At 61.0% G+C, this 56,610-nt stretch carries 56 protein-coding genes; 10 read left to right on the plus strand and 46 right to left on the minus strand.

Going from position 1 to position 56,610, the window contains the following annotated elements:
- Together H559_RS23315 and H559_RS0111780 are read left to right on the plus strand one after the other, a co-directional pair.
- Positions 1–2,736 (plus strand): tandem-95 repeat protein (locus H559_RS23315; protein ID WP_028452876.1); only part of this gene is annotated, 2,736 nt, incomplete at its 5' end.
- Positions 2,737–2,988: 252 nt separating this feature from the next.
- Complete coding sequence (locus tag H559_RS0111780) at positions 2,989–3,780, plus strand: inositol monophosphatase family protein (RefSeq protein WP_028452877.1); 792 nt, start codon at positions 2,989–2,991, stop codon at positions 3,778–3,780.
- Positions 3,781–3,848: 68 nt separating this feature from the next.
- Here the strand turns inward: H559_RS0111780 and H559_RS20140 are convergent, their stop codons facing one another.
- On the minus strand, positions 3,849–5,888 hold the full coding sequence (locus H559_RS20140; protein ID WP_051279378.1) for a putative bifunctional diguanylate cyclase/phosphodiesterase: 2,040 nt from the start codon (positions 5,886–5,888) through the stop codon (positions 3,849–3,851).
- Positions 5,872–6,825 carry an HDOD domain-containing protein gene (locus H559_RS20145; protein WP_051279381.1) on the minus strand — a complete coding sequence of 318 codons (954 nt, stop codon included), beginning with the start codon at positions 6,823–6,825 and terminating at the stop codon, positions 5,872–5,874. Before H559_RS20145 ends, H559_RS20140 begins: the two co-directional genes overlap by 17 nt.
- Positions 6,826–7,033: 208 nt before the next feature.
- Between H559_RS20145 and H559_RS0111795 the strand changes: the two genes are divergently transcribed.
- Both H559_RS0111795 and H559_RS0111800 read left to right on the plus strand, forming a co-directional pair.
- Positions 7,034–8,296, plus strand: a complete 1,263-nt coding sequence (locus H559_RS0111795; protein WP_028452878.1) for an NUDIX hydrolase — start codon at positions 7,034–7,036, stop codon at positions 8,294–8,296.
- 107 nt (positions 8,297–8,403) lie between these two features.
- Positions 8,404–10,116, plus strand: a complete 1,713-nt coding sequence (locus tag H559_RS0111800) for an LTA synthase family protein (RefSeq protein ID WP_028452879.1) — start codon at positions 8,404–8,406, stop codon at positions 10,114–10,116.
- A 72-nt stretch (positions 10,117–10,188) separates the two neighbouring features.
- On the opposite strand, the gene H559_RS0111805 is transcribed toward H559_RS0111800, so the two are convergent.
- The 11 genes from H559_RS0111805 to H559_RS20160 all read right to left on the minus strand — a co-directional run bounded on the left by H559_RS0111805 (position 10,189) and on the right by H559_RS20160 (position 24,605).
- Complete coding sequence (locus H559_RS0111805) at positions 10,189–12,534, minus strand: ATP-binding protein (protein WP_028452880.1); 2,346 nt, start codon at positions 12,532–12,534, stop codon at positions 10,189–10,191.
- A gap of 88 nt (positions 12,535–12,622) precedes the next feature.
- Positions 12,623–13,501, minus strand: coding sequence for a phosphoribosylaminoimidazolesuccinocarboxamide synthase (locus tag H559_RS0111810; RefSeq protein WP_028452881.1), 879 nt, complete (start codon positions 13,499–13,501; stop codon positions 12,623–12,625).
- A gap of 145 nt (positions 13,502–13,646) precedes the next feature.
- Positions 13,647–14,171: a GNAT family N-acetyltransferase gene (locus tag H559_RS0111815; protein WP_028452882.1), complete on the minus strand. Its 525-nt coding sequence runs from the start codon at positions 14,169–14,171 to the stop codon at positions 13,647–13,649.
- A gap of 459 nt (positions 14,172–14,630) precedes the next feature.
- Positions 14,631–15,800, minus strand: coding sequence for a branched-chain amino acid ABC transporter substrate-binding protein (locus H559_RS0111820; RefSeq protein ID WP_034641056.1), 1,170 nt, complete (start codon positions 15,798–15,800; stop codon positions 14,631–14,633).
- A gap of 121 nt (positions 15,801–15,921) precedes the next feature.
- Positions 15,922–16,860 (minus strand): Dyp-type peroxidase, encoded by a 939-nt coding sequence (locus tag H559_RS0111825; RefSeq protein ID WP_028452884.1) that lies wholly within the window; start codon positions 16,858–16,860, stop codon positions 15,922–15,924.
- Positions 16,857–17,441 (minus strand): YqiA/YcfP family alpha/beta fold hydrolase, encoded by a 585-nt coding sequence (locus tag H559_RS0111830; protein WP_028452885.1) that lies wholly within the window; start codon positions 17,439–17,441, stop codon positions 16,857–16,859. Before H559_RS0111830 ends, H559_RS0111825 begins: the two co-directional genes overlap by 4 nt.
- 14 nt (positions 17,442–17,455) lie before the next feature.
- Positions 17,456–18,430 carry a quinone oxidoreductase family protein gene (locus tag H559_RS0111835; protein ID WP_028452886.1) on the minus strand — a complete coding sequence of 325 codons (975 nt, stop codon included), beginning with the start codon at positions 18,428–18,430 and terminating at the stop codon, positions 17,456–17,458.
- 173 nt (positions 18,431–18,603) lie between these two features.
- Positions 18,604–20,217: a methyl-accepting chemotaxis protein gene (locus tag H559_RS20150; protein WP_051279382.1), complete on the minus strand. Its 1,614-nt coding sequence runs from the start codon at positions 20,215–20,217 to the stop codon at positions 18,604–18,606.
- 411 nt (positions 20,218–20,628) lie between these two features.
- On the minus strand, positions 20,629–21,396 hold the full coding sequence (fabI, locus tag H559_RS0111845; protein ID WP_028452887.1) for an enoyl-ACP reductase FabI: 768 nt from the start codon (positions 21,394–21,396) through the stop codon (positions 20,629–20,631).
- 15 nt (positions 21,397–21,411) lie between these two features.
- Positions 21,412–23,904, minus strand: a complete 2,493-nt coding sequence (locus H559_RS20155; protein WP_211230937.1) for a DUF3141 domain-containing protein — start codon at positions 23,902–23,904, stop codon at positions 21,412–21,414.
- A 233-nt stretch (positions 23,905–24,137) separates the two neighbouring features.
- Positions 24,138–24,605, minus strand: a complete 468-nt coding sequence (locus tag H559_RS20160; protein ID WP_034641059.1) for a hypothetical protein — start codon at positions 24,603–24,605, stop codon at positions 24,138–24,140.
- Positions 24,606–24,906: 301 nt separating this feature from the next.
- On the opposite strand from H559_RS20160, the gene metH reads away from it, so the two are divergent.
- Complete coding sequence (gene metH / locus H559_RS0111860) at positions 24,907–28,626, plus strand: methionine synthase (protein ID WP_028452888.1); 3,720 nt, start codon at positions 24,907–24,909, stop codon at positions 28,624–28,626.
- 513 nt (positions 28,627–29,139) lie between these two features.
- On the opposite strand, the gene H559_RS0111865 is transcribed toward metH, so the two are convergent.
- The 4 genes from H559_RS0111865 to H559_RS0111885 all read right to left on the minus strand — a co-directional run bounded on the left by H559_RS0111865 (position 29,140) and on the right by H559_RS0111885 (position 31,386).
- Positions 29,140–30,117, minus strand: a complete 978-nt coding sequence (locus tag H559_RS0111865; protein WP_028452889.1) for an IS30 family transposase — start codon at positions 30,115–30,117, stop codon at positions 29,140–29,142.
- Positions 30,118–30,278: 161 nt separating this feature from the next.
- Positions 30,279–30,464 (minus strand): hypothetical protein, encoded by a 186-nt coding sequence (locus tag H559_RS0111870; RefSeq protein WP_028452890.1) that lies wholly within the window; start codon positions 30,462–30,464, stop codon positions 30,279–30,281.
- Between the two features lie 165 nt (positions 30,465–30,629).
- Positions 30,630–30,821, minus strand: coding sequence for a hypothetical protein (locus tag H559_RS0111880; RefSeq protein ID WP_028452891.1), 192 nt, complete (start codon positions 30,819–30,821; stop codon positions 30,630–30,632).
- Positions 30,822–30,843: 22 nt separating this feature from the next.
- Positions 30,844–31,386: a hypothetical protein gene (locus H559_RS0111885; protein WP_155845389.1), complete on the minus strand. Its 543-nt coding sequence runs from the start codon at positions 31,384–31,386 to the stop codon at positions 30,844–30,846.
- A gap of 51 nt (positions 31,387–31,437) precedes the next feature.
- Between H559_RS0111885 and H559_RS0111890 the strand changes: the two genes are divergently transcribed.
- Complete coding sequence (locus tag H559_RS0111890) at positions 31,438–31,776, plus strand: hypothetical protein (RefSeq protein WP_155845390.1); 339 nt, start codon at positions 31,438–31,440, stop codon at positions 31,774–31,776.
- On the opposite strand, the gene H559_RS0111895 is transcribed toward H559_RS0111890, so the two are convergent.
- From H559_RS0111895 to H559_RS0112005, 22 genes are all read right to left on the minus strand, one after another.
- Entirely contained in the window at positions 31,769–32,725 is a 957-nt protein-coding gene (locus H559_RS0111895) for a glycoside hydrolase family protein (RefSeq protein WP_028452894.1), read from the minus strand. The two genes, H559_RS0111890 and H559_RS0111895, sit on opposite strands and share 8 nt — an antisense overlap.
- On the minus strand, positions 32,725–32,913 hold the full coding sequence (locus H559_RS0111900) for a hypothetical protein (protein ID WP_028452895.1): 189 nt from the start codon (positions 32,911–32,913) through the stop codon (positions 32,725–32,727). Before H559_RS0111900 ends, H559_RS0111895 begins: the two co-directional genes overlap by 1 nt.
- A complete protein-coding gene (locus H559_RS0111905) occupies positions 32,910–33,254 on the minus strand; it encodes a hypothetical protein (RefSeq protein WP_028452896.1) in 345 nt (114 codons plus the stop codon). Before H559_RS0111905 ends, H559_RS0111900 begins: the two co-directional genes overlap by 4 nt.
- Positions 33,254–33,829 carry a hypothetical protein gene (locus H559_RS0111910; protein ID WP_155845391.1) on the minus strand — a complete coding sequence of 192 codons (576 nt, stop codon included), beginning with the start codon at positions 33,827–33,829 and terminating at the stop codon, positions 33,254–33,256. The genes H559_RS0111905 and H559_RS0111910 overlap by 1 nt, the downstream gene beginning before the upstream one ends.
- Positions 33,826–34,380, minus strand: a complete 555-nt coding sequence (locus H559_RS0111915; RefSeq protein WP_028452898.1) for a hypothetical protein — start codon at positions 34,378–34,380, stop codon at positions 33,826–33,828. The genes H559_RS0111910 and H559_RS0111915 overlap by 4 nt, the downstream gene beginning before the upstream one ends.
- Complete coding sequence (locus H559_RS0111920) at positions 34,370–34,762, minus strand: hypothetical protein (RefSeq protein ID WP_155845392.1); 393 nt, start codon at positions 34,760–34,762, stop codon at positions 34,370–34,372. Before H559_RS0111920 ends, H559_RS0111915 begins: the two co-directional genes overlap by 11 nt.
- A complete protein-coding gene (locus H559_RS22680; protein ID WP_034641067.1) occupies positions 34,759–35,133 on the minus strand; it encodes a hypothetical protein in 375 nt (124 codons plus the stop codon). Before H559_RS22680 ends, H559_RS0111920 begins: the two co-directional genes overlap by 4 nt.
- Before the next feature lie 3 nt (positions 35,134–35,136).
- On the minus strand, positions 35,137–35,412 hold the full coding sequence (locus H559_RS0111930) for a hypothetical protein (protein ID WP_028452900.1): 276 nt from the start codon (positions 35,410–35,412) through the stop codon (positions 35,137–35,139).
- 12 nt (positions 35,413–35,424) lie between these two features.
- Positions 35,425–36,213, minus strand: coding sequence for a major capsid protein P2 (locus tag H559_RS0111935; RefSeq protein ID WP_034641071.1), 789 nt, complete (start codon positions 36,211–36,213; stop codon positions 35,425–35,427).
- Positions 36,214–36,479: 266 nt separating this feature from the next.
- Positions 36,480–37,031 (minus strand): hypothetical protein, encoded by a 552-nt coding sequence (locus tag H559_RS20170; protein WP_051279384.1) that lies wholly within the window; start codon positions 37,029–37,031, stop codon positions 36,480–36,482.
- Positions 37,032–37,140: 109 nt separating this feature from the next.
- Positions 37,141–37,656, minus strand: a complete 516-nt coding sequence (locus H559_RS0111945) for a hypothetical protein (protein WP_028452902.1) — start codon at positions 37,654–37,656, stop codon at positions 37,141–37,143.
- A gap of 13 nt (positions 37,657–37,669) precedes the next feature.
- Positions 37,670–37,957, minus strand: coding sequence for a hypothetical protein (locus H559_RS0111950; RefSeq protein WP_028452903.1), 288 nt, complete (start codon positions 37,955–37,957; stop codon positions 37,670–37,672).
- Positions 37,958–38,074: 117 nt separating this feature from the next.
- Positions 38,075–40,015 carry a replication endonuclease gene (locus tag H559_RS21795; RefSeq protein WP_081413033.1) on the minus strand — a complete coding sequence of 647 codons (1,941 nt, stop codon included), beginning with the start codon at positions 40,013–40,015 and terminating at the stop codon, positions 38,075–38,077.
- Positions 40,015–40,407, minus strand: coding sequence for a hypothetical protein (locus H559_RS0111965; RefSeq protein WP_028452904.1), 393 nt, complete (start codon positions 40,405–40,407; stop codon positions 40,015–40,017). The genes H559_RS21795 and H559_RS0111965 overlap by 1 nt, the downstream gene beginning before the upstream one ends.
- Before the next feature lie 2 nt (positions 40,408–40,409).
- Positions 40,410–40,640, minus strand: a complete 231-nt coding sequence (locus H559_RS22690) for a hypothetical protein (RefSeq protein WP_155845394.1) — start codon at positions 40,638–40,640, stop codon at positions 40,410–40,412.
- A complete protein-coding gene (locus H559_RS20180; RefSeq protein WP_034641075.1) occupies positions 40,609–42,336 on the minus strand; it encodes an ATP-dependent nuclease in 1,728 nt (575 codons plus the stop codon). Before H559_RS20180 ends, H559_RS22690 begins: the two co-directional genes overlap by 32 nt.
- A gap of 195 nt (positions 42,337–42,531) precedes the next feature.
- Positions 42,532–42,714, minus strand: a complete 183-nt coding sequence (locus H559_RS0111980; RefSeq protein WP_155845395.1) for a hypothetical protein — start codon at positions 42,712–42,714, stop codon at positions 42,532–42,534.
- 530 nt (positions 42,715–43,244) lie between these two features.
- The gene (locus tag H559_RS20185) at positions 43,245–44,330 is read right to left on the minus strand and encodes an SUMF1/EgtB/PvdO family nonheme iron enzyme (protein ID WP_051279388.1); all 1,086 of its coding nucleotides are present in this window, start codon (positions 44,328–44,330) and stop codon (positions 43,245–43,247) included.
- 478 nt (positions 44,331–44,808) lie between these two features.
- Entirely contained in the window at positions 44,809–45,273 is a 465-nt protein-coding gene (locus tag H559_RS0111990) for a YehS family protein (protein WP_028452906.1), read from the minus strand.
- Positions 45,274–45,399: 126 nt separating this feature from the next.
- Positions 45,400–46,011, minus strand: coding sequence for a DUF2799 domain-containing protein (locus tag H559_RS21800; protein ID WP_162143322.1), 612 nt, complete (start codon positions 46,009–46,011; stop codon positions 45,400–45,402).
- A gap of 197 nt (positions 46,012–46,208) precedes the next feature.
- A complete protein-coding gene (locus H559_RS0112000; RefSeq protein ID WP_028452907.1) occupies positions 46,209–46,472 on the minus strand; it encodes a hypothetical protein in 264 nt (87 codons plus the stop codon).
- Between the two features lie 224 nt (positions 46,473–46,696).
- Positions 46,697–47,395: a BPL-N domain-containing protein gene (locus H559_RS0112005; protein ID WP_028452908.1), complete on the minus strand. Its 699-nt coding sequence runs from the start codon at positions 47,393–47,395 to the stop codon at positions 46,697–46,699.
- Between the two features lie 303 nt (positions 47,396–47,698).
- Here H559_RS0112005 and H559_RS0112015 point away from each other — a divergent pair, with 303 nt between their 5' ends.
- A complete protein-coding gene (locus H559_RS0112015) occupies positions 47,699–48,241 on the plus strand; it encodes a YbhB/YbcL family Raf kinase inhibitor-like protein (protein ID WP_028452909.1) in 543 nt (180 codons plus the stop codon).
- Positions 48,242–48,252: 11 nt separating this feature from the next.
- Complete coding sequence (locus H559_RS0112020) at positions 48,253–49,086, plus strand: helix-turn-helix transcriptional regulator (RefSeq protein ID WP_051279392.1); 834 nt, start codon at positions 48,253–48,255, stop codon at positions 49,084–49,086.
- Between the two features lie 10 nt (positions 49,087–49,096).
- Here the strand turns inward: H559_RS0112020 and H559_RS20195 are convergent, their stop codons facing one another.
- The 5 genes from H559_RS20195 to H559_RS0112050 form a co-directional block, all read right to left on the minus strand.
- Positions 49,097–49,498 (minus strand): GFA family protein, encoded by a 402-nt coding sequence (locus tag H559_RS20195; protein ID WP_034641079.1) that lies wholly within the window; start codon positions 49,496–49,498, stop codon positions 49,097–49,099.
- 96 nt (positions 49,499–49,594) lie between these two features.
- Entirely contained in the window at positions 49,595–50,338 is a 744-nt protein-coding gene (locus H559_RS0112035; protein WP_028452911.1) for a DUF695 domain-containing protein, read from the minus strand.
- Between the two features lie 255 nt (positions 50,339–50,593).
- Positions 50,594–51,241 (minus strand): DsbA family protein, encoded by a 648-nt coding sequence (locus tag H559_RS0112040; protein ID WP_028452912.1) that lies wholly within the window; start codon positions 51,239–51,241, stop codon positions 50,594–50,596.
- Positions 51,238–51,684 (minus strand): disulfide bond formation protein B, encoded by a 447-nt coding sequence (locus H559_RS0112045; protein WP_034641083.1) that lies wholly within the window; start codon positions 51,682–51,684, stop codon positions 51,238–51,240. Before H559_RS0112045 ends, H559_RS0112040 begins: the two co-directional genes overlap by 4 nt.
- Before the next feature lie 166 nt (positions 51,685–51,850).
- On the minus strand, positions 51,851–52,588 hold the full coding sequence (locus tag H559_RS0112050) for a hypothetical protein (RefSeq protein WP_034641085.1): 738 nt from the start codon (positions 52,586–52,588) through the stop codon (positions 51,851–51,853).
- Positions 52,589–52,794: 206 nt separating this feature from the next.
- On the opposite strand from H559_RS0112050, the gene H559_RS0112055 reads away from it, so the two are divergent.
- Positions 52,795–54,210, plus strand: coding sequence for a DUF2252 domain-containing protein (locus H559_RS0112055; RefSeq protein WP_028452915.1), 1,416 nt, complete (start codon positions 52,795–52,797; stop codon positions 54,208–54,210).
- Between the two features lie 18 nt (positions 54,211–54,228).
- Here the strand turns inward: H559_RS0112055 and H559_RS0112060 are convergent, their stop codons facing one another.
- A complete protein-coding gene (locus H559_RS0112060; protein ID WP_162143323.1) occupies positions 54,229–55,053 on the minus strand; it encodes a tetratricopeptide repeat protein in 825 nt (274 codons plus the stop codon).
- A 389-nt stretch (positions 55,054–55,442) separates the two neighbouring features.
- Here H559_RS0112060 and H559_RS0112070 point away from each other — a divergent pair, with 389 nt between their 5' ends.
- Positions 55,443–56,186 carry an SIMPL domain-containing protein gene (locus tag H559_RS0112070; RefSeq protein WP_051279394.1) on the plus strand — a complete coding sequence of 248 codons (744 nt, stop codon included), beginning with the start codon at positions 55,443–55,445 and terminating at the stop codon, positions 56,184–56,186.
- On the opposite strand, the gene H559_RS20200 is transcribed toward H559_RS0112070, so the two are convergent.
- The gene (locus tag H559_RS20200) at positions 56,176–56,526 is read right to left on the minus strand and encodes a cupin domain-containing protein (RefSeq protein WP_051279396.1); all 351 of its coding nucleotides are present in this window, start codon (positions 56,524–56,526) and stop codon (positions 56,176–56,178) included. The genes H559_RS0112070 and H559_RS20200 overlap by 11 nt on opposite strands.
- Between the last annotated feature and the right edge of the window lie 84 nt (positions 56,527–56,610).

The raw sequence follows: 56,610 nt of genomic DNA on the forward strand, positions 1-56,610 counted from the left end.
GACAACCCGGTGCTGGTGGACGACAACGGCACCCCGCTGGGCAACGACGTCAGCGTCACGACCAAGGAAGACACCCCGGTGGGCGGCCAGCTCAAGGCCACCGACCCGGACGGCGACCCCCTGACCTTCACGAAGGGCAGCGACCCGGCGCACGGCAGCGTCACCGTCAATGCCGACGGCACCTGGAACTACATCCCGGGCAAGGACTACAGCGGCAACGACAGCTTCACCGTCACCGTCAGCGACGGCAAGGGTGGCAGTGACACCATCACCGTCAAGATCGGCGTCACCCCGGTGAATGATGCCCCTGATGCAGTGGATGATCCGGCAAGCACTACGGGCTTGCGTGCTGAGTATTTTGTGTACCAGGAGGGGGCGCTGGCGGATGGCGGTAATCTGACCTCACTGTCGATGATCAAGGATTTCATCGCTACGCATAATGCCTCTGCCGTGTTTACAGCCAAAAACATCAGTTATTCACTGAATGATGGTGATCTGGGCGGCAATAATAATCTGCAGACTTTCCTGGGGAGTGATGCGTCTACGCTGAATACCGATCCGGCCAACAGTACTGACGCAATCATCCGCATGAGCGGCAATATCACGCTTGATGCCGGTACCTATAACTTCAAGGTACTTGCGGACGATGGCTATGTAATTTATATCGACGGCGTGAAGGTGGCGGAGGTCAACAAGAATCAGTCGCCGACCGGTACCGAGCATGCTTCGTTCACCGTGGGTAGCAGTGGTGCGCATACCATTGAAATCCTGTACTGGGATCAAGGCGGGCAGGCCGTGTTCCAGCCCGAGCTGCGCCCTGGAACGGGCACATACAAACCGCTGTCCAGCTATACGCTGACTAGCCAGACGCCCTATGCCACAACCGAAGATACGGCGCTGACGATCAGCAAAGCCACGCTTCTTGCCAATGACCGTGATGCGGATGGCGATACGCTGAACATCATCTCGGTGCAGGATGCGACGCACGGCACCGTGGCTCTGGTGGGTGGCAATGTGGTGTTTACACCGAATGCCAATTACAACGGGCCGGCGACGTTTACCTACACCATCAGCGATGGCAAGGGCGGAACCGATACGGCGAAGGTGACGGTACAGGTTACTGCCGTCAATGATGCGCCGGTCAGCAGCAACCAGACCGTTAGCACGCCAGAAGACGTGGCTCTCAATGGCAAGATCGTTGCGACCGATGCGGATGTGACCGATATCCTGACGTATACGCTCAAGCCCGGTACGGCACCGACGCATGGTACGGTCACGATTGACTCCAAGACCGGCGCTTATGTCTACACGCCGAACAAGGATTACAACGGTAGCGATACCTTTACGGTGACCGTGAGTGATGGCCATGGTGGCAAGGTGGATTCGATCGTCAAGGTCAATGTCACCCCGGTCAATGATGCGCCGGTGGTTGATAGTCATAACGTGGTCGCTTTGGAAGGGGTGCCAAAAGACTTGGGCATCGCACTGCCCAAGGATGTGGATGTTGGCGATACTTTGACAATCAAGGTAACCGGCTTGCCAAGCGGCGGTGTTGTGATGCTGCCGGATGGCACTCCAGTCACCAATGGCATGACACTCACTCCGACTCAGTTGACTAGCTTGCAATACACTAGCCCGCTGAATGTCACCGAGAATGCTACGCCGTTCGGCTCTTTCAAATATGAGGTTTCCGACGGGCAGCTTGCCGTCACTGGTGCGATTGGAATATCGGTCAATAACAATGGCGCCTTGATCGTAGGCAGTGGGCTGAATGACCAGATCACAATTAATTATGGCGAGTCACAGTGGTCGGATGACAAAACCTTCATCTTGCAACTGGGCGGTAAACCGGTTGATCCGACAACCGGGCAAACTGTCACTAACCCGACTGGCGGGGTGACTAGCGGTCCGGATCAGGTGATCTATTCCGGTGCCTCGAATGACCAGGTGGAGTCGGGAGCGGGTAATGACCTGATTTTCATGGGCGATACCTTGCCGAACAACACATCCTCTGTCTCACAAAGTTTCCTCGCTGGAACTGGCGTGATGACCATGGATGAAAGCAAGCTGCTTGATAGCGCCGGCTTGTTTGTTCAAAGCGTGATTGCCCCGGTGCAGCCATTGTCGGATTTGGCCAATGGTGGCAGTGGCAATGACACCATTTATGGTGAGAAAGGCACCGATGTCCTTTATGGCGGTTCAGGCAATGACAAGCTCTATGGTGGCGCAGATAACGATGCCCTGCGTGGCGGTAGTGGTGATGATCTGCTGGTGGGCGGCAGCGGCAGTGATGTGCTGCGCGGCGATCTGGGGAACGATACGTTCAAGTGGGTGCTGGGAGACCAGAGCGCTACTGCAGGGGCGAGCAATGCAGGGGGCAACAATGGCCTTGGTCTGAGTGGTACGACCAAGATTGTCGCAGGGGCAACCGACCTGGTGATGGACTTCAATACCAATGCCGGAGACAAGGACGTGCTGGACCTGCGCGATCTGCTGCAGGGCGAGAACAGCGGCACGCTCGACAAGTACCTGCACTTCCAGAAGGATGGCGCCAACACGGTGATCCATATCAGCCACGATGGCCAGTTCACCCCGGGAGCCGTTGGCAGCAATTATCTCAGCGGCAAGGAAACGCAGACCATCGTGCTGAAGGGGGTTGATCTGATCGGATCGGATACCACCGACGCGCAGGTGATCCAGCATCTCTTGCAGAACAACAAGCTGATCACGGACTGATTTTTAATACACTAAAGGGTATGCGGTTGTGGCCATTTTCATAGAATGGCTCCAGCCTCATACCCTTTTTATTTGATGGGGGTGGATCGCTTCATGCTGCCTTCTTCCTTTGGGGCTGTACCTTAGGGCGAATACCTGGCGCCATTTTGCTGATGCAACGCATCATCAGCGGGGCTGCTTGGTGTAAATTAGCGCTTTTGCAATCGACGGTTTCTTCCGCGGGAAGAAGGGGAGCTGGGCTTGGAGAGGACTGTGCTGGCACAACTGCAACGCTTGCGCGAAGTGGTGCGGGACGTTGCTGCTGCCGAGGTCATGCCGCGCTATCAGAAGGTGGTGGCCGAGAAAAAGCACGACGGCAGCCTGTTTACCGAGGCCGACCTGGCGACACAGCAGGCTTTCCAGCGTCTGTTGCCGGGCATTGTTGATTGCCCGGTGCTGGGCGAGGAAATGACGCAAGCCGAGCAGGAGGCGCTCTGGCACGATCATCCGGCCGGACTGTGGGTCGTTGATCCGATCGATGGTACGACCAATTTTGCGCACGGCCTGCCTTATTTCGCGCTGTCGATTGCGCTGATGCGGGAAGGCCGCCCGCAATTCGGCGTCGTGTATGTGCCCGTGCTGGACGAGTGTTTTTCTGCTGCTGCAGGGCAGGGTGCCTGGCTCAATGGCGAGCGTCTGCCGCTGGTTGCCGATGACAAGGCACTTGCTGATGCGGTGGCCAGCATAGAAACCAAATGGCTGTCCGGCCATCTGGCCGCGCGGGTTGTCACCGTCGGGCCCTTCCACAACCACCGCAATTTCGGCGCATCAACCATTGACTGGTGCTGGCTGGCGGCTGGCCGGACCGATGTGATGCTGCATGGCGGGCAGAAACTGTGGGATTACGCGGCAGGTGTGCTGATCCTGCTGGAGTCCGGTGGCGTGGTCGGCGCCATTCACCAGCCGGATTTCTGGCTGGAAAATGCCTGGCAGCGCTCAGTGGTCGCCGCACGAACTCCCGCGCTCTATGAAGCATGGCGCAACTGGGTACGCAATAACCGCTGACTTTTCTCTTGCTGGCCGTCCCTGTACGGCAGCGGACCTTGCCAGGGCTCCCCGGCGCAATAAGATGATTAGCTGGGTGCAAGCTCCAGCGGGCTGGCCTGCAGCAGGCTGGCGAAATCATCGGCTGGCAGTGGTTTGGCCAGATAAAAGCCCTGCAGCAAATGGCAATCCATGCTGGCGAGGAAATGGGCTTCGTCCTGTTTTTCGACGCCTTCGGCGATCAGCGATAGCCCCAGATTTTGTGCAATGCCGATAATGGCGCGCACGATGGCGACGTTGTTGGCATCAAACGGCAGCCCGCGTACGAAGCGCTGGTCGATTTTCAGATAATCGATGGGAAAGGCCAGCAGGTAGGCCAGATTGGAATACCCCGTGCCGAAATCGTCCAGCGCCAGCGTAAATCCGGCTTCGTGCAGTTCATTCAGCATGACGGTCATGCGTTCATCGACCTGCATCAGCAGGGTTTCGGTGATCTCCAGTTCGAGCTGTGAGGGTGACAGCGCGTAGCGCTGCAGGATCACCAGCAGCCTGTCGGCCAGTCCGGGCTGGAATTGCCGGGCCGAGAGGTTGACGGCGAGGCGGTCGAGATGGATGCCCTGTTCATGCCACTGCGCCAGTTGCCGGCAGGCGGCGTCGATAACCCAGTCACCCAGTAGACCGATGAGGCCATTTTCCTCGGCAAAGGGTACGAATTCGCCCGGCAGCAGCAGCCCCCGCTGCGGGTGCTGCCAGCGGATCAGTGCTTCCGCGCCAAGGATGCGGCCATCGGCCGGATTGATCTGCGGCTGGTAATGCAGGCAGAGTTCGTTGCGTTCGACGGCATGGTGCAGATCGGCCGAAAGCTTGATGCGGGCCAGACTGCGGCGATTCATTTCTGCCGAATAGAACAGAAAGGGCTGGTCAGCCTGCTTGGCCCGGTACATGGCGACGGCGGCATCGTTGATCAGCCGGTCGGCATCGCGCCCGTCTTCCGGGTAGATGGTCATGCCGATGTGCGCCTTGAGAATGACTTCCTGGCGCTCCAGTTCGAAAGGAAGTGCAACCTGATCGAGAATGCGCCGGGCGACCAGTGCGGCATCATCGCGCAGGCTGATGTCGAACAGGCCGATGTAGAATTCGTCACCACCGAAACGGGCCAGCACGTCTTCTTCGCGCAGGCAGCTGCGGATGCGCCGGGCCAGTTCGATCAGCAGCTGATCGCCCCCTGCATGCCCGAATGAATCGTTGATGGCCTTGAAGCCGACCAGATTGAAACAGAGAATGGCGCCGGTATTGCGTTGCCGCCGTGCTTCGGCCAGCGCCTGCTCGAGGAGCGTGAACAGCATGCTGCGGTTGGGCATGCTGGTGAGCGAATCGTAATAGGCCAGGCGGTGGATCTGCTCTTCGGCGGCCTTGCGTTCGGTCAGGTCGGAGAAGACGGCAAAATAATTCTGTATTTCATTCCGTTTGTCATGGACTGCGGACAGGGTCAGCCAGACCGGATAGCGCGAGCCGTCAGCTCTCAGCTCCCATAATTCGCCTTCCCAGTGGCCGGTGGCGGTCAGGCCGGCATCGATGTGGCTGGCCAGCTCGGGATGCGCCAGAAACCCGGGTATCCGCCCGCGACTTTCCTGCTCGCTGTTGCCGCTGATGCGGCAATACGCCGGGTTGACGTTGATGATTTCACGCGCGGCATTGGTGATGACAATGGCGTCGGGCGTGCTCTGGAATACCCTGGTGAGCAGATGGGCTTCCTCGCGGTCGGCAATCTGCTCGCTGATGTCGTGCACGAAGCCGATCAGGCGTTCCGGCCTGCCGGCATCGTCACGCACCAGAATCAGCTGGATGCGCGCCCAGAATACCTCGCCATTCTTGCGGCGGCGGCGGACCTCGACCGTTCCCCGTCCCAGTGAAAAGACACTGTTGAAAAGCCCCGCATCATCTTCGTTTTCATCGGCATACAGCAGCAGGATGTGCTGGCCGAGAATTTCTGCCGCAGAGTAGCCGAACAGTTTTTCGGCGCCGCTATTCCAGCCCGTGATGTAGCCCTGCGGGTCCAGTACCAGCAGGGAGGCTTCCAGATCGCCCAGCAGGCGGGCGGCGATGTCCAGTTCATTCTGCGCGGTCATTGCCACGATACGCCTGGATTTGCCTTGCCCAGTCGAAAGCGCTGATCTCGCTTTCCAGCCAGCTGCGCGGCGTGATTCGTGGCGAGGGGAGTTCGGTAGCCTTGCCGCTTTCCAGTGTGATGACGCAATGCAGCGCGCGCCCCAGTTCACCCTCCTGTGCCAGCAGCGCCTGCCGCAATGCGGGTGGCAGCGGCAGTTCACCGAGCAGTTCGGCGAGCGGCTGGCCGAACAGCCGATCGAGCAGGGAGAGCATGCCGACCAGAAAGGCACTGTCGGCCGGCTGGCTCAGCCAGCCCTGTTGCGCCCAGTTTTCGAGTCGCTTGGCGCGTAATGCCGCGCCGGTCATCAGGGCGGCATTTTCACCATCATTACCGAACTGTTCGGCATACAGCAGTAATTGCAGCCAGCGCTGCAGCTGGCGCCGGCCCAGCACGGTGATGGCGTGGCGGATGCTGGTGATGTCGACACGGCTACCGATGCCGACCGAGTTCACCAGTTTCAGCAGGCTGTGCGTCAGGGTAGGAGCCAGTGCAAATGCTTCTTCCAGCTCGTGCGTTTCGGCGTCCGCCACTACCAGCGCCAGAATCTGCATCAGCGCCGGCTGGCTGGGATGGCCTGCCCGTGCCTGTGCGGGAAGGAGATAACCGGGGCCATAGGTCAGCGAGCCGGCGGGCAGAGTGGCCAGAAAGCCGGGCGCCTCAAACCCCGCACAGATCAGTGCATCGCAGCCCTGCCAGTACTGGCCGCGCAGTACGACCGGCTGCAGCGGCGGCAGGTCCGCCGCTGCGCCCGGCAGATAGCAGGGCAGATCATGCAGTGATGGACTGGCTTGCAGGCGTTCGGCCAGCCAGGCTTGCTGTTCGCGCGGGCAAAGGGCAAAGAGGGCGTGCCATTCGCCTGTGGCGTTCCAGAGCGGATGAAGATGAAGAAGCGTCATGGCGGCAAGCGGTAGGCATTCATAGTGTGCAAACTAGCCGGCGGAGACGGCCTGCGCAAGCCGGATGGACAGGGAGGTTGCCATTCGGCGGCTGTCACGCGATTTATGCTGCGACGCAACAATCGACGGGCTATGCTGTCAATCCGGATAGCAATAATCGCGGGCGCAATCAGTCTGCTGCTGATTGATGACCTCAGGGAGAGTGAGCATGAGCAATCGTGACGGTACTACCTGGCTGGCCACCGATGAAAATCGCATGGCCCAGGCACTGGCTCTGGCCAGTGATTTCAGCATCCCCCAGCTGATCGCCCTTGCGCTGGACGGTGCGCATCCCGAGCTGGTTCGCCGGCTGGCGGCAACGCTCTTGGCTTTGCAGGACGAATACCTGCCGGGGCGCTACGGGCGCTATTCCCGGCATGACCTGCTGCTGCTGCAGGCCGCCGGGCAGTTCATCGAGGTCGCCAACAGCTGGCAGATGCCGGAAAATCTCGCCATTACCGCGCACAGCGGTTTGCGGCCCTATATTCCCGCCGAGCCCGACTGGGAGCACAGTGCGCTGTTCGAGCGCATCCGCACCGGTCTGACGCCGCTGCCCTATCCGCCGCCGACTTCCGGCGGCCAGCCGTGGTACGCCATCATTGAAGAGCGCGGCGAGTTTCCGGTCGTCATTACCGCCGCGCAGGCGATGGCGCACAGCGAAATTCCCCATGTCGAACTCAATGGCTGCCAGTGGCAGGTGCTGACGCATATCCTGCCTGATGCCAGCGAAATTCCCGGTGCACCGGTCGTGTTCCGCGATGACTGCAGCTATGTGGTGCATCACGGGCGCTGGCCTGACTACCTGCTGTTCCGAGGGCGGACGGCCAATCGCTGCGATGCCGCTTATGCGCGGCGGCTGGTGCAGGAGGGGGGTGATGAAATCCATCCTGCCCCGCGCATTCTGGACGATGCGCCCGATGAAAACGGCTGGGTCGTACTGGAGTACGATCACTGGCTCTTGCGCCAGCGCTATCCCGCGCGCGACCCGGTCAACGATTCCGAAGCCATTCAGGCCGACCGCCAGTTGATCCGGCAAAGCCGTGTGAACATGCAGTTCCCTGTTTGCCAACTGCGTTTCGAGGATGCTGGCATCAGCTACGACTGGGATGCCGAACGGCCGGAAAAAAGCACGGTTTACCGGGTGCGCACGCTGGCCGACCAGATGCGCATGTCGTATCCGGAGCTGGCCGACTGGAGTGACAAGGGGCTGGTGATCGCCTCGGGCCTCAGCCAGCTATCGCCGGCCGAGCGTGATCCGGATCTGTTCGTACGCCTGTACGAATATGAACTGCATGCCGATTACATGTCGGGCGGGGCATTTGCCAGCATCCGCGAGGCGCGTTTCATGGGCGGGCGTTTCGAGGACACCTATCGCCAGCACATTGCCCGCCATGCCCTGCATGCAGTCGATGACTGGGAGGACAGGCGGTAATTCCTTCACTCAGATTTTGCGTCACCCGATGGTAATATCCGGTTCTGATGAACAAGGACCCTGCAGCGGCCGTCTGAACGGCCGCTGTGTCGTTTTACGGTATCCGGATGTTGCCACCGATTTCACTGATCGCTCCGCTGCTGCAGCGCTGGCAGGCGCTGCCTGCCTCATTGCGCCTGTGGCTGGTGCGCCTTGGACCGTACTTGCTGTTGCTGGCCGGCCGGCTGTTGCTGGATGGCCAGCTCTCGCCCGGCCGCCTGCTCTTCGGCCTGCTGCTGTTCTGGCTGCTGGCATTGCCGCTGGCGCGCTGGGCCGCCGCGTCAGCATCGTTGGCAATCGAATTTCTGCTGATTCTGGCCAGCAGCATCAAGGAGGCGCAAACCGGCGAGCCGTTGCTGGCGCGCGATCTGCTGGAGGTGTCGCAGGGGGTGGCGCTGTCGAGCTACATTGCGCCATCGATGTATGTTGCGGCCTTCCTGCTGCTGGCCGCGCTGTGCTTTGGGCTTGCATACCGTCCGCCGCGCAGCCGGCGACACTGGCTGCGTGCACTGCTGCTGGCCGCTCCCCTGCCGCTACTGCTTGGCATCCAGGTTGCATGGAATGATGCGGCCGCCAAGATATTGCGCAGCAGTCTGCAGACCGGCGGCATCCGCTATCACGATTACAACTACCTGCTCAATGTGCGTGAAAACGGGTTGCTGACGCACCTGTTCCAGACGGCGGAAGTCATCAGTGCACCGCGAGCCGGGCCGCACGATTTTTATGTACGCCAGGCCGAGCCCCTGCTTGATCCGACCTTGCCCGATGTGGTGATGATCCTCTGCGAAGGCTGTTTCACCACCTTTGACGCCCGTTTTCCGACCGCCATGCGGCAGCTGGAGCCGCTGGGTTTCCAGCCCTTCTACCTGCTCAGCCCGGTTTACGGCGGTGGCACGGCCGAGGCCGAGTTCGAGGCGCTGACAGGTCTGTCATCCGCAGTGCTGCCGGGTATCGATTACCAGGGGCATGCGGCGGATTTCCGGCCGGATGCCCGTACGCTGGTACGGCGCTTCCGGGAAGCTGGTTACCGCACCAGCGGCCTGCACAATTTCTACGCCAATTTCTGGAAACGCAACCAGATCTACCCGCGTTTCGGTTTTGACTACACCCGCTTTGTCGAGGAAATGCCCTGGCGCACGCGCAGCTGGCCGCAGGATGCGCTGCTCTATGACAGCGCCCTGGACGCGTACCGGCAAAGTCCCAAGGCAACGCGCAACTTCATGTTCCTGATCACCGTGCGCACGCACGGGGCGTTTACCCGCTCTGGCGGCGATTATGGCCGGGCCGATTATGATTTCCGACTGGGCGAAGCCATGCGGGACATGACGGCTTTTATCGGGCAACTGGAGAAGGAGGCGAAACAACGCCAGCGCCCGCTCGCGATTGCCGTGTTCGGCGATCACAAGCCTTCCCTGACCGGCGCTTTCGAGCGCGCCGGCGTATTGCCGTCCAGTCTGTTCCGCAGCCGTGGCCCGCATAACGATGACTTCCACTTCGTGCACCGCATGACAGCAGAGCAGTGGCGTGCGCGTGCCGAAACGGCGGCCTATGTCCGCTTGCCCGATAGCACGGTCACGCAGGAACTGGCGCAGCGGCTCGATGGCCGCCCGATATTCTGTCTGCCCGCCGAGCTGTCCGGCCTTGCGCCCGGGAGTGATGATGCTTTCTGGCATGCCGTGCTGGCACGTTGCCGACAACCGGCGGCCTCGCTCACCATTCCGGAGCCGGCGGGCTGGCGGAAAGTCTTCCCGCTACCGCTGTATGGTGAACGGCTGTATTGATGAAAATTGACAGGTATATGCCACTAGCCATTTACTAGAAATGGCTGCGGCTTTATGGGTTAATGGGTATGTTCAGGCCGGCAGACTCAGTGTGACTTCGGTGTAGCTGCCCTGCTGGCTGCGGATGGCAATCTCGCCACCCAGTACGGCGGTCACCAGATTGTAGGCACCATACAGGCCCAGCCCGCCACCCTGGCCAAGCTGGCTGAGGTAGAACGGGTCAAATGCATGATTGACGGCATCGGGCGCCATACCGATGCCGTTGTCGTGAATGAGCAGCTGCAGCCGGCCATCCCTCTCCCGCGCCACCAGCTGTACACAGCCGCTGCGCTGGTCGATGAAGGCGTGCTCCAGCACATTGCCCAGCAACTGACCCAGTACATGCTGCAATGCAGCCGGTCGTACCGGCCACAGCAGGCCTTCCGGTACTGTCAGCAGCAGCAGGTGTCCGTGCCGGCGCAGTTCTTCCTGATAGAGGCTGCAGACTGCCTGCAGCAGTTCATCGATCCGGCAATCCGTGCGGCTTTCTTCATCCTGATGGCTGCTCAGGCTGCGGAAGCGCCGGATCAGTTCGGCCGTGCGCAGGATATTGCGGTCGGTCAGCGCGGCGGCCTCGCTGCAGTGCTGCAGTGCCGCTAGCACCTCGTCGCGCCCCGGTTTGCCGTTGCGGATGCGCTCAATCAGGTGCTTGAGGTTGTTGGCGATCGTCGACGAGGCGGTCATGGCCACGCCCAGCGGGGTGTTCAGCTCGTGCGCCATGCCGGCCATCAGCCGTCCGGTCGTCGCCAGCCGTTCACTGTGTGCCAGCTGGGCCAGTGCCTGCTGCAGCGCTGCACCGCGCAGGGCGACATGTTCGGCCAGTGCGCGATTGTCGTTCTGCAGGGCGGTGTTGATGTCTTCCAGCTGTGCATGCAGCGCACGCTGGCGCTGGCGGGAAAGAATGCGCTGCAGGATGTCGCAGAGCTGCTCCAGCAGGGCTTCGTCATCCGGCAGCCAGTTACGGCGAGCCTGACCGCTTTCCAGCCAGAGAACCCAGCTGGCTTCGCCATCGCTGACCGCCTGCAGCAGGATCGATACGGGCTGTTCCTGTCGCCAGGAGCTCAGCAGAGGGCCGATGAGGGGGTGTTCACGGGCGAGGCAGGCGTTCAGCTGTGGCCGGTTCTGCAACTGCCGGTAGAGTGGCTGGCCGAGCTCGGGGTCGATGCTGGCAGGCGCGCCAGTATCGCCGGCATCGACACATTGCAGGCCGCACTGCGTGCCCAGCAGCCACAGGCTGGCACCACCGGCCTGCAGCAGCGAGGCTGCTTCGCTGAGCAGGTGGTGGACGGCTTCTGCGCTGTTGCCTTCTTCGATCAGGGCGTGATTCGTCAGTGCGAAAAGCCGCTGCTGCTGGCGGTCAGCCGGCGCATGGCTGCCTTCCTGCACAATGACGGCGGGCTGCTGCCGGCGCAGCAGTTGCGTATGTGCCTGCAGAAAACCGTAGGCCGCCGGAATGTCTCCCAGTGCTTCGGCATGGCCGGCTGCCTCGGCGAGCATCTCCATGCGCTGGCGGGTATAGCCGATCATTTCGGCCAGCCCGACACCTTCGCAGCACAGGCGCAGTGCCTGTGCGCGGTCGCCCTGTTTCGCGGCCAGCAGGCTGAGCTGGCGCAGCACACTTGTTTCAGCCCAGTGGTAGCTGATCCGGCGGGTGAGTACGAGCGCTTCCTGATAATGTTCCGTTGCCAGTACGAGATCGCCTTCGCGCAGCGCCAGTTCGCCGAGCCGGCTCAGCGCTTCTGCCGCGTAATCGAGCAGGCCGGCGTTCCGGCAATCCTCCAGCGCCATTTCCAGCGCGATGCGGGCTTCGGCATCCTGCTGGCAGGCAATCAGGTTGACCGCCAGATTGATGCGGATCTTGGCCAGCAGATAGGCATCGTCCAGTTGGGTCGCCAGTGCATGCTCCAGCGCGGTCTGGTGACAGGCGACGGCCGCCGGATGGTTGCCCAGGGCATCGTGAACCTGCCCCAGCCCGATCTGGCCGTAGAGCCAGGTTTCCCGTTCGCCGTCCGGCTGGCTGGCCAGCGTCAGGGCTCGTTCCCAGAATTGCCGCGCCGGGCGGTAATCGCCCGTGGTGTAATAACTGCGGGCAATCTGTTCGTCCAGGCGGGCTTCGGCATTGATCCAGCCATAAGCTTGCGCCAGTTGCAGTGCTTCGAACAGCGTGTCGCGGCCGTATTGCGGCACGACCAGCCCGTAGAGTTCGGCCACGGCAATCAGCGTCGCGGGCTGACGGTTGCGGCGCGCGGTCTGGCTGAGTGCCTCGCAGCGCCGTATGGCTTCCTGTTTGTGATTGTTGATCAGTGCCCGGATGGCGGCCAGCTCGGCGGCAGCATCGGGCGGAATCACAAAGGGAGGGGAGAAGGCGGCAGAATCCATTTCCACAGCATGGCACAAGTCAGCCGGTTTGCAGTTCCTGCAGTCCGGAAAACACAAAGCCCGTCACGGGGACGGGCTTTGCAGGCAATCAGGCGGTCAGCCGTTCCAGTGCTTCGCGGTATTTGGCTGCCGTTTTCTCGGCTACTTCCAGCGGCAACGCCGGCGCCGGGGGGGTTTTGTCCCAGCCGGTGCTCTCCAGCCAGTCACGCACGAACTGCTTGTCATAGCTCGGCGGATTGCTGCCCGGCTGGTACTGGTCGGCCGGCCAGAAGCGGCTGGAATCGGGAGTCAGTGCTTCGTCCATCAGGCAGAGCGTGCCGTTTTCATCAAGGCCGAATTCGAATTTGGTGTCACCGATGATGATGCCGCGGGTGGCTGCGTATTCGCTGGCCGCCTTGTACAGCCTGATCGCGGTATCGCGGACGTTTGCCGCCAGTTCAGTACCGAGGAGTTCTTCGCAGCGGGCATAGCTGATGTTTTCGTCATGGTCACCGACGGCCGCCTTGGTCGATGGGGTGAAGATCGGCTCGGGCAGCTTGTCGGCTTCGCGCAGGCCGGCCGGCAGCTGGATGCCGCACACGGTGCCGTGCTGCTTGTATTCCTTCCAGCCGCTGCCGGCGATATAGCCGCGCACGATGGCTTCAACCGGCACCGGCTTGAGTTTCTTGCAGACGACCGCACGGCCTTCGACCTGGGCGCGGTCTTCCGCGCTGACCACGTCTTCCGGCTGGTCACCGGTGAAGTGGCTGGGCACCACGTCCTTGAGCTTGTCGAACCAGAAATTGGAAATGGCGGTGAGAATCTTGCCTTTTTCCGGGATCGGCTCGGCCAGGATCACGTCGAAGGCCGACAGGCGATCGGTGGCGATCATCAGCATGCGCTGGCCGTCAATGTCATAGAGGTCACGAACCTTGCCGGAATAGATTTTCTTCAGGCTGGTCAGATTGGTCGAAGTGAGGCCGCTCATGGCTATCCTTTGCGAGACAAGCAGGTTTGCAACGCGCCAGGGCGGCATGGGCCGGCTTCCGGGCGCGTAGCACTGGAAAACAGCCCGCTATTTTGCCTGATTTGCCGGCTGCGCGCATGCCGGCCGTGCAGTCCGCCGGTCATTTTCAGGCCGCAGTCCCGGCTGGCTGGGGTGCTGCGACGGGCAAGGGGCGCACCAGCCGCAGCACGCGCACCGATTCTTCGCGGTGATCGAGCCGCGTTTCCCAGCCCTCGGCGCGAAAGCCCTGGCGCTGATAGAACACCCGCGCGCCGACATTGTCGGCAAAGCAGATGGTAGCCAGCTCCGTGGCGGCAAACGTTTCGCGCGCCAGCGCTTCCATTTCCTTCAGCATGCGGGCGCCCAGCCCCTGGCGGCGCCAGGCCGGGTGGATGATCAGGTGGCCGATCCAGACGCGGCCGCTTTGCTGCACGTTGTAGAAGGAGGCATAGGCGATGGGCTGGTCACGATGATCGGCTAGCACCAGACCATCACTGTGTTCGGCCAGATGTGCGGCGAGTGCCTGCTGATCGGCCGGCCAGCGCGCACGCGGAAACAGGTTGCGCAATTCGATCGCATCCTGGGGCCAGGCGACGATGGCGCTGAAGTCTTCTGCACGGGCAGGGCGGGGCTGCATCGAGGAATAGGTCATGCGCGAGGCTCTGTTGACGTTTTGTTTACGATTTCCGTTTGAGCTGATTTTGGCCTGAAACCAGGCGCAAAGCCTGTCGCATAGTGACTTTATGCAAAGGTTTTGCAACGCAGGGTCAGGCCAAAACCAGCCAAACCCGAAGGGCTGAGCGTTTTTTGTGCCGACTCTGCGTTGCCGCCTGCTCACATAGCTGACTATGCATCGCAGCCAGCGCCTTGATTCGGCGCAAAAAACGCGCCAGCGGAAACGCAAACAAAACGTCAACAGAGCCTAGGGTGAATACTGTATGTGCATCCATCGTAGACGATTCGGGCGTCCGATGCCTGTTCTGGCGCAAGGAGGGGGCGGGCGGATGCCGCTTCCGGTTTCCCAAATGCAAAAACCCGGCGCGGCCGGGTTTTTGCATTGCAGGGTATGTGTCCACAGCCCTTTTGTAAGAAGGGCTGTAGTGCAATACCCTTATTTGCCGCCCAGGGTCTCCAGGACGACCCACTTGCCGTTGACAACCTTGTAGACGGTGATGGCGCCGTCTTTCAGATCGCCCTTGTCGTCGTAGGAAATGCTGGCGGCGGTTACGCCCTGATGCTCGGTCTTGGCCAGTACCGGCAGATAGACGGCCGGATCAGCCGAATTGGCCTTGAGCATGGCGGCCAGCAGGATGCGGGCTGCATCGTAGCCATACGGGGTGTAGATTTCCATTGCCCCATACTTGGCTTCGTAGCGCTTGGCGAAGTCGGGGCCGCCCGGCATTTTCTCGAGCGGCAGGCCGGCCAGCGAGGCGATTGTGCCGTTGCCGTCCGTGCCGGCCAGTTGCAGGAAGGTATCCGAGCGCGTCATTTCACCGGAAACCAGCGGAGCCGCCAGGCCGAGGCGGGCTTTCTGCCGCACCATCGGGCCTGATTGCACGTCGGTGCCGCCGAAGAACACCAGGTCAGGCCCGGCGCTCTTGATGCTGGTGAGAATCGACGAGAAATCGGTTTCCTTGTCGCTGGTGTATTCGCGCTTGACGATGGTGGCGCCTGCGGCCTTGGCGGCCTTCTCGAATTCGTCAGCCAGGCCCTGGCCGTAGGCGGTACGATCATCGATCACGGCGATTTTCTTCGCGCCGAGCTTTTCCACCACATACTTGCCCAGCACCGAGCCCTGCTGGGTGTCGGAGGTCATCGAGCGGAACGAAGTCTTGAAGCCCTGTTGCGTGAGTGCCGGCGCGGTGGCCATGGCGATGTGCGGCAGCTTGGCATCGGCATAGATCTTCGATGCCGGGATGGATGTGCCGGAATTGAAGTGGCCGACGATGCCGGCGAGCTTCATGTCGACGAATTTCTGGGCGATCTGCGTGGCCGTTTTCGGGTCGGCCATGTCGTCTTCGGCCACCAGCTCGAATTTCACCGGCTTGCCGGCAATCTGCGGGTTGCTGGCATTGACGTCATCAAGCGCCATCTGCACGCCGTTCTGGTAGCCCTTGCCGTAATGTGCCTGGCTCCCGGTCAGCGGGGCGGCAAAGCCGATCTTGACGGTGGTGCTGCCATTGCTGCCGGCATCTGCGGCATCCTGTTTGTTACCGCAGCCCGTTACGGCCAGTCCGCCGGCCAGCATGGCCAGCAGGCCTGCCCATTGCACTTTTCTCATCACTCATTCCTCTGTGTCATGGCTTTTCAGCCGCGCAGTCGCGGCCGTTTGGTCTCATCGCCTCTAGCCTATCATGCCGCAGCACCCGCTGTCGGCAATCGGGGATTGCCGCAGTCGCCGCTTATTGGCTCATCTGGCTTGCCAGGCGCTCGATGCGCTCGATACTGGGCACGAAGAATGCGGCGCCCGTGACGGCACGGCTGAAGTTCAGCAGGTGATCGACGCGCCCGTCATCTCCCGGCGAAACCATGCGTTCCAGCATGCGTTCGAAATGCAGCGGGGTGTGACAGTAGGACACGAAATACAGGCCGCGATCCCCACCCGGGACACCGTAGGGCATCGACTGGCGCAGAATTTCGAGCTCGTCGCCAGCCTCGTTCTCGATCACGACCCGGCTGATGTGCGCCGTGCGCGGACGGTCTTCATCCGGCAATTCTTCATCGCTCTGCTTGGTACGCCCGACGATGGTTTCCTGCTGCAGGACCGGCAGTTTGTTCCAGGCTTCCATGCGGTGCACATAGCGCTGGATGTGCAGGTAGCTGCCGCCGGCCCAGTCCGGATCGTCACTGCCGACCAGTGCCACTGCGGCGCGTTCATCGGCGGCCGGGTTTTCGGTGCCGTCGACAAAGCCGGTGAGATCGCGGCTTTCGTGGCGCCGGAATGCCGGCATGACTTCCACCGGCTCCAGCCATTCCTGCACGTGCTCAAGCATTTCGGCAGCGAAATCGTGCAGCACATCGGCTTCATCCGCACGCAGGTGCAGGAAGAGATCGGTATTGGTTACGGGGGCGGGATGGATCGCTCCGGCGATGTGGGGAAAGGCCCGCAGCAGCTGTGGACGCTCGCGACCATACAGCTCGGGCCAGAAATCCGCCGACACGCCGATGGCGCTGGCAAAGCGGCTCTCCGGGCGGCTGGCCAGCATGTCGCGGCTGCGCGCGGGCAGCCCCGCGAGATAACGGGCCAGCTGCGCATCGGCGCGGCGGCCAAGCCGGCGACGCAACATGATGAACAGGGCGTGCCGGTGTTGTTCCGGCAGGATGGCGGATTGCGGAGTCATGCGTCCTTTCCTTCTGCGAATGCGAGTATCCGTGGCAGCCAGTTTTCGAAACCGGCAAAGCCGTGATTGCCACCTTCTTCGACGCTCTGGCGGCAGCCGGCGTACCACGCGACGGCGGCACGATAGTCGAGCGTTTCATCGCCGGTCTGCACCAGCAGCCAGTAACGCGAAGTGTGCGCCGGCCGGCGCTCGTAGCTGCGCAACTGGTCGGCATATTCCGGCAGGATGATTTCCGTCTGGCCGGTATGGTGGTTCTGCTGTGCGCCGGCGTAGCGCGCGACCAGCGCGGAGGGCTGCACGGCCGGGTTGACGAGTACCGCGCGGCAGCCGAAGGTTTCCACCGCCCAGGTGGCCCAGAAGCCACCGAGCGAGCTGCCGATGAGGCAGGTGTGTTCCGCTGGCAGTGGTGCGAGCAGATCACGGATGATGGCTGCACAGTCCTGCGGTGCGGTGGGCAGTACCGGCGCGTGGAAAGCCACCGGCAGATCGTGTTGCCCCAGCCAGTCCCGCGTTGCGCGCGCCTTGCCGGCAGCGGGGCTGGAAAGCAGGCCGTGCAGGTATACGAGATGCAGTGGATTCATGCCACAGGCCGCCCTCATGGCAGCAGCACGGTCGAGGCCGTGGTGCTGCGCGATTCCAGCGCCCGGTGAGCCTCCGGCGCGTCGGCCAGCGCAAAATGCTGCTGGACCGTTGCGCGCACCTGCCCGTGTTCGAGGATGTGGAAATAGTCGGCGGCAGTATCGACCAGCTCCTGCCGGGTGGCCGTGTAATGGCCGAGTGTCGGGCGGGTGAAGAAGAGCGAGCCCTTTTGCGCCAGCAGACCGGGGTTGAACGCCGGTACGGCGCCCGAGGCATTGCCGAAGCTCACCAGCATGCCGCGCGGCGCGAGGCAGTCGAGCGAGCCGGCAAAGGTATCCGCGCCGACGCCGTCATACACGACCGGGACGCCCCGCCCGCCGGTGATCTCGCGCACAGCGGCCACCCAGTCCTCTTCGCGGTAATTGATCACATGATCGCAGTACAGGCGGGCCAGAGGCATCTTGTCGTCCGAGCCGACGGTACCGATGACGTGCGCGCCCAGCGCGCGCGCCCACTGGCAGGCAATCTGGCCGACACCGCCGGCTGCCGCATGAAAGAGGATGGTCTGCCCGCGCTGTACCGCAAAGGTGCGCTTGAGCAGGTATTGCGCCGTCATGCCGCGCAAGAGTGTTGCCGCGGCCAGTTCGTCGGCAATGCCGATGGGGACGGGCACCAGCCGGTCGGCCGGCATGATGCGTTTCCCGGCGTAGGCACCGGTTGCGCCACCAGCGTAGGCCACGCGGTCGCCGGGGCGGAACTCGCGCACGCCCGGGCCGATGGCTTCAACCTCGCCGCAGGCTTCCAGCCCCAGGCCCGCCGGCAGCGCCAGCGGATACAGGCCGCTGCGGTGGTAGGTATCAATGAAATTGACCCCGATGGCCAGATGCCGCAGCAGTACTTCGCCGGGCTGCAGTGCGGGCAGCTCGATGGTTTCGAGCTGCATCACTTCCGGGCCACCGTGGGCGTGAATGCGGATTGCCTGTGTTTGCATGATGTCCCCTGTCCGGTTCGGGCCGGACTTGTTCATGTCTTGGACGGCTGGAGTTTGAGATCGGATTCTCGAGTATTCCGCCCCAGTTTAACCGACTGACTGCCAAATTTCCCGCCTCCGGGCGGGACGCTTTACCTTGATCAATTCCTGCCTTGCGCTGTCCGGCGTGCGGTTCAGACCTTGTAGCGGGCAATGGCCTGATCCAGCTCCTGCCCGAGGCGCTGCAGCCGGCTGCCTTCGTCGGCCGTGCTGGCTGCCGCCGCGCTGCTTTCTTCCGACATCTGCGCCACGCGTTCGACCTGCTGGGCCATGGCCGAGCTCGCCGAGCTCTGCTCGCGCATCGCGCCGGAAATCTCGCTGACCTGGTCAACCACCGTGTCGGTGCTCTGGCGGATTTCGCGGATGGCGGCGCTGGCCTCCTGCGCACGCGCAACGCCTTCATCGACCTGCCGCACGGTTTGCTGCATCGTGTGTACCGTGCTGTTGGCCTCGTTCTGGATGGCGGATACGGTGGAAATGATTTCCTGCGTGGACGAGCCGGTGCGCTCGGCGAGCTTGCGCACTTCGTCGGCCACCACGGCAAAGCCGCGGCCGAGTTCACCGGCGCGGGCGGCTTCGATGGCAGCGTTGAGTGCCAGCAGATTGGTCTGATCGGCAATTTCCTTGATCACGTTCACCACCGAATTGATATTGGCCGTGCGTTCCTTCAGCGACTCGATCTGGCTGGCAGATTGCCGCACCTGCTCGGCAATCTGGTTGATGTTGTTGATCGTGCTTTCGATCACCGCGCCGCCGCTGGCCGCCAGCCGGCCGGCCTCGCGCGCGGTGTGGTCGCATTCCTGCGCGCGATCAGCCACGTGGCTGATGCTCACAGTGACTTCTTCGATGCCGGCCGCCATGCTCGAGGCCGCGCTGCTGACGCCGTGTGCGGACTGCGACATTTCCTTGCTGGTAGTGGAGAGGTTGCCCACCGAGCCGCTGACCTGCACGCCGACCTGGTTGAGCTGCCTGATGCTTTGCTGCAGCGAATCCAGCAGCGCATTGAGTGCCAGCAGCGATTCGCCGATTTCATCGCGGTTCCTGACCTCGACCCGGCGCGTGAAGTTGTAATCCTGGCTGAGCTCGGTCACGAATTTCTGCATGCCGGCCAGCGGGCTGGTGATGCTGCGCGCGATCAGCCAGCCGATCGCACAGATGGCCAGCAGCAGCACAAGCCCCAACCCGATTGACAGGCTGATGGCAGAAGTAATGGCCGAGGCGATGTGTTTTTTCGATGTCTCGGTCAGGGTGTTGTTGTATTTCACGGCGGTGTCCAGCGCGACAAACACCTTGTCCGCCTGTGCGGCACCCTTGCCGTTGACGAGTTCGCGCGCGCTGTCGAGCATGTTCTGTGACGACAGATCCAGGATTTCCTGCGCCATCGGCAGATAGAGCGCCAGCTCGCTGCGTGCGGCCTCCAGATTCTTGCGGTCAGTGTCGTCGACGACCAGCGGTTCATAGGATTTCAGGCCATCATTCAGGTTTTTCACCGAAGTCTTGAATTGTTCTTCGATCTGCTGCTTCTTGTTCAGATCCGGCTCGATCAGGTGCAGCAGCACATAGCGCCGGATGTTGGCAAATTCGAGTTCGGCATTGGCGAGTACGGCGACCGAGGGCAGCACATTGTCGGTGATGTCGGTGGCCTCGACTTGTACGGTCATGAATTTGCTGTAATTCACCGCAGTCAGCAGGGCAATGGACAGGGCCGCCAGGGCAACGAGGGCGAGCAGTTTATGGACGATGCGCATGGTGCAGTTCTCCGCGTTAAAGGGGCAGCAGTCTGTGTTGTAGCAAACTTACGGCGTGTTGGCCTGAATACCGTAGCGGAGCAAGTTCACGCTGGTTGGTCTGACAGCTCAGGTGGAAAGATGCGGAGGCGGGAATGGGTGAGGGAGCGGATGGTTCCGTGTGCAGGAAGATCGTCTGCTGCTCGGGCTTTACTGTCTATATGGGTATTGCCCTGCGGCCATTTATTTGCAATGGCTGCAGGGCAATACAATCTAATGTATTTCCGGCTATGTCTCTGCTTCAGAATCGTCATTCCCGCGTACGCGGGAATCCAGATGAAGGTTGTGAAATCAAGCTTTGCTCTGGATGCCCGCCTTCGCGGGCATGACGAAAAAAGGGTTTCTGAAAGAGAGACATAATCAGGAATGTATTTACGCCAGTGTGTGCATGCCGCTGTCGACATAGAAGGTCGTGCCGGTCAGGCGTTTGGCGCCATCACTGCACAGGAAGGCAGCTGCCGCGCCCACGTCGTCGATGTCGATCAGCTCGCGCATCGGTGCCTGGGCGGCTGATTGCTCCAGCAGACTGTCGAAGGCCGGAATGCCGCTGGCGGCGCGCGTCATCACCGGGCCGGGCGATACGGCATGCACGCGAATCCGGTGCGGGCCGAGTTCGTTGGCCAGATAGCGCACACTGGCTTCCAGCGCGGCCTTCACCGGGCCCATCACGCCATAATTCGGCACCACTTTTTCCGAACCGTAATAGCTCATTGTCAGCAGCGTGCCGCCATCCTTCATCAGCGGCTCGGCCAGGCGCGCCATGCGGATGAAGGAATGACACGACACGTCCATGGCCATCATGAAGCCTTCCGCGCTGGTATCGACCACCCGGCCGTGCAGGTCATCCTTCGGCGCAAAGGCGATCGAGTGCACGCCGATGTCGAGCTTGCCCCATTTGGCTTCGATGTCGGCAAACACGGCTTCGAGGCTGCCGGCTTCCTGCACATTGCATTTCACCAGTACGCCGGGCTGCAGTTCGTCGATCAGCGGGGCGATGAAGTCGCGCGTGCGGTCGGTCTGGTAAGTGATCGCCAGTTCGGCACCCTGTGCTTTCAGTGCTTTGGCGATGCCATAGGCAATCGAATTTTCGTTGGCCATCCCCAGAATCAGGGCGACCTTGCCTTTCAATGCTTGTTCCATGCGATGCTGCTCCTGTTACTTGCCGGAATCGGGTGTGGTTTTGGGCGTGCTCTTGCGGGTACGCGCCGGTGCTTTCTTCGTATCTGCGGCAGCGGCCGGGCTGGCGCTGGCCGTGGCAGCCCCGGGCGCAGCAGCCTTGCTGGAAGCCGGTTTTGCCGCCGCCGGTTTGGCTGCGGGGGCAGCCGTCCCGCGGCCTGCCTTCTGCGCCGGCTTGCTGGTGGCTGGGGAGGACTTTAGCGCATCATCCTGCGCCGGAGCCTGCGCTGACGCAAGCGGAGTGCTGGCAGTCGCAGCAGGCTGCAAGTTGCTGCGCAAGGCCTGCAGGCGGCTCGACAGCTGCTCGTATTCACCCGGCACCAGCTCGGCCAGGCGGGCGTAGGTCTGGAAGGCCGCATCCAGATCGGCCGGATTGGCAAACAGCGCCGGCAGGCTGGCACGCGCCGCATCGTGCAGGCGCCATACCAGCAGGCTCTGCTCGCGGATCAGGCCACGCAGTGCGTCGTCCGTCAGCGCCTGCAGCTGCGGTTGCTGCTGCAGCCAGTCGATGGTGAACTGGCGACGCGCCAGCGGGATCGTGTCGCCTTCGCGGGTCAGCAAAAGGCCAAGCCGGATCAGGCCGGCGGCAACGCCGCCTTCGCCAAGCCGCGCGGCCAGCGTGGCATCGTCAACATGGTTGTGGTCCACCGGCTGCTGGCGGTCGAGGCGGTTTTCCTCGCCGATGCCCTGGATGGCGAGCCAGCCGTAGGTCTGGAAGAACAGCGCCTCCATGCTCATGTCGCGCAGATTGCCGATGAGGTCGAGCGTGGCCGACATCTGTTTTGCCAGCTGGCGTTCCCAGGCGCGCCACGGGTTGTCGTCTGAAGTCGGCTTGCGCTTGTCGCGCAGCAGGTCGGCGGCCATCCCGATGGCCGTGGCGGCCGGGTTGAGGCTGGACCAGCTCCAGCGCTGCAGGCGCACCGGATGCAGAGCCCGGCTGGCGGCCGCCATGGGCTCGTTCGTCAGCGCGCGCACCAGCGGGCGGCCGAAAAGCTGATAGCCGCGTGTGGTGAATTCGGAAACCGCCTCGACGGCGGCAAACGGAATCTCGTCCTGCCGTTTGTATTCCTGCACCTTGTTGAGTTCTTCCACGCGGCGCTCGGTCAGCTCGGCACGCCAGCCGCCATCGGCCGATTCGTCCTTGACGATTTTCATCGCGTAGAGGCCTGGCGGCAGCGTTTCGATCACGTGCATCAGTTCGACGATCTTGGCGTGTTCCTTGGTCGCCACGCCGGCGGACACGAAAATGCCGAGGTGGCCGATGCTCTGGTGCACGAGGCCGACGACGACCTGGCCGGCATTTTTCAGCGCATCGGTGGTCGGGTAAAGATCGAGAATCCAGTTGAAGGCCTGCTGCGGCGGGGTGATGTTGTCGCCCAGCGAGGCGAACACGACGATGGGCGCATGGATGGCTTTCAGGTCGTATGCGCCGCTGCTGCCGTGCGCCGTGCCCTCGACGAGGTTGTTGCCGATGAAGAGGTTTTCGACAATCCAGCGGATTTCTTCCTCGTTCATCAGGTAGTTGCCGCCCCACCAGCGCTCGAATTCCAGGAAGCGCGGCGGCTCGGTATCAACCTTGTCATACAGGTGGTAACTCTTGTCGACCAGCGTGTTGCCGAGGTCGAGGTTCTCGAAATTGCTGACCAGATGCGCGCCGTCGAAGACACCATTGCCGAGATCGGACGCCAGCAGCGCCGGCCATGCACCGCCCAGAATGCCGCCCGAATAGCGCATCGGGTTATTGTCGTTGCCGGCCCAGTAGGACACCGGCGCGCCGTTGACGACGATGGCACCGACCAACTCGGGTGCGCCAGCTGCCGCCAGCATCGCCGCCCAGCCGCCCTGACAGTTGCCCACCAGTACCGGCTTGGGCGCGTCCGGGTGCTGGCGGATGATCCAGCGCAGGAATTCCTGCTCGGCCAGCGTCACGTCCGCCAGGGTCTGGCCCGGCTCGGGGCGCGGGAAGAAAATCACCGCGTACACCGGATGCGCATCCTGCAGCGCCATGCCGATTTCCGAATCCTGCTTGAAGCCGCCGATGCCCGGACCGTGGCCGGCACGCGGATCGATGATTACGTAGGGGCGCCGCGCCGGATCGACTGCGGCCTCGCCCTCGGGCGGAATGATGCGGGCCAGCGCATAGTTCACCGGACGCATGAAATTGCGCGCGTCGACCACGATTTCATAATCGAAATGCAGCACCGGCGGCTTGCCGGCCGCCTCGTGCTTCAGGAACTGGTCTCCGCGCTGGCGCAGCACATCCCAGAACAGGACCTGCCGCTCGGCGCTATCGCGCAGATAGTCCGCGCCGCTTTCCCACCAGGATTTGGGATCTGGCAACGTGGTGGCAGAGAGTGGCGGGAGGGAGTCCAGCGCTTTTTCGCTGGCGGCGCCGAGGCGTTGCTGAAAGAGGCGGGCAACCTTGCCCTGCATCTGGATGGCCTGCTCCAGTTGCGATTGATTGATCCACATAAACACCATCCTTTTTGATTGCTTCGATCAAGTGACTGATATTTCAATGAATGTCGCAGCTGGTCTGCGGCAGGCAGGGGCCTTGGGGCGATGAATTATTGCACTGCAATATAAAGGAAGAATGTCCGAGCCGCCGGCAATTTGCAAGCAATATGCAAGGCAAAAAAATACCGGGCGCGAGGCCCGGTGGGTGAGGTGTGGTTGACCGGCCACGAGAGCCGGCGGCCTTCGCATCAGGCCGTGAGGCTGATGCGGCGGCTTTCCGAACTGGCGCTGTCTGCCTGGCTGCCGGCTGGCGTGGCCTCCAGCGGCTGCGGCGCAGGGGCTTGCGATGCCGGCGGTGTGGCCTGTGCCTGCTGCTGCGCATACTCGGCCACCGCCATGCGGGTCTGGCGCGTCTGCAGTTTCTGCGTGGCTTCGATCATGTCGCTGGCGCTGATGCTGCCGGTAGCGCTGCCGCCGCTGGTCGAGGAATCCTGACCGGTGGCAGCCTGGTAGCTGCTGGTATAGGTGTTGAGCATCTGCTGCGCCTGCTGCGAGATGTACACCGTTTCGGCCATGTTCTTCGCATTGCTGCGCAGCGCCTCGCGCTGATCCCTGATCTGGCTGGCCAGCTCGCCATTCGGCGGGGTAGCGGGTTTGGTCGCGCTGATGCTGCTCGGCGGCGTGGTGTAGCTCATGCTGCTTGACCTGATTTCCATGGCGGGTCTCCTCGGGAGCCATTCATGTACTGATTGTATGCCCCTAGCTGATTGATTTCATTGGCATTATGACCGGTGGCAGGCCGTGCGGGGCGGGGCAGCGAGTTGCCACTGGCATCGATTTCTGCAGGGCTTTCAGGGTATATGGTTGTAGCCGTTGTGTTTGAAAGGCTATGGCAAAGTACATGGCAATGTATTGCGGTGCTGGCAGGCGCGGCATTCCTCGCATCGGTGCGGCGTGAGGTACTGGCGCTTCATGGTAAGATTCACGGTTTTGCAGTTTGCCAATCCGGATAAACCCATGACCCGCACCGAACACCTCAAAAGCCTGCTGAAACAACGCATCCTGATGCTCGATGGCGGCATGGGCACCATGATCCAGCAGTACAAGCTTTCCGAAGAACAATATCGGGGCGAGCGCTTTGCCGACTGGCACGTCGACCTCAAGGGCAACAACGATCTGCTGGTGCTGACCCAGCCGCAGATCATCGCGGAAATCCACCAGCAATATCTGGATGCCGGCGCCGACATCATCGAAACCAACAGCTTCAACGCCACCGCGATGGCGATGGCCGATTACGAGATGGAAGGGCTGGTGTGGGAGCTGAATCACGCTAGCGCCCGCCTGGTGAAAGAGCTGTGCGTGGCGGAAACCGCCAGGAACCCGGACAAGCCGCGCTTCTGCGCCGGCATTCTCGGCCCCACCAGCCGCACCGCTTCCATCAGCCCGGACGTGAACGACCCCGGCTACCGCAATGTCACCTTTGACGAGCTGGTGACGGCCTATCTGGAATCCATCGACGGCTTGGTCAAGGGCGGCGCCGACATCCTGATGGTGGAAACCATCTTCGACACGCTGAACGCCAAGGCGGCCGTGTTCGCCATCAAGAAATACTTTGCCGACCGCCCGGACATCGAAGCCCTGCCGATCATGATTTCCGGCACGATTACCGACCAGTCCGGCCGCACGCTCACCGGCCAGACCACCGAGGCCTTCTACAACTCGCTGCATCATGCCGATGCGATTTCCTTTGGCCTGAACTGTGCGCTAGGCCCCGATCTGCTGCGCCCCTATGTCGAGGAAATGAGCCGCATCAGCGACACCTTTGTATCTGTCCACGCCAACGCCGGCCTGCCCAACCCGCTGGCGCCCACTGGCTACGACCTGCTGCCGGAAGACATGGCGCCGCAGGTGCGCGAATGGGCCGAATCGGGGCTGGTGAACATCATCGGTGGCTGCTGCGGCACCACGCCGGCGCACATTGCCGCGATCTATCAGGCCGTGAAAGACCTGCCGCCGCGTCCGCTGCCCGAGATCGAGGCCAAGTGCCGCCTCTCGGGCCTGGAGCCCTTCAACATCGGCGACAACGACCTGTTCGTGAACGTCGGCGAGCGCACCAACGTCACCGGCTCCAAGGCCTTTGCCCGCCTGATCCTGAACGGCGATTACCCGGCCGCGCTGGAAGTCGCCCGCCAGCAGGTGGAAAACGGCGCGCAGGTGATCGACATCAACATGGACGAGGGCATGCTGGACGCCCAGAAAGCCATGACCACCTTCCTGAACCTGATCGCTGCCGAGCCGGACATTTCGCGCGTGCCGATCATGATCGACTCGTCCAAATGGGATGTCATCGAGGCCGGCCTGAAGTGCGTGCAGGGCAAGTGCATCGTCAACTCGATTTCCATGAAGGAAGGTGTCGAGGCCTTCAAGCACCATGCGCGGCTGCTGAAGATGTATGGCGCGGCGGTGATCGTGATGGCGTTCGACGAAGTCGGCCAGGCCGACACCTACGCCCGCAAGGTGGAAATCTGCGAAAAGAGCTACCGCATCCTGGTCGACGAAGTCGGCTTTGATCCGGCCGACATCATTTTTGACCCGAACATTTTTGCCGTGGCCACCGGCATCGAGGAGCACGCGCGCTACGGGCTGGACTTCATCGAAGCCACCGGCTGGATCCGCCGCAACCTGCCGCACGCCAAGGTCTCCGGCGGCGTGTCGAACGTATCGTTCAGTTTCCGCGGCAACAACAAGGTGCGCGAAGCCATCCACGCCGTGTTCCTGTATCACGCCATCAAGCAGGGCATGACGATGGGCATCGTCAACGCCGGCGCGCTGGAAAACTACGACGAAGTGCCGGGCGAATTGCGCAACGCGATTGAACGCGTGGTCCTCATGGACGGTGCCGACCCGATGGCGGATACCGACGCGCTGATCGCGCTGGCCGAATCCTTCCGGGGCGATGCCGCGCAGAAATCCGGCGAAGACCTCAGCTGGCGTACGCTGCCGCTGCAGGAGCGCATCACCCATTCGCTGGTGAAGGGCATCACCACCTTCATCGTCGAGGACACCGAAGAAGCGCGCCAGAGTGTCGAGCGCCCGATCCACGTGATCGAGGGCCACCTCATGAACGGCATGAACGTGGTGGGCGATCTGTTCGGCTCGGGCAAGATGTTCCTGCCGCAGGTGGTGAAATCCGCCCGCGTGATGAAGGCCGCCGTGGCGCATCTGGAGCCCTTCATCGAGGCCGAAAAGATCGCCATGGGCCTGGCCGACGCGCCGGCCAAGGGCAAGATCATCATGGCCACCGTCAAGGGCGACGTGCACGACATCGGCAAGAACATCGTCGGCGTGGTGCTGCGCTGCAACAACTATCAGGTGTTCGACCTGGGCGTGATGGTGCCGTGCCAGACCATTCTGGACAAGGCGAAGGAAGTCGGCGCCGACATCATCGGTTTGAGCGGCCTGATTACCCCGTCGCTCGAAGAAATGGCGCACGTCGCCAAGGAAATGCAGCGCCTGGGCTTTGATATTCCGCTGCTGATCGGCGGCGCGACCACGTCGAAAGTCCACACTGCGGTGAAGATCGAGCCGCATTACCAGAACAGCCAGGTGATCTACGTGCCCGACGCCAGCCGTGCGGTCGGCGTGTGCTCGAACCTGCTCAGCGATGACCTGAAAGCACCGTTCGTGGCGGAAGTGAAGGCCGAATACCAGAAGGCCCGCGAGATTTTCGAGGCCAAGGACCGCACCAAGCTGATCGATCTGGCGGAAGCCCGCGCCAACAAGTTCGCGCCGGATTGGCAAGGGTATAAGCCGGTAGCCCCCTCATTTACTGGTGTACGGGAATATACCCAGTATGATCTGGCCGAGCTGGTTCCGTTTATCGACTGGACACCCTTCTTCCAGAGCTGGGAGCTGTACGGCCGCTACCCGGCGATTCTGCAGGACGAAGTGGTCGGCGAAGCCGCCCGCCACCTGTTCGACGACGCGCAGAAAATGCTGAAGAAAATCGTCGAGGAAAAGTGGCTGTCTGCCGCCGGCGTGATCGGCTTCTTCCCGGCCAACAGCGTGAATGACGACGACATCGAGCTGCGCGACCCATCCACGGGCGAAGTTGCCATGCTGTGGCACAACCTGCGCCAGCAATTGCCCAAGGCGAAGTCAGGGGACATCAAGCCCAACCTGTGCCTGGCCGACTACATCGCACCGAAAGAATCAGGCGTCACCGACTACATCGGCGCGTTCGCCGTCACCGCAGGTATTGGGATTGATGAGCACGTGAAGCGCTTTGAAGACGCCAACGACGACTACAGCGCGATCCTGCTCAAGTCCCTGGCCGACCGTTTCGCCGAGGCATTTGCCGAGCACATGCACTGGAAGGTGCGCACCGAGCTGTGGGGCTACGCCGCCGGCGAAAACCTGAGCAACGACGAGCTGGTTGACGAAAAATACACCGGCATCCGCCCCGCACCCGGCTACCCGGCCTGCCCGGATCACACATCGAAAGTGGCGCTGTTCAAGCTGCTGAACGCGCCCAACATCGGCATGACGCTGACCGAGGGCTACGCCATGCTGCCCACCGCAGCGGTGAGCGGCTTCTACCTCGCCCACCCGCAGGCGCGCTATTTTGGCGTGGGGAAGATCACCAAAGATCAGGTGGAAGACTACGCCGCCCGCCGTGGCGTGAGCGTGGCCCAGGCCGAACGCGATCTGGCGCCGAATCTGGGGTATGTGGCGTGATGGTTTGGATTGATTAGGCTGTAGAGCAATACCCTGAACAAAAAGCCCCGCGGACGCGGGGTTTTTTATTGTGAGTCACGTTGTGTTGGTGATTTAATAAGTGGTTTTAGATCAATTTTTGCTTGATATAAATTAGGGTTTGTGTGCTTTATTTGAATATTTCGACAAAGTGTTTGACCCATAATGCAGAGCTAGGAATCGTGTCGTTTGTGTAGCTTGCACTTAATTTATACTTGTTCTTGTTGACGAAGTCGCGCATCTCCGCTTGGCGTTGGAATCCATTTAGCGACTTTGCCTTTATTGCGAAATTGTTGTGGTTGATGAGTGAGTACTCGGCTGATGTGTTTAATTCATAGTCATTATCGAAATCGAATAATGTTCCGGATATTTTCTTTACCGAATTAAAGAATTTCTCGGGGTTTAGAACGTCTTCTATGGTTGTTTTTGTATGGTCACCTGGTTGGCCTACTTTTAATAGGGCGGATTAACAAACGAAGCAGCTGGCACCCCGGATTACGTGATTCTTATCAACTTCGCGGCCTGATCGTATTCCATTCCTGTCAACTCTGCAAATACCTGTAGTGGGGTTTTGTAGCCCAATCTTTTACGCGGCCTTGTATTTAGCTGTTTGCGCATGTTGTATATCCGCCACTCTTCAACCGTTTTCATTGATTCCCCTTTCGGGAAATACTGCCGAATCAGCCCATTCGTATTTTCATTGCTGCCGCGCTGCCATGGCGCGTGAGGCTTGGCAAAGTAGAAATCCACCCCCAGCCGCTGGGCTACGCGCTCATGCTCGGCAAATTCCATGCCGTTGTCCGATGTGATGGTTTTGACATGCGACTGCAGCGGCAGCAGCAGGGCGAGGACGCCATCAGCTACCGCGTCAGCATGCTTCCCCGGCACCCACTTCTGCAGGGCCAACCCGGTTTTGCGCTCATTCAGGCTGATCAGTGCGCCTTGATGCTGCGCGCCAATGACCAGATCAAGCTCCCAATCCCCGACGCGCTCGCGGGTTTCTACGATCTGCGGACGCTCTGTAATGTCCCGGCGATTCGGTATCTTTCCGCGCGTTTCCTTGGTGTGGCGCTGCCGGTATGGCCTGCCGTGGCGCAGCATGCGGTAGCGCTTGCCGCCTTTGCGTTTGTCTGCAGCAACCCAGCGGTAAATGCTCATGTGGCTGACGCGGCATGCCTTGCTGCCGGCGATCTGCTCGGGACTCCAATCCTCTGCCATGAGCGTTTCCACTTTCGCCCACACCGTTTCGTCCAGGCGCTTGGCGTTATTGGCCTTGCGCTCGCTGGCCAGCTGCTGTGCCGTGGCGGCATCATAAGGCTGACCGGGCAGGGTGTTGCGCTGCAGTTCGCTCTTGATGGTGGACACGGCGCGACCCAGCTTGGCGGCAATATCGGCATAATCCGTGACCCCGACCGAGAGTAGGGCGGCAATCTGGTGGCGTTCGCTGATTGAAATCTGTCTGTAACCGCGCATGATGTTTGCCTTGTTGTAACTTCGGCAATCATCGTAATTGTGCTGTCAACTTCTGGCAGTGTCTGCGATCAATTGACGCAACGCACAAAGCCCAGCATTAGCTGGGCTTTGTGAGCGGTGTGCATTATTTCGCCAGTCCGAGAATCAGCGGTGTTGCTGCATCAAGCCATCCCTCGCAGCGCCATGACGATTGCCGGCGTTGCGGCCATGACCAGCGCAACCCCGGCAGCCCTGATTGCAAAAGCAACCGCATCCCCGATTCGCTCAGTAAATGGTGTATCCACCCTGATTTCCTCTTTCGTCATTTCAAACTTCAGCCGTTCGCTGATATACTTCTTTTTACGCAATGTCTTACCGTCCTAAGATGTTGTTTAGAAAGCCTCGAACGGTTCCCGCCGTCCGGGGCTTTTGTCTTTCTGCTACTTGAAAACGTGGTTCTTCAGCCAGTCATAGACCAGCATTGCCGCCACGCTGGTAGCCACCGCAATCATGACCGGTCGCAGTCGCATGGCTTATTCCTGCGCCGCCGTGCCGGTGGCTTCCGGAAGAAAGCACGCGGCCAGACCCGCCAGCACCGGCCCCAACTGCACGACGGCGCTGGCATGATCAGGGTTGACATTGAAGGCGGTGGCGACAACGGCAATGCCGGCCCATGTGGACGGCTCGCGCAAGCGTGCCAGAAGGTGTTGCATAGTGCGTTTCATGTGTTGACCCTCCCCGAGTCTGTTATTTGAGCCACCACGGCCCGTAATCACCTGTGCCACCGATGCCGGTTTCCGGCTCCCGGTAGGTCGGCGTTTTTGTTGGCGGCTTCGGCTCAATGCCAACAGCCTGCCGGTATTCGTGCACCGCGCGCCCCGCCATCACCGCCTTGATTGCCGGGTAGGCTTCCAGAATCGGGAAGCCGTCGAGCGCCATCATTGCGGCCGGCATGTAGGACAGGATGATGTTTTCCTCGATAGGCGACTGCGGCACCACGCCGGCCAGTGCCTGCACGTCGAGCAGGAAGGCTTTGCGGTTCTGCTGGCCGGCTGCGGTCTTGATGTCCTGCAGCCACATTTCGGCACCTTCGTACACCACGCCGCCCGTCGCCTTCACGACCTCAATCGCGGCCTCGCCGGTTTGCGTGACCAGTGCCTTGCCGAGTGATTCGCCGCTTTTCTTCGTGAGCCACACCCACGCCACCCAGCCAGCGCCGGCCACAGCGGCCAGCATGATCGGATTGGCGCGTGTGATGCCTGACACAATGCGCCCCGCGTTCATCGTCAATTCAGCCTCCCCGGCCCTATACTTCGCTCAAACATACAAAACGGTGCAATCATGAAAACCCTTTTCCTTGTCCTTGCCCTGCTTTCGGCCCCTGCTTTTTCATCAGGACTCGAAGAGCCTGTTCTTTCTTCCTGCCCCGGCATGCTCAACGAGAAAGGCCTTTTTGAACCCGGAGGCCGTGCCAAATTCGACTACTACGGCCATGTAGTGAAGCAGGCAAAAAAACACGGTGTCAGTAAAGCATTCGTAGATCAGGCCTTCTCCGATGCCCGCTCCGAAGTATTTGGAGGCGAAACCCCATCAATGACCAGCATTGAAGAGATATTCGACATCTACGATCGGGCCTGCTTTGCCATCGAAAGCAAGTCAGGGAAAAAGCTCTTTAGCTGACGTACTTTCCCCAGCTCTTCGGATACTGATTGCGGGTCTGGTTCTGCTTCCACAGATACAGATATTTCCGGCCCGCAATTTCCTTTTCTGTGTAACCCTTCGGCCAATCTGCCAGCCCCATCCAGACCGCCATTACCACCGAATGCCAGAGAATCAGCCCCATAAACGGCAGCTTTTTTCCCTGTTCGTCCAGGCTCTTCGGATCCCATCCAACGTAGTAGGCCAACACTCGCAACACCTCAGCGTCTGAACCAGAATTGACCGCCTTCACAAAATCGCTTTGAGCGTCAGAACCCATCCCATAGAAGGCCGCGACACAGCAATCGAACCTGGCTTGACTCAGAGGAACGCGGATTCGCTTCTTAATGTCGGCCTCCCTTACCCGCACATCCTCACGCAGCAACGCATCAGCCTGTGCTTCAGACAGCACAGCATTCAGATACTTCGCGTCCTTAGGCAGCACGATGTTATGGCCGTAACCAATCACCTTCCCGCCGCCTTCCGGGCGATCATAGGCACGAGGCTGGAAGCTTTCCCCCATTTTCTTCATCAGAATAAAGCTTTCGCTCGAAGTCATATTTTCCACCGCCCCACCTCCAACCAGCCCCCCGGCTGCCCCTGTCAATAAGCCGGCAATGCGCTTGAATTCTTCCCATGCCGTTTTTGCGATTTCCACAAACCACTGGTAAAAGCGCTGCATGATTTCCGTCGGCATCGCCACGACGGTTGACCAGTTCGACCAGTCCTGCTTTACCTGTTGCGTGCGTTCATCCAGCCACGGATAGAGGCCGTCCGGCGCGACAATGGATTTGTTCATTGCTTCGGTGAACCATTCGTAAATGCCGATCGGCGCTACCTTCGTACCGCTGCCGGCGTCATAACTGGACGGGCTTTTGTCATCTGGCTTGAACCAGTCATACAGCCCGAGCGGGTCAGCAGCGCTGGTCATTACTGCGGTGCCGTGAATGCTTTTGTGACGTTGTTGTACGTGGCACCAATGACGGCATTGGCTTTGCCGTCTGCCAGCACTGCGCCGTCCCACAGCTTCCAGACGTCAACAAACAGGCTGGCCGTGGCCGCGTCGGCAACGATCAGGTTGTCTACCTTGTTGCCCTTCAGCATTGCAAAAATGTTCATAGAAATTCGTCCCATTCGATTAAGAGTGCACCGCCGACGTTCGACTTGCCGTAGCCCTCAAACGTCAAGTCGCCTACGGTGTCATTGCCGGCACTGATGCCATTGAAAACGGTATTACCGTTTACTGCGCCGATTGCAGCCGGATAGGCCTGCCCCGGCAGTAAATCCATGCGGCGCTTGATGCGCACGCCCATCGCTGCATATGCCGAGCCGCCACCGCAGAGCGTGACCACGGCGCTACCGCGAATCAGGGTAGCTGGTGCATTCCAGACGCCCGATGCGGTAATGAGCTGGCTCATGGCCTTGCGGCTCTGCAGCCGGCCCTGACTGATGAAGCCCATTAGCGCACCTCCATGACGCGGCATTTGCCGCCTGCCACGTCGCTGGTTGCGTACCATGCGCACGTCGGAACTTGGGTTTCATCGATATAGCCACCCGGGCCGATTTGCATTACCGCGTTGGCCGCCGTGACGCCTGCACCGCCGATGTAGAGCGTGGTGCCGCCCGCGTTGTAGATGCGCAGCCCGCGCCGGCCTGCGTCGCCTGCGGCGATCTGCTGGGCGGCCCCGGTGTTGATTGTCGCTTCCGGGAAGTGGCCGATGCTCTGGTCTGTCGATAGCTTGATGGCGCCGGCAATGCTGATGCTGCCCACTGCCCGGTCATAACCGCCGCTGCCGTTGGTGACGGCGAACTTGACGTTCTGCGTTGATGCGCTGACCAGCTCAACCCGGTCAAAACCGCCTTCAGGGATGGTGTAGAACCCGGTTTCGACCTGCACGGCCTCCTCGACAATCCGGCCACCCTGAAAAATCCGCACGTCAACCGCGCCGGACACGTCCAGCAGCCGGAAGTAGCGGCCCTGCATGGCATAGGTCGCTGCTGCGCCTGCCAGAATGGATGCCTGATAAGTTCTCACCGCCAGCCCCCTTTACTGATGACGAACAGGCCGAACACGCCGATTACTGCAAACATGATCGGCTTCAGGTCGCCCAGCGTTTTGCCGTCTGCCGCCGCCTTGGCGTTGTTCCATGCGCTGTTGATGCTTTGCACCGCGAGCCGGTTTGTTTCGTCTGCTTTTGACCAGGCTTTTTCGGTTTCCGTGAGCGCGGTCTTGTTTGCGTTTTCCACTGCCTTCATGGCTTCGCTGCTGATCTTGCCTGTTACGCTATGCGCTTCGCCAATGGCAGCAAAGGCGGAGTCGTTCACCTTCAGGCTGAAGTCATAGGCTTGCTTTTGCGACAGCGCATTCGCTGTCAGTACGTCTTTCAGTGCCGTTGAATTGGCGTCAATGCTCTGCAGCGTGATTTTCGCTGCCTCTTCGATTGCGCCATGATCGGTACTGGTGTTGTTCGTGGTGATGGTCAGTATGTTGCCGTCGCCAGCAATACCGAGTCCGTTATCGACGGCAATTTGCCGGTCGTTTGTCGTGATGTTCTGTGTTGTGGAATTGCTCGATTTACTGCCCATGTTCTCGCCTCATGACGACTTCTGTTTGCTGGAACCCCAGCCCGCCCCACAGGCGCACAAGCCCCGGCCTGCTGACGTGTGTGCGGATGCTGTCAAACCCCTTGAGCTGTTCAATCAGCAGTCGCATTGCTCCGCGCAGTTCCGGCAGTGTGGCCCGGCTGCAGCCGGCAATAATCACGGCTTGGTTATGCCCGTTACTCTGTTCGGCGCTGACGAGTGCGCAGCCAATGCGCCGGCCTGCCGCGTGGAAGTCAAACAGGACTGCGGCGCGTGACTCGACCCAATGCCTGAATTCGTCCAGGCTGGCGAGCGGGTCGCCATGCATGGCCGACTTAATTTCATCGTCATGCACGGCGGCCCACGCGACCCGGTGAATGCTCACCCCTTCCATTTTTTCGCCGCGATAATGAGCGCCAGCACCACACCGCCGACCATCAGCATATTTGCCGACATGCCGCCGACCGTGCCGCCGCCACCACCGCCCCCTTGACCGCCGCCGCCCAAGCCACCGCCGCCACCACCGCCACCGCCGCCGCCATTTCCCCCCGGAAATGCCGAGCCGCCTTTGTCGCCCGTTGCCGTGCTGTCAGTGATGTTGCCGTTTCCGAAAATGACGTTCTGCCCGCCCCCGACAATAGGGTTCTGCATGACGTCCTGAAACGCCGATGACGGGCCGCCAGACAGCCCCGCGCCCAGCCCGCTAATCAGCTGGCCGAACACGTTGCCAAGATCAAGCGCCTTATCAATCGGCATGGCTCAGTCCTTCAACAGCACGACGACGAGCAGCACCACACCGCCGACCATCAGCAGCGGCAGCATCATGTTGCCGCCACCCGGCGTCGGTGCCGTGGTCGTGTCGGTGGTTTGCTGGCCCGGAATGTAGAGCTTGCCGTCATCGCCTACAGCGACTTGCGGATATTTCTTCTTCAGGTACAGGTCATAGCCTGACACCCCGACCGACAGGATGTCTTTCAGGCTGTTGAAGAAATTGGCCGTGTCACTGTTGTTGCTCACTACGATCGGATCAGACATTGCGCACCCCCTTTACAGGTTCTGCAGCAAATCGACTGCCTCGACGTACACGACGATGTTTTCAGCGGCGCTGAAGGTCGGCAGGAACTCGAAGGTGTTGGCTGCAGCGGTGTTGAGCATGTCGGACAGGTTGTTGTCGCAGATCAGGTCATACACGTACATGCCGGCTTGCGGCACCTTCTTGTTTTCTTTCTGCCAATGCTCGTTGATCGCCTTCACGGATTCGTGAATGGTGACGCCGTTCACTTTCACTTCCAGCGCAGTCATGTTGTTGCTCATGACGTACACGCGCTTGTAGGCAGTGCCGTTTTGACCATACGGCAAGCTGATCGGCCATTTGCCGGCACCGCCGATGTTGACCGGATACTTGAGCAGCTTGTTGATTACGCCGATTTCCTTCGGAGCCGATACCTGGGCGTAGGCTTGCAGTGTCGGTGCTGTTGCGCCGCCAATGTCCACTTCCAGCATGACCGAGGCCACACCCTTGATGGTGCCGATTGCGCCAATGAGCTGGCCGGCTTGATCGCGGGCATACAGCTCGGAGAAGTCGAGCACCAGCAGAGTAGCGTCGGACGCCATGCCGGTGTAGTTGTTCATCTTGTCGAGGTCAGCACCCGAGCATTCATGCACCACCTTGGAATTGATGCGGAGTCGAATTGACGTGATGTGCGACTTGGTGAACGCGGTGCCGCCGAGCTGCAGCGTGATGCGTTCGTATGTGTCACCGCGCGGCAGTTCCAGCGTTGCGGTGCTGTTCGCACCGACGTTGAAGAACGGCAGCAGTTTCTTTCCTTGCGACATAGCCGCCCCCTTTATGCGCCGAGAACGACGGTGCGAACCTTCGGAACGCGATACACGATGGCCAGCACAATGGCGACCTTGAGCGCGAAAATAGCGTGTTGCTTCATGGTGAATTACTCCCTGTGTGAATGGATGGCCGCCCCCGGCCTGTGTTGCTCTTCCCATTTCGCGCCAAAAAAAAGACTCCCGCAAAGGGGAGTCAAAGTGGAGTAGGCGACTAGTCAGCAACTAGTAGTTCTACTCCCGGTGCTAGGTGCAAAAAAAGTTCAAGAAAGCATTGATCCGCGCGTAATTCCCCCTCTGGTGTGTTGTATAAATGCTAGTTCCGGCATATCAAGCAGCTCTTCCGGCTTGCACCGGAACTTCTGCGCCATCAGCTTGGCATCCGGCAACCAGTCGAGCAGGCCACAACGGGTCAGACTGGCATTGCCGAGCGTATTCTTGTCAATCAGGGCCGGGCGCTGACTCAGCGCGTAGATCGTCAGCCCCTCCGTTCTGCCCTGGGTGATGCACTTTCGCCAGCCCGCCGAGTCGGATTGTCCGCCCTGACACACTTCCGAAAGCTCTTCCGCCACGAAGGTCAGGTTCTTGGCTTCAAAGGCAAGTGTGGCGATCAGGTCGAATGCCCGCCGCACTTGCGCTGGCGTTCCTTTTGGCCGGTACGCTACCTTGAATGCGCCGGACGGCCCAGCGGCCACCACCACCCTGACCAGTTCCGCCACGCTCCCCACGGTCTGGGCATAACCTTCATCCGCAAATTCCCCCTTGGCGTCCCACACGATCAGTCGCGAAGGCTTGAGCCGGTCAATCTCGTTCATGACGTAAGTGGTTTTGCCTGATCCAGACGCCCCCATAACCACATTCACGTCCAGCTTGCGCGCTCGCTTGCCTGTCGGCTTCGCTCTGCTGCCTGCCGGAGCGCCGCCCTTACTGCGTGACGTCTGCGAAGCGCTCTTCTTCCGCGTGCTGCTGACCGGCATTTGCACCCCCTTGTTTACGCGCCGCATCAACCATCATGCGGCGCATTTCGTTTTCTGCACGGATGGCCTGTACCGTCGTGTAGCCCAGCGGAATCACGACCATTGCCAGCCCGATTTCCGGCCCCCACTGCTTGAAGAAGTCACCCCCGGTCAGGCCATACTTATCCATGACCGGTGCCAGCGCCTCGGCAATGCCGTCGATTGTTTCATCGGTGTAGATGCGGCCAATGCACGAATAGAACTGGCCCGCCGCCAGCCGGCCAGCCTTCAGAAGGCACTTTGCCTCCGTCACCGTGGTGTAGTCACCGTCTACCTGCTCAGAACCCCCTGCATCCTGCGGCAAATCAGTCTGCAGGAACGGTGCGACTACCTCGGCATCATGCACTTCCGCCATGCTTTGCAGTGCCGCGAGCGAGTCAAAACCCGCGCCAGTGTCACCGACGTTATTTCCCTTCACTTCCATGATGTACCCCTTGTTATGCTGCTTCAGACAGCAGGTTATTCAGCCGGCCAAAAATGCCGCCTTCGTCACGAACCCCAGCCGGATTCGGCTTTTTTTCCGGTACCACTTCTGGCGCTTTTTCTGGTTCCTGTTTGACCTGGCTTATGCCGGCCATGCGGCGCAAGGCCGTATCAGCGTCCTTGCCGTAGGCCTGTACCTTCACGTTGCACCAGTTGCAGGACATGATTGCCAGACCGTTGGCCTGTTCTGTCAGCGGCTGCACATTGCCGCAGCACGGGCATTTGATTTGCCCGATTTTCATGCGCGCCGGCTTACTCACTGCAGCGCCCCGGCAAGACCGTTGCGGGCGCACAGATCGGCCACGACAGCACGCAGCCGTGCCAGCTCTGCGGCCAGATTCGCGTTGTCCTGGCGGGCCTCACGCAAGGCCGATTCCATGTATTCCGCATGCTCCACCGCCGCCGCCGCGAAGGCTTCCGCGTGCGGCTTGGCGGTCATCATGTTGGCCCCCGTCAAGGCCTTGTACTTCTGCTTCAATGCGTCCAGCTTCACACCCATTTTCTTTCTCCCTGATGATGGGCCACATCCCGCGCCGTGCCGATTCCGGCACAGGCGGCAGCAAACGGATCTGCATTGGCCCGGTTGATTTGATGACCTCTTGCGCCGCTGCCGCGTCGCTTTCGTACTGCCGCTGCAGCGCTTCCAGCCTCTGCAGCGTTGCCTGATCGGCCCATGCGGGCCTGAAATCGCCGGTTTGCCAGTGCGGCTCTTCCGGCGAGTTACAGTTATTCACACGAGTCCAAGCTGCGCGGCCTTCGGCCTTGCCGTGCCACTCCACCGTCCACTCATGCCGACGAGTCAGCACCCGTTCAATCGTGCGGTTTTCGCTGTCGAGAATGACGACAGCGCACGGCACCTTGACCTCTTCGCCGTAGCAGTTTCTCGGTAGGGCCGTTTCCCCCGTTTCCGTGTTGACCCAGTTCCGCAGCGGCTCTGTCTTGAGCTTGAATTGCCCACCCACCGACCACACGGCGCGCGTGTAGGCCGACCAGTCGCCAATGTCGGCAGCCACGTGAATGTGATGCAGGAAGAAATGCCCCTGTGACTCGGCAATCGGTGCCTTGCGCAGCTGCCGCCAGACCGTGACCGACGGCGCTCCGATGATCTGGAATTGCCTGACGCGGTGCAGGTTCGCCCATGCCTTGACGCGCTCCGCGCCGGATTCGGCAGACAGGCCGGATTCGTCATCCGTGCCGACGGCATGACCGTCGATGTTTTTGCTCAGGTACTTGGCGATGTAGCCAACTGCGGAACCCTTGGCGCGGTCGATGTGCTTGACGGTAAAGCGGTGTTTCCACGCACCTGGCTCATGCTTGTCTGTCTCGCGGGCATAGCGGCGCAGGATGCGCACCAGTGCACCGCGCTGGCGCTTGTCGCACCACAGCAGCATGTGCCAGTGCGGTGCGCCGTCGTGATGCGGCTCCACAACCCGTACGCCCATGCGCTCGATACCCAGCTTGCCGAGCATGGCGCGGGTGCGCTTCCATTGATCCATCAGCAGGTCATGCGTATCACGTGGCGAATGTCCGTCATATTTGCGGCTGGACGGGTGATAGCGCGACGGTGCCGTGATGGTGACGAAGAGGCCGACCCAGCCCATGGAATCGGCAATCTCTTCCATGCCCCGGACGCGCACCATCAGTTCCGTGCGCCGGATGGCCGGATTGCTGACGCTCCGCGCGGCCAGCTCTGCCACCGTCATTTCAAGGCCTGATTCGTTTGTAGCGACGGCGTTCTGCAACGACTTCTGCGCGGCACGCTGACGGGCTCGCAGGCGGGCAAAGGATTCGTCTTTCAGGTAAACATCGCGCTTGCGGTGCACGTCGCCCATGCGGACGTGTTCGACTTCGATAGCCCGGAGCGTTTCCCGGCGCAGCTGCCGACGCCACCAGCGTTCGGACTGCACCCGCTTAGCCAACCCCTCGAAAACATCAAGTCGGCACTTGTTCCATGCGTCCTTGAACGCCATCAGATCCGGAACCCGCTCCCAAGAGCGCAAAACGATCTCAGGCGGACTACCCGCATCCAATGCCGCAGCCTTTGCCAGCTCCCGCGCCTTCAGCCGCAATTCGTCATCATCAAGGCCAATGGGCAACCGAATTTTATGCAGCTCGGCAGCGCGCTTGACGGCGTACAGGTTCGCATCGCGCAGGGTGTCGCGCTTGATCCGCGCGCGCCATTCCCCGGCAATCGACTTTGCCAGCGACGGCGGCAGACCGTGCAGCACCTGCCTCAAGTCGGCATTCATGCGCGCGCCGACACGCTCGCGGACGCGATCCGGGTGGAAGTGCGATGACATTACGCGGCCCGGCGCGGACGGAGTTTTTCGGGGAGTTTCTTATCGCGCAGCAGCAGTGCGCCGTCAGCATCAAAGCGCTGCTGAATCAGGCCCAGCAACTGTGCGGCCGCATTCGTGACGCCGTTCAGCTCGGCATCCGTGAAGCCACCGACACCGGACAGCTTGACGGCCTTTGCCACGTGCTGAATGTGCGAGCCGTACTCTTCGACCTGATAGAAAAGGCGCGTGAGGATTTCACGCTGGCGCTGTGTCATTGGCCGAACTGGCGCAATGGTGCGCAGGGGCTGCTGCCCGGATGCAACTTGAAAACCGCGCGGCAGGTTGATTTGCGCGGCTTCGATACTGGCCTTGCATTGCGCAATGGCAGAAGCGTGGACGGTGCTGGCCTGCATGGTCAGCCCCCGATTCCCTGAGCTTCCTTGCAGTAAAAGCCAATAGCGCCCGCCGTGCTGCTGCAGAAGCTATGTGCCGCATCAAACGCGGCCTTGTACGGCAGCGCTTTTTCCGTCACGACACGTGGAATACTGATCGACATACCGTCTTCGGTATGCCCACCATCCATGAGAACTACGCCGAAAAAACCTAGGCTTGATTTAGCCTGGCCAACCGCCTGCACTGCACCCATGACCGCACCCCTTTATAATGGGGTGCCTCGCGGGTTCGTTTGTTAATCTGCCTAGGTTGACTTTGTTTATCCCGTTTTCAAGAGAAACTTGCCATCTTCTAAGTGCTATCGTTCCCTTTTTGTTTGTGTGCATTCCCTCAAAATCAGCAGTTTGGATGTCGGTGTCTATTAGGCAGAGTATTTTGCCGTTGAGGGTGTTTTGTTCGGTTTTTTCTGAGAGTGGAGCAAAAAGGTAGTTAAATAATTTTATGACGATCGATGCTCCGCCAACGGGTATTATCTTTAAGTCTTCAATGCTATTTTTAAGGTAGTGTTCGAGGTATTTTGCATCGTCTGCGCCTTCGCATATAATCCAGTTTGTTTTTTTGTGTTTCATTATTGTTATTATTGAGGCAACAAGATCGAAATAGCTTTTCATCTCAATGTCGTCAGGAAAGTCTCCCCGGTTTTCTAATAAGTCCCGCATGTTGAAGAATGCGGCGCTAGGTTTGGGGTTTTTTGATATGTGGCATAGCGTGCCAAGTTGTAACATGGGTACCAATCCATACCAGTGTGTTGTAATCAATACCTGTCGGTTGAGTTTTTTCGAGAGATTGGCTAGTTTTTCGAATTGATCGAAGCATATTGCTGTGTGCATTGATGATTCAGGTTCATCGATGGCTAGTATGTAGTTTTTGTTTTTGCTGGTTTCGCTGGATAAGAAACAGCTTGCAAGGTCCACGAGGGCTGCTCTTTTTTCGCCAGAGCTTAGTTGGTCAATTGATCTGTCGCCTTTGAATAATGTTCTTTTTGTGAAGAATGCTTCAATAACGTCATGTCGAATGTCGCTGGCTTTTAGGTTTTTAATGCGTCCTGTGTTTTTGTACTGATATTCTTGGTTTGCGGTTTTTGCAGTGCTGTTGATGCTTTCCAGGAAGTTGTCTAGCCAGAATGATATCAATTCTACAATGCTGAGTTTGTTTTTTCTTCCGTCCTTGATTAATTCGATGGATCTTTCCTTGAGGATTTTGTCGATCTCTTCAGTTAGCTTTTTGCCCGCCATGGTTTGTAGTGCGACATTGTCGAGTTGAAGGGTTTCTCTGACCCCAGTTTCAACTGGCAGGTAAAGGTATGTGTAGCGGTTGCAAATGAAATTTTTTATCTGTGTTGGGGTCGGTATTGAGTTGTTTTCGAAGTGTTTTTTTATAGTGTGGTCAAATGCGCCGAAAAATATGTGGTCTGGGTCTGTGTATTTTGTGCCGCAAATTAACAGCCAGTGGGTGTTCCTTGTTTCTGGGTTGTTTGCAATTATTTCGTCTCTAAACGAAAAGAAATCGGCAAGTGCGCGTTGTGACTTGAGAATTGGTGGTAGTGTTTCTTCGGTGCAGTCCCATAGGTGGGTGGACATTTCATCGAGGTATTTGATGCTGTTTCGGCCTTTGTGGATTAGAAATATTGGGGCGCAATATACGTCATCGTGTTTTGCGTCTTTGTGCGGGTTCCATTTTCTGTTGTTGAAAAAAGCATCAATTGCCTCAAGGATTGATGATTTGCCAACGCCATTGTTTCCAATCGATATTTGAAGTGGATCAAGGTGGGAATTTGTTAGTCTTATAAAGTTTAGGCCGCTAAATGCTTTGTAGTTTCTAATAAATATTCCTGCTATCACCTTAAAATCCTCAGCCCTGTAGGGCGGGTCGTGCCCGCGCTGATCCATCTTTGTGGCTGCACCGGTGCCGGAGTAACCACGTTCTAATTACTGTTTTGCTTGCCATGACTGAATGGCAACTTATCCAGAAAGTTATGTAGTGTGCGCAGATCTTGATTTACGCACGCGGCGCGATCTTTGAACGTGCGCTGCGGTTTGGACGAACCGCTTCCGGTGCGCAAACCCCTGCGGGATTTGCACACCCTACCAGCTGCCGTTTTTCTGCTTTTCCGAAATCACCACCGCGCCGCTGTCCTGCGACACCTTGATGAATTCCTTGAGCTGGCCTTTGTCCCGGATGGCGTAGGTGCCCAGCAAATCGCTGCTGGCGGCCTGCGCCCCCAGCGCCATGCCCAGCAGCGCCAGTGCGGCGAGTCGTTTCTGCATCATCAACTCCCTGATGATTGTGGTTGCGTAAGCAAAGCTTGTTTTTTCTGAAAGCCTACCACGGCTGATTTTCCGGATAAATTGATCTGCCACAGGGGCGATGCAGGAATGCAACGTCGCCGCAGTTTGCCGCTGGCCCGACGCCGGATGTGAGCGGCTTTGGGTGTGTGCATGGGTATGGGGCTGCAGGCGTTTTACTATGCCATTTGCATGGCAATACCCGGCAACAAGCCCCGCGATGCGGGGCTTGTTGTTGGCTGGGAACGAGCGCGGTCGGGCGACAATCAGCGTAGCGAACGCCCCGAAGGGAGTCCCCTCGGGGGATTGCGCCGGATGCGCTGAGTGCGGGAGCACGTATGTGGCGCATTGGCGATGCGCATTGACCCCGACGAGTGCACCGTACTCGGTGGCGATGATCTGCGGATGGCGGATTGTGTTTGGCGCAGTCCCGCCAGATCTCCGCGACATGCCGCGCCAGCCGCCGCCTGGCCGGACGCCGCCCGGCCAGTGTGACCCGGATGGGGCGGGCTTTAGCGCGCGGGCGTGCCGGCCGGCAGCGAGCGTGCCAGCCGGAAGCCGATCGACGGATTGCTGAACGTCGGTGCGCTTGGCGCGCGATCGGTCAGGTGCATGTCGAAGGTGTTGTCCCAGCTGGCGCCGCGCAGGATGCGCACCGGGCTGTCGACCGGGCCAAGCGGATTGTGCTGCGCTTCAGCCGTGAACGTGCGCTCGCCATCGTTGGTCCATTCCCAGACATTGCCCGACAGGTCGTACACGCCCAGCGCGTTGGCTGGGTAGCTGCCCACCGGTGCCAGGCGTGGATGGCCGTCGTCGTAGTCGGGCCAGGGGGTGAAGCCGGCGGCCAGCTCGCCGAAGTAGGCCATGAAGCTGGCGTCGGCGACGTTGGCGGTCGGCTTGCCGTTCACCAGCGGGCTGCCGTTGCCCCAGGCGTTGACGATGTCGCGGCCGCGCTCGCGCGCCGCGTATTCCCATTCGGCCTCGGTCGGTAGGCGGTAGCCGAATACCTTGCCCACATCGCGGGTCGGCTGGCCGGCCGAGTCGAGCAGCGCACCGGTGTTTTCGTCATACGCACGGGGCCAGCCGTGCTGCTGGTTCAGCCAGTTGATGTATTTGATCGCATCGAACCACGTGACATTGATCACCGGGTTCTGCCCGCGCCCCATCTCGACCTGGCCGATGTCGAGCGAGCTGGCCGGCGTGCGGCCGGTGGCACGCGTGTAGCGGTCGTAGTCGGCAAAGGTTACCTCGGTCTTGCCGATCTGGTAGCTCGACAGCGTGACCGGATGCACCGGCGTCTCGTTCGGGTAATTGAAGCCGTTCTCGATGGTTGCCCCCATCATGAAGCTGCCGCCGGCGACGGTGGCCATGCCGCGCCTGGCGGCATGGGCCGATTGCCACGGCCCCCACTCGGCGCCGGGCGCCTCGCCGTAGGACCACCAGCGCGCCTGCCAGTCCTCGCCATCGTGGCTGACGGTTTCGCCCTTCTGGTAGGCGCGGTTGGCCTGCCAGCTTTCCGCGGCGAAGGCGGCCGGAAAGAGGCCGGCCAGTACGGTGGCAAACAGCGCATGCAGCGCCATCTTCTTGCTCTTGTTCATCTTATCCATCCTCATTGTCTTGCGGTCTGTGCCGCTTTAACGCGCCGGCCGGAATTGGCCGGCCGGATCAGTGTACCGGGATGGCTGGGGGGTGCTGCCGGAAAGTGCATGGTTGTTGTAAGTTTGTGGCAGCGACGCGGAGCTGTGTGGTGGCTATATACAGGTGGTGGGTATACCTGCATAAGCAATCAATTTAATGCTGTCTGCTCGTATACCTGCAAGATTTCTCGCTCTCCGTTTTGGCAGGCCGTACTGATGCACATGGATTGCATGGAAAGCCAAGTAGGGGGGGCGCAAAGTCTGATTCGCGCACGCGGCGCGATCTTTGCACGTACGCTGCGGCCTGGGCGGGCCGCTTCCGGAGCGCAAACCCCCGGCGGGATTTGCTTCTTGTCTGTTGCAGGGTATATGTCGCTGGCCTTTGGCTTACTTGGGCTACGAGGCAATACCCGTGGATTTATTTCACCCGTTCCGGCAGCTAGACTTTGCGCACGCGCTGGGTCAGGCCCTTGAGGAAGTGGCGCAGGAACTGGTCACCGCACGCCCGGAAGTGCTTGTGATCCTTGCGGCGGAAAAAGGCAGAAAGCTCATGTTTGGAGACGGTGAAGCCGGCGGCGGCCAGCATGGCGCAGATGTCGTCGTCTTTCAGCTCGAAGGCGGTGCGCAGCTTTTTCAGTACCAGGTTGTTGCTTGCCGGCAGCTCGATGGGTGGCGCGGGGCGGCTTTCGTCCTTGCCACGGCGCAGCACGATCAGCGCATCCAGAAACTGCACGAGGGTGAGGTCGTCGCATTCGGCGAAGCCCGGCTCGTCCACTTTCTTCAGAAAGGCCTGCATGGTGTCCAGTCTGACGTCATGGCCGCTGGCCTGCACCATCTCGGCCATTCTGGCGTCGGACAAATCCAGCATGAAGCGAATGCTGCGCAGTACATCGTTATTCAACATGGGGCGGACCTGGGTGGGGGAAGCGGACATTTTACGCGGCCTGCCGGTGCTTGCCCGCTTTATATTTGTTCCGGGATTGGCATCCTGCCGGTTGCCGCAGTGCGGCGGGATGTGATCTGGCCGTGCTTACTGCGGGTAGAGCAGCGGGGCGGCGATGAGCTGGGCGCGCAGGATGTCGCGCTTGCGGCGGTCGTCGCGGTGCTGCTGGTTCAGGTTGTCCAGCTCGCGCTGCCAGCGGCGGCGATCCTTGTCGTTGGCAGCACCATATACCTTGTCCTGCAGCTTGCCGCGCTGGTCGCTGTATTGCGCGATGCGCGCCTCGGTCTGGTCCAGATCGCGCTGAATCGTGTAACGCTGGTAGCCGCGCTGGTAGGCACCCATGAAGGCGGCCTGGCTTTCCGCCGGGCAGACATTGCCGGCTGTGCCGCCGCGCAGGCCCACCTGATAGCCGCTGGCGGCCGTGCAATAGCTGCGCAGGCCTTCGCTGCGGCCACGGTTGTACTGGGCGAGGTCGGGCTTGATGCCCTGCTTGCTGCAGGCCTTGGCGTGATTGGCAATCTGCGAGTCATAGCCGGCCTGCCCATCACGCAGGCCGATGCCATACCAGTCGCCGGTGCGGCATTCGCTTTGGCTGAGTGAAGTGCAGGCGCTGGTCAGCAGGGTCAGGGCAGGCAGGATGAGGTGGCGCATGGCGTGCTCGCAGGCAGACTGGAAAGGCCGGCATTGTAGAAGGCGCATGCCGTGAGCATCCTGTGAATAGTTGTGCTGCGCGGTGTGAGGATTCACGCGGGCTGTGGGGGAACCATCCGGCATGTGCCTGCGGCACTCGTCAGTCCGCGTGCGGCGAGACATGGCAGGTGCTTTCTGCCTATGACCAGGATCAGTGCGTGCCGCTGCCGTGTTTCTGCTGCGCCTGCACCGTTGCCCGCCACGACTTAACCCAGCCTGACCGCTCCCCAGACGATGGTTGGAAACGAGAGCGCAATGGCGATTTCGGACCACACCGGCAGGTGGATGGACGGATAGATCTGCTGACTGCTGAACAGCCCGAACAGGAGAAAGACAAACGCCAGCAGCGTGGCCAGGTAGCCCGGAACCGGGCTGGGCTGCGGCTTTGTGCGGTGGCCGGCCCGGGCACGGGCGGAAGTTGTGGGGCGGTCATCAATGATCCGCAACGGGGGGATGCGCGGGGTGGGCATCGCACAGGCTCCTGTCATGAGGTCGATAGCATCATGCTATGCCGCTGGTCTATCCCGGCGCAGTGGAGCATTACCGGTGCTGCCGGGTAATTTTTGGTCGCCATGCCGGGTATGGACAGGCGGAACGCCAGCTCTCGGGATTACGGATAGGGCAACGGAGGGTGCCATCTGCGCCGTCTTCTGTCTCCGATTCAAGCGGACGCGAACCCCGTGTGCTGGGGGGGCTACAGCAGCCCGATCAGGCGGGAAAATTCGGCTTCGGCTGTGCCGTACTGCAAGGAGAGGCCGTCAGCCTGATACCAGTCCCGACCGGCTTCCAGGTGCGGGCCCAGCAGCATCACTTTGCCCTGGCCATGACGGGTAAGCAGCCCTGCAATGCGGCCGCTGCGCTGGTAGCGCCCCAGGACGGTGGCTCCCGGCGGCGCGTGCCGGCCCAGATGCGGCCCGCTCTGGGTGTAGAGTTTGCGCGTCTTCCCCTGCCAGATGACGGGCAGCAGGGTGGGCTGATCGCTGGCGATTTCGGCGCTGATGTCGTCCAGCCCGACCAGCGCAAAAGCGGGTTTGCGGCTCGGCAGATCGCTGTAGCGGGCGGCCAGATAGGCGCCGGCGCAGATCCCCAGATAACTGCCTCCCCGTTTTACAAACTGGCGCAGTGCCTTGATCTGCTCGGGGCGCAGAGCATCCAGTGTTTCGTCGATGTCATCCGAGCCGCCGGGTTGCACATACACCTGCAGCTGCGCCAGCGTAGCGGCATTCAGTGTTTTTTCGTTCAGGTAGATGACGCGGTCATGGCGCGCGGTAAAAAACGCCCCCACCGTTTCACCGCAGCCGTTGCAGGTTCCCGCGCCAGTGAAAATGCCTACCGTGCGGGCGTGGACAGCACCTGACAGCGTCAGCAGGATGGCGAGCAGGAAGGATCGCATGGCGGTTGGCACAAGAGGAAAAACGCACAGTATGCCTGCGCCAGTTTACTTCGTGATGATGGGTAGCCAGTTGCGCGTGTATACGCTGCTGCTCTTGTGTGATTTGCTTGGGTATTTGTCTATAGCCATTTCATTTATTGGGTTATGAGCAAAAGGAGTGCAGGGTATATGCTCTGTTTGAGTCTCTGTGGCGACCGGGCAACCGGCCCGAGCGTTTCGGCACGGCGGGCGAGCGTTTCTGCACCGTGGCGATGGCGTGCAATCCCTAGACTGGCAGCTCCTTTCCCTTGCCGGAGTAGCCACATGAAACGCCTGATTCTCTCGTCCCTTTCCTTTCTCGCGCTGGCCGCCGCCAGCCACGCCGCCGATTTCCGCCTGTCCAGCCCGACGCTGCAGGCGGGCAAACCGATGCCGGCGCTGCACGAATTCAACGGCTTCGGCTGCACGGGCGCAAATGCCGCGCCGGTGCTGAACTGGCAGGGCGTGCCGGCCGGGACGCGCAGCCTGGCGGTGACGGTGTTTGACCCCGATGCGCCGACCGGCAGCGGCTGGTGGCACTGGCTGGTGGTGAACCTGCCCGCCGGCAGCCGCACGCTCGACGCGGTTGCGCTGCCGGAAGGTGCGCTGCAGACGCGCACCGACTATGGCGCACCCGGTTTCGGGGGCGCCTGCCCGCCGGCAGGCGATGCGCCGCACCGCTATCAGTTCACCGTCTGGGCGCTCGATACTGATAAGCTACCGGTCGATGCCAATGCCAGCGGCGCGCTGATCGGCTATCTGCTGCGTCAGCATGCCCTGGGCAAGGCCGAGCTGACCGCCACCTACCAGCGCCCGGCCAACCGCTAACCTAGACCGCCATGACCGACACCCTCACCCATTCCCCGCCGCAGACCGGCCCCGTGCAGCTGCGCGTGGTGCAGCAGGGCACCATCACCGCCCGCAGCGCGCAGCATCTGCGGCGGGTGATGTGCTGGTCACCGCTGCTGATGCGGGTGCGGCGCGGCCAGAAAGTCCTCATCGATGGCGAGCACCGCCAGCAGGCCGGCCCTGGCCAGCTGGTCGCGGCGCCGGCCGGCACCGAGCTGGAGCTGATGAATCTGCCGGAGGCCGGGGCGTATGTCTGCGAAGTGCTGCAGTTCGCGCCGGCCTTGCTGCAGCACTGCCGCGACAGCCATGCCGGGGTGTTTGGTGGTTTGCTGGCGCGCCCCGACCCTGCGCTGATCTGCCCGCTGGACGCGCTGCCGGCGCGGCTGTGGGATGAGGTCTTTGCCGCGGCCAGCCAGCAGGAGCCTGATGAACTGCTGCAGCACCGCGCCGAGGGCCTGCTGCTGGCGCTGGCGCTGGCCGGCCACGGTGGCAGCCTCTTCATCGACCGCAGCGCGGCGCTGACACGGCGCGTGCAGCAGATGCTGCTGCTGCAGCCGGGCCGCGACTGGACGGTGGACGATCTGGCCGTGGCGCTTGGCGTGGGCGCATCCACGCTGCGCCGCCAGCTGGCGCAGGAAGGTACGTCGTTTCGCGAGTTGCTGGAGCAGGTGCGCCTCAACAGCGCGCTGGCGCTGCTGCAGGGCTCGCGCCAGCCGGTGGCACGCATCGCCGAGCAGTGCGGCTACGCCTCGCCCTCGCGCTTTGCCGTGCGCTTTCGCAGCCGCTTCGGCATGAGCCCGCAGGAGCTGCGCGTGAGCTGCTGAGGCGGCCGCGCTACTCTGCGCCGAATTGCGCCAGTACCTGGGCCTCGGTCAGTTTTTCGGTGTCGTTGGCAAAGTCGTAATAGGCGGGCTTGTTGTCGACGAAAATCTGCATGGTGAAGGTCAGCCCGCTGTCGTCCTCGAACAGGCCGGCCGGGACGAAATGCTCGCCGGTGGGAAGGTAGCGGTAATAGAGGTGCGAACCGCACTTGCTGCAGAAGGCGCGCTCGGCCCAGTCGGACGAGCGATAGGCGGTGATGTGCTCGGCGCCTTCGATGCGCACATCGCTGCCGCAGGGCACCGCCAGCAGCGGGCCGCCGCTCCAGCGCCGGCACATGCTGCAATGGCAGGCATCGGCGGTGTGATGTTCACCGGTTTCAAGCCGGACCGACCGGCACAGGCAATGGGCTTTCATGCGGGCTTGCTCCTCACTCGGACAGGAGTTGCAAGCCTAGTCCGCCGGCATGACAGGCGCTTGTCGATTCTTGCTGGAATGCAGGCGTCATCACACTCAGTTCACGACCGCAGCCCCCCAGCCATCCATGTCGGCGCCCAGCATGCTGGCCAGCTCGTGATTCGCCAGCGATTCCTGTACCACCAGCGGCAGATGCAGCGGCAGGGTTTTCACCATCAGCAGCTCGCCGGGCTGGCTGGCGTCGCCGGTGCGGTAGCCGCGTGTGCCCAGTTGCTCGCGCAGTTGCGCGAGCGCAGCCGGTTCGCCCCGGAAAAAGTATTCCAGATCGTGCGGCAGCTCGGGATTGCTGCCCTGTTCGACCAGATGGCGGATCACCCTGTTGTCGAGAATGAAAAACTGGTCGGCCAGCGTCGGGCGCAGGTAATCGTTGCAGAAGCCGGGGCCTTCGGATTCATCCACGTCGATGGCGTAATCCGGGTGCTGCTGCATCCAGCCGCCAACCGGCGGGCGGAATGCATCCCAGTTGTCGTGCAGAAAGACCAGCTCGCGCCACCCGGCATAGGTCATCCGTCCGGCCAGGACACAATTCGGTGTGTCGCAGTCGTGCAGCACCGCGCAGAGAGCGTCTTCCATCTGCCACAGGCGCTCCGATTCCTCCCCCTGCGGGCCGCCATTGCGCCCCGGTGCCGCAATCGGAATGATGATGCGGGCACAGTGCGGCAGATCGGCTGGCGGGTTCATGACCACGTCCATCGCGACAGAGATGAAAAACAGCTGCTCCGGTGTTTCGCGGACAAACATTTCCCAGTGTTCACTGACGATCTGGCGGGCGGTGTTCATGTGGTAATCCTTGGCGGGGGTATGCGGCGGGAATACCTTAGAAGTGATTGTGGCTTGCGTCAATAAAACAAAAGTGCAGCGTAAGTGTGTGGAGCGTCTTTGAAGGTGCCTGCTTATCGCCGAAGGTGCGTAGGGGGCCTTTTACTCCGGCATCGTTGCCCACGGCGAGCTTGGCGTCCTTGATGCCGATGCTTGATGGAAGCCTGACGGCAACCTCCCTGTCAATTATTCTCGGCGGCTGGCGGCAGCCGGCACTTAGCGGGCGTTGAGCGCGGCTTGTACCATGTCGGTGAGCTGCTGGTAGCCGAAACTCTGCAGCGGCTGCCCGTTCACGTAGTAGCTCGGTGTCTTGTTCACGCCCAGCGCCTGTGCGTCGGCGATGTCCTGCCTGATGATCGCGGTGATTTTTTCGCTCTGCATGTCCTGTTGCAGACGCGTCATGTCCAGCCCCAGTGGCGCAAGCTGCGCCAGTGCGAGGCTTAAATCGGCGCGGTGGTTGACGGCCCACTGGCTCTGCGTGGCCAGCAGGGTTTCCAGTGCCGGCCAGTACTGGCCCTGCAGGCGGGCGGCTTCCAGCGCGGCGACGACACTGCCGGCGCCCTCATGCAGTGGCGCGTAGCGCACCACCAGGCGAATCTGCCCCGGATGCTGCTGCATCAGGTCTTTCACAAAGGGATAGAAGGCCGCACAGGCCTCGCAGGCCGGGTCGAGAAATTCGGTGATGGTGACCTTCGCGTCGGCCGGCCCGAAGACGGGGGCGTGCGTGCGGTTCAGTGCCTGCTGGTTGGCGGCTGTCTGGGCGGAGATGCTGGCTTGTTGCTGCTGTTTCACATACAGCGCACCACCGATGAAGAGGGTCAGCAGGCCCAGTGCGGCGGCGACAAAGAGGAGTTTCTGTTTCATGATTCTGGTTTGAGCCTGCTGGCTAGTAAGAAAGTGGTGATCAGGGCAAACGCGACAACGGACATGAGCGGAATGGTGACAAAGCCGAACCATTCAGCGCTGACCTCGGCGCAGCTGCTGCCCTGTGCGCAGGGGCTGGCATTTTCAGCGATCAGTCCGAGCTGCAGCAGCCAGTGATAGATCGCGACCACCAGCCCGGTGAGTGACAGTGGCAGCGCATAGCGCACCACGCCCCGGTCGAACGGAAACAGCCCGAATGGCAGCATGATCGCCAGCGGGAACATGGCGATGCGCTGATACCAGCACAAGGTGCATGGCGCGTAGCCGAGCACTTCGCCGAAAAACAGCGCGCCCAGTGTGCCGCAGGCGGCGATCAGCCAGGCAGCGAACAGCAGCAACCAGCTGCTGCCGGTTTCGCTAGGGATGCTGGGGGTGGGGTTCATGCGGCTCCGGGTAGTCGGGTAAAAAAGGCCGCCTAGGCTGCGCCTTCCAGCCGGACACAGACCATCGGCATGCAGTGAAGTTTCCGGTGGCTGGGGGTATTAATGCCATATTGCTTGTGCCGCCATCCGGGAAAGGGAGATGCTCCGCCTTGGGAAAAATGGCGGCCTAGCCGCCGAAGATCACGGCGTCGGGAATCTCGTACTGCTCGATGCCGATGGTGACGAGGTTGCTGTCTCCCTGTTTGCCGGCCTTGAAGGGCATGTTCTTTTCCGCCTGGCTGCGGTCGCTCCAGTCCACCTTGCCGTGGCCGAAGTAGATCGTCCGGCTCTGGCCGCCGGGGCGGGTGATGGTGACGAGCGCTGCACCCCGCCCGATGCGTTCCACGCCGAAGTGGCACTGCGTGGGCGTGCCGGAGAAGCTGCAGCGCAGCTCGCCGGTGGCGTGGTAATTGGTTCCCTTTACTTTCGCATCGTGGCTCACGGCAAGCTGGCCACCATCAATACCGACATTCAGGGTGAAGCTGGCGCTTTCGCCACGGCGTGCTGCGCTGCGCATCAGATACACGCGCACGGTGTATTCGCCGTCCGCAGCCAGCTGGCCGCTGAAGCGGTTGCCCGATGTTGAGCCGATGAAGAGGGCTTCCGCGCTGGATCCCGGCGGCAGAATGTTGAAATAGTTGCTGCCATTGCTGGTTTTCAGCTCCACCTTCATCGTCTGGCCGGCTTGGGCGACCAGCTTGTAGTCGATGTACTGCTCGCCCCTGATCGTGTCCCTGATGGTGCTGCTGCTGGTGCCCTTGGCAAAGTGAACCGGTTTGACGAGCGGATCCTGCGCCATGGCTGGTGTGGCCGACAGGGCGATCAGGGTGCCGGCAAGGGCGGCAAGCAGGGGGCGGGATGTCATGGCAATGCTCCGTGGATGGAATGCGCTTACTGTAGGAGAATGCCAGTGTCCTGTCTGTGGTGATAGATCACAGGAATGCTGTGACGAAATGCCGGGCGGCAGCCCCATCTCGCCGCAGCTCCGTCTGTACTGCATCGCAGCAAAAGGCGCTTCCTTTCCGGAGGGGCGCACCTTCATAATCAGGTTCTCATCTCGGGAGCCACACCATGTCCACCGTTTCCGCCGCCCAGACTTCCCGTGGCCGGGCGCGGCGCCAGCAGGTGCCGCTGGCCGGCCATGCCGAGCCCGGCAATATCAGGCGCGATCCGCTGCCCCTGCTCGAGGCCAGCAGCGCCGGGCGCATTGCCCGGCTGGTGCCGCTGCGCTACGGGCGCATGCTGGTGTCGCCGTTCACCTTCTTTCGCGGCGCTGCCATGCTGCAGGCGCACGATCTGGCCGGCACGCCCTGCAGCGGCATCATCCAGCAGATCTGTGGCGACGCGCATCTGGGCAACTTCGGCGGTTTTGCCTCGCCCGAGCGAACGCTCTTGTTCGACCTCAACGATTTCGACGAAACGCACCCCGGCCCCTGGGAGTGGGATGTGAAGCGGCTGGCGGCCAGCTTCGTGCTGGCCGCGCGCACCGCTGGCTTCAGCCGGCACAGTGCGGACGAGATCGTCTACCGGCTGGTGCGCAGCTATCAGCGCTGGATGGCGCATTACGCCGAGAAGGGCGCGATGCAGGTCTGGTATGACCGCATCAGCTACGAGCGCCTGCTCGACAGCATCGACGACGAGCACGCGCGCGAGGTGCTGGGCCGCGAAATGAAAAAGGCGCAGAAACGCACGCACGAGCGCCTGTTGCCCAAGATCGGCAGCAAGGTCGAGGGCCGTTGGCAGATCAACGACGAGCTGCCCTCACTGTTTCACATCTTCGGCGAAAACCCGGTCTTCGGTGCCGAAGAGCGCAAGATGCTGCTGGGCAACCGGCAGGCGCTGGCGCAGCAGCTGTATGGCGAATACCTGGCGACGATCAGCATCAGCCACCGCCAGCTGCTGGAGCGCTTCAGCATGCAGGATCTGGCGTGCAAGGTGGTCGGTGTCGGCAGTGTCGGCACGCGCTGCCTTGTGCTGCTGCTGACCGACGAACAAGATAAACCGCTCTTCCTGCAGATCAAGGAAGCGCGGCCCTCGGTGCTGGCGCCCTATGTGCCGGCGGGCGTTTCGCCCTACGCCAACGAAGGTCAGCGCGTCGTTGTCGGCAAGCGGCTGATGCAGGCCTTCAGCGACATTTTCCTCGGCTGGTCGCATGCCGGTGGGCATCACTTCTACTTCCGCCAGCTGCGCGACATGAAAATCTCGCCGGCCATCGAGCGCTATTCGCCGACGGTGATGGCGCTCTACGGCGAGCTGTGCGGCTGGGTGCTGGCGCGCGCCCACGCCCGCAGTGGCGGTTTTGCCGGCGAGATCAGCGGCTATTTGGGGCAGGACGATGAATTTGCCAGCGCGCTGGTGCGCTACGCCGCAGCGTATGCCGACCAGAGCGAGCGCGATTACGAACTGTTCCGCGCCGCCTGCCTGAGCGGTCGGCTGGAAGCGCAGTCGGAGGATGATTTTGTCGCCGCGATGACGGGAGCGCTCTGAGCTTCGTGTTGCAGCCTGTTACTGGTGTGGTGTTTTTTGCAGCCCTGCCTGTTTGCGCTGCGTGATCTGCAGTTGCCGAACTGCTTCGCGGTAAGGCTCGATGGCGATGGCTTTTTTCCAGTAGCGTTCCGCCTCTGCATAGCGCTGTTTTCCCATCAGGAAGTGCGCATAGTTTCCATACATGAGGGCGTCTTTGGGGTTGTTGCGGATATTTTCCAGCAACAGCCTTTCCTGTTCGGCAGTGTCCCCGACATTTTTAGCCACATGCTGGCGGTGGATGTTCACCAAGCGGCGCTGGTAGTCGAACTTCGCCAGCCGGTCGGCCTCGGCGAAGTGCTGCTCTGCACGCTGGGCGTCTTTCATGTGTTCGGCAACGATGCCCTTGAAATACCAGGCATGAAAATTGGAAGGGTCAAGCTCGTAGGCCTTGTTGAGCGCCATCCATGCGCCGCGCAAATCACCCTGCAGGATGAGTATGCGTGCGTAATGTGCGTGGGCCTGGCTGTTGCCGGGAGCAAGCTCTCTGGCCTTCGCCGCCAGTGTCAAGGCCCGCTCGGCTGTGCCTGGCTGGAAACTGTCCAGCCTGTACCAGTCGCCTATTTTGTAACCGTCGATCAGCACCAGCAGCGATTCGTCCATGTAGATCCAGGCATCACCCGGATTTTCCGCCTTTGCTGCAGTGATGCGTTGCCTGGCTTGGCCGACAAGCTGCATATTGAATACGTCAGCCTCAAGACGGTAGTAGGTGGCGCGGCTTGTGTCATTGCCGCTTTGCGCCGCCCTGGCCGGCTGCAGTTTGCCTGCAAGAAGGCAAAACAGGACGAATGCGCATGCTGTCAGCATGATCATCATCGCCCGGCCGGTCATCAGCGGGCGGTTGCCTGATCTCGCTGCGAGTACAGGTGATCGTGGACTTTCTGAGAGGGGTTTGTACAGGAGGTTGTTCATCGCGGTTTCCGAGCCAACGGTAGTACAGTGGTAAGTCACTGCCTGACCAATACCTTTCACCATTATTATTGAATTTGGTCTGAATAATGTTGAGTGCATTCATGGTTGTTGCGTGATCGGTATGTTTTGTTGGGAGCTGGCTGTGGCATGCCCTGGCGACAGCAGGCGCAGGATGAAATCACGAACGCCAAACAGCCGGATCGTGGCGGGCAAGTGAGCGCGGCCATTGCGGTACAGGTCGTCTCGTGTGTCTAATGCAGGATTCAAGTCAAGGAGTTGAAAGCATGGCAGGTTTGCGTGATTCGATGCTGGGGCTGGGCATCAGCATTGCCGTGGGGCTGGTGCTCTCGTCGGCGATTATCAGCTATACGGCGGGCCGCATCAGCGGCAACAAGCAGTCGGTTTCGGTGAAGGGGCTGGCGGAAAAGGCGGTGAGCGCCGATCAGGCGCGCTGGAGCGTCATCGTGCAGGGTGGGGCGACGACCTTGCCGGCGGCATTTGCGCAGCTGCGTGCCAATCGTCCTGCGCTGGTCGAGTTTCTCAAGCAGCAGGGTTTCACTGAGAAACAGCTTGCCTTCGGCCGCGAGGAATATGAAGTGGTATACAAGCAGGATGAGGAAGGCCGTCCCACGCGCGAGGTTGAGCAGTATGTGGCCAGTCAGAGTGTGCAGCTGGCCAGCAATGACGTGAAGCGCGTCGATGCCGCCGCCGGCAAGATCGTGCAGCTGGTCGAAAGCGGCCTGCCGATCCGCGTGAACGACCCCGAATATCTGGTCAGCACGCTGGAAGCCGTGAAAATGTCGCTGATCGCCAACGCCACGCGCAATGCGCATGACCGCGCGACCGAATTCGCCAAGACCGGCGGCGCGACCGTGGGCGCGATGAAGTCGGCCAATCAGGGCGCTTTCTACATCCTGCCCGCGCAGGGCGGCGGCAGCGATGACGACTACGGCGGTGCTTACGACAAATCCACCATCGACAAGATCGCCCGCGTGGTGGTGACCGTCGAATACGCGATCAGCCAGTGACGGACTGATTGGCGGTGGCCGGGCGGTGGCCTTCCGGATGCAGGTGCACTGCCAGCCAGAGTGCGCCGTCACTGACGCGGCAGACCGTGTGCGGCGTGCCGGCGGGCAGGAACAGGTAATCGCCAGCCGCCAGCGGTACCAACTCGCCGGTTACGTCCAGCACTGCCTCACCCTGCAGCAGCACGACCCATTCATCCTGCTCCTGCACGTACGTTGTCGCCGCGATGCGCGGCGAGCTGACGATGCGTTCGATCAGCAGATTGCGCTGCGCCAGCAGCAGATCGAAGCGCTCGCCGTCGGATGGCGTACCGGCATGCCGGAACAGATTGCCGCGTTGCATATTCTTGCCTGATAGGTATAAGCCCGAAACCATTCATTTGAAGTGGCTGTGGCCGTATAGATTGTAGAGTATATTCAGAGCCGT

The sequence above is a fragment of the Chitinilyticum aquatile DSM 21506 genome (assembly GCF_000430805.1).
GTDB lineage: Bacteria > Pseudomonadota > Gammaproteobacteria > Burkholderiales > Chitinibacteraceae > Chitinilyticum > Chitinilyticum aquatile.

Bases quoted from the DNA above. Each gene is read 5' to 3' on its own strand.
- H559_RS20145 (WP_051279381.1), bottom strand. From the start codon at position 6,825: ATGACGCTTCTTCATCTTCATCCGCTCTGGAACGCCACAGGCGAATGG.
- H559_RS22690 (WP_155845394.1), bottom strand. From the start codon at position 40,640: ATGGGTGCAGTGCAGGCGGTTGGCCAGGCTAAATCAAGCCTAGGTTTT.
- H559_RS0111915 (WP_028452898.1), bottom strand. From the start codon at position 34,380: ATGGGCAGTAAATCGAGCAATTCCACAACACAGAACATCACGACAAAC.
- H559_RS0111815 (WP_028452882.1), bottom strand. From the start codon at position 14,171: ATGACCTATTCCTCGATGCAGCCCCGCCCTGCCCGTGCAGAAGACTTC.
- H559_RS0112060 (WP_162143323.1), bottom strand. From the start codon at position 55,053: ATGCTGACAGCATGCGCATTCGTCCTGTTTTGCCTTCTTGCAGGCAAA.
- H559_RS20180 (WP_034641075.1), bottom strand. From the start codon at position 42,336: ATGGATCAGCGCGGGCACGACCCGCCCTACAGGGCTGAGGATTTTAAG.
- H559_RS20200 (WP_051279396.1), bottom strand. From the start codon at position 56,526: ATGCAACGCGGCAATCTGTTCCGGCATGCCGGTACGCCATCCGACGGC.
- H559_RS0111980 (WP_155845395.1), bottom strand. From the start codon at position 42,714: ATGCAGAAACGACTCGCCGCACTGGCGCTGCTGGGCATGGCGCTGGGG.
- H559_RS0111905 (WP_028452896.1), bottom strand. From the start codon at position 33,254: ATGGGCTTCATCAGTCAGGGCCGGCTGCAGAGCCGCAAGGCCATGAGC.
- H559_RS0111795 (WP_028452878.1), top strand. From the start codon at position 7,034: ATGAGCAATCGTGACGGTACTACCTGGCTGGCCACCGATGAAAATCGC.
- H559_RS0112005 (WP_028452908.1), bottom strand. From the start codon at position 47,395: ATGCGATCCTTCCTGCTCGCCATCCTGCTGACGCTGTCAGGTGCTGTC.
- H559_RS0111865 (WP_028452889.1), bottom strand. From the start codon at position 30,117: ATGCGCGGTTACAGACAGATTTCAATCAGCGAACGCCACCAGATTGCC.
- H559_RS0112040 (WP_028452912.1), bottom strand. From the start codon at position 51,241: ATGAAACAGAAACTCCTCTTTGTCGCCGCCGCACTGGGCCTGCTGACC.
- H559_RS0112000 (WP_028452907.1), bottom strand. From the start codon at position 46,472: ATGCCCACCCCGCGCATCCCCCCGTTGCGGATCATTGATGACCGCCCC.
- H559_RS21800 (WP_162143322.1), bottom strand. From the start codon at position 46,011: ATGCGCCTTCTACAATGCCGGCCTTTCCAGTCTGCCTGCGAGCACGCC.
- H559_RS22680 (WP_034641067.1), bottom strand. From the start codon at position 35,133: ATGCCGATTGATAAGGCGCTTGATCTTGGCAACGTGTTCGGCCAGCTG.
- H559_RS0111800 (WP_028452879.1), top strand. From the start codon at position 8,404: ATGTTGCCACCGATTTCACTGATCGCTCCGCTGCTGCAGCGCTGGCAG.
- H559_RS20195 (WP_034641079.1), bottom strand. From the start codon at position 49,498: ATGAAAGCCCATTGCCTGTGCCGGTCGGTCCGGCTTGAAACCGGTGAA.
- H559_RS0111935 (WP_034641071.1), bottom strand. From the start codon at position 36,213: ATGTCGCAAGGAAAGAAACTGCTGCCGTTCTTCAACGTCGGTGCGAAC.
- H559_RS0111950 (WP_028452903.1), bottom strand. From the start codon at position 37,957: ATGAAAATCGGGCAAATCAAATGCCCGTGCTGCGGCAATGTGCAGCCG.
- H559_RS20150 (WP_051279382.1), bottom strand. From the start codon at position 20,217: ATGCGCATCGTCCATAAACTGCTCGCCCTCGTTGCCCTGGCGGCCCTG.
- H559_RS20170 (WP_051279384.1), bottom strand. From the start codon at position 37,031: ATGAACGAGATTGACCGGCTCAAGCCTTCGCGACTGATCGTGTGGGAC.
- H559_RS0111825 (WP_028452884.1), bottom strand. From the start codon at position 16,860: ATGACTCCGCAATCCGCCATCCTGCCGGAACAACACCGGCACGCCCTG.
- H559_RS0111820 (WP_034641056.1), bottom strand. From the start codon at position 15,800: ATGAGAAAAGTGCAATGGGCAGGCCTGCTGGCCATGCTGGCCGGCGGA.
- H559_RS0111880 (WP_028452891.1), bottom strand. From the start codon at position 30,821: ATGAAACGCACTATGCAACACCTTCTGGCACGCTTGCGCGAGCCGTCC.
- H559_RS0111945 (WP_028452902.1), bottom strand. From the start codon at position 37,656: ATGGAAGTGAAGGGAAATAACGTCGGTGACACTGGCGCGGGTTTTGAC.
- H559_RS20160 (WP_034641059.1), bottom strand. From the start codon at position 24,605: ATGGAAATCAGGTCAAGCAGCATGAGCTACACCACGCCGCCGAGCAGC.
- H559_RS0111890 (WP_155845390.1), top strand. From the start codon at position 31,438: ATGAAAACCCTTTTCCTTGTCCTTGCCCTGCTTTCGGCCCCTGCTTTT.
- H559_RS0112015 (WP_028452909.1), top strand. From the start codon at position 47,699: ATGAAACGCCTGATTCTCTCGTCCCTTTCCTTTCTCGCGCTGGCCGCC.
- H559_RS0111805 (WP_028452880.1), bottom strand. From the start codon at position 12,534: ATGGATTCTGCCGCCTTCTCCCCTCCCTTTGTGATTCCGCCCGATGCT.
- H559_RS0111965 (WP_028452904.1), bottom strand. From the start codon at position 40,407: ATGCAGGCCAGCACCGTCCACGCTTCTGCCATTGCGCAATGCAAGGCC.
- fabI (WP_028452887.1), bottom strand. From the start codon at position 21,396: ATGGAACAAGCATTGAAAGGCAAGGTCGCCCTGATTCTGGGGATGGCC.
- metH (WP_028452888.1), top strand. From the start codon at position 24,907: ATGACCCGCACCGAACACCTCAAAAGCCTGCTGAAACAACGCATCCTG.
- H559_RS0111900 (WP_028452895.1), bottom strand. From the start codon at position 32,913: ATGAACATTTTTGCAATGCTGAAGGGCAACAAGGTAGACAACCTGATC.
- H559_RS21795 (WP_081413033.1), bottom strand. From the start codon at position 40,015: ATGTCATCGCACTTCCACCCGGATCGCGTCCGCGAGCGTGTCGGCGCG.
- H559_RS0111810 (WP_028452881.1), bottom strand. From the start codon at position 13,501: ATGAGCGGCCTCACTTCGACCAATCTGACCAGCCTGAAGAAAATCTAT.
- H559_RS0111830 (WP_028452885.1), bottom strand. From the start codon at position 17,441: ATGAATCCACTGCATCTCGTATACCTGCACGGCCTGCTTTCCAGCCCC.
- H559_RS0111835 (WP_028452886.1), bottom strand. From the start codon at position 18,430: ATGCAAACACAGGCAATCCGCATTCACGCCCACGGTGGCCCGGAAGTG.
- H559_RS0112045 (WP_034641083.1), bottom strand. From the start codon at position 51,684: ATGAACCCCACCCCCAGCATCCCTAGCGAAACCGGCAGCAGCTGGTTG.
- H559_RS0112020 (WP_051279392.1), top strand. From the start codon at position 48,253: ATGACCGACACCCTCACCCATTCCCCGCCGCAGACCGGCCCCGTGCAG.
- H559_RS0111895 (WP_028452894.1), bottom strand. From the start codon at position 32,725: ATGACCAGCGCTGCTGACCCGCTCGGGCTGTATGACTGGTTCAAGCCA.
- H559_RS20185 (WP_051279388.1), bottom strand. From the start codon at position 44,330: ATGAACAAGAGCAAGAAGATGGCGCTGCATGCGCTGTTTGCCACCGTA.
- H559_RS0111990 (WP_028452906.1), bottom strand. From the start codon at position 45,273: ATGTTGAATAACGATGTACTGCGCAGCATTCGCTTCATGCTGGATTTG.
- H559_RS20155 (WP_211230937.1), bottom strand. From the start codon at position 23,904: ATGTGGATCAATCAATCGCAACTGGAGCAGGCCATCCAGATGCAGGGC.
- H559_RS0112055 (WP_028452915.1), top strand. From the start codon at position 52,795: ATGTCCACCGTTTCCGCCGCCCAGACTTCCCGTGGCCGGGCGCGGCGC.
- H559_RS0111930 (WP_028452900.1), bottom strand. From the start codon at position 35,412: ATGTCTGATCCGATCGTAGTGAGCAACAACAGTGACACGGCCAATTTC.
- H559_RS0112050 (WP_034641085.1), bottom strand. From the start codon at position 52,588: ATGACATCCCGCCCCCTGCTTGCCGCCCTTGCCGGCACCCTGATCGCC.
- H559_RS0112070 (WP_051279394.1), top strand. From the start codon at position 55,443: ATGGCAGGTTTGCGTGATTCGATGCTGGGGCTGGGCATCAGCATTGCC.
- H559_RS0112035 (WP_028452911.1), bottom strand. From the start codon at position 50,338: ATGAACACCGCCCGCCAGATCGTCAGTGAACACTGGGAAATGTTTGTC.
- H559_RS20140 (WP_051279378.1), bottom strand. From the start codon at position 5,888: ATGACCGCGCAGAATGAACTGGACATCGCCGCCCGCCTGCTGGGCGAT.